The sequence below is a fragment of the Mycolicibacterium aichiense genome (assembly GCF_010726245.1).
GTDB classification, from domain to species: Bacteria; Actinomycetota; Actinomycetes; order Mycobacteriales; family Mycobacteriaceae; genus Mycobacterium; species Mycobacterium aichiense.
In genome coordinates this window covers 1,711,170-1,767,562 of sequence record NZ_AP022561.1, presented here as the reverse complement: position 1 = coordinate 1,767,562, position 56,393 = coordinate 1,711,170, and the positions used below count along the sequence as shown (strand labels likewise).

At 66.1% G+C, this 56,393-nt stretch carries 57 protein-coding genes (1 of these 57 only partly in view); 19 read left to right on the top strand and 38 right to left on the bottom strand.

Annotated elements, in window-relative coordinates:
- From G6N32_RS08530 to G6N32_RS08495, 8 genes are all read right to left on the bottom strand, one after another.
- Nucleotides 1-488, bottom strand: partial view of an esterase gene (locus G6N32_RS08530; RefSeq protein WP_115319225.1) — the 5' portion only. It extends 208 nt beyond the left edge of the window; the window shows 488 of its 696 coding nt (coding positions 1-488); the start codon lies at nt 486-488; its stop codon lies beyond the left edge, outside the window.
- A 61-nt stretch (nt 489-549) separates the two neighbouring features.
- Nucleotides 550-1,770 carry a THUMP-like domain-containing protein gene (locus G6N32_RS08525; protein WP_232077747.1) on the bottom strand — a complete coding sequence of 407 codons (1,221 nt, stop codon included), beginning with the start codon at nt 1,768-1,770 and terminating at the stop codon, nt 550-552.
- Nucleotides 1,728-2,696, bottom strand: coding sequence for a class I SAM-dependent methyltransferase (locus tag G6N32_RS08520; protein ID WP_115319223.1), 969 nt, complete (start codon nt 2,694-2,696; stop codon nt 1,728-1,730). The genes G6N32_RS08525 and G6N32_RS08520 overlap by 43 nt, the downstream gene beginning before the upstream one ends.
- Nucleotides 2,697-2,705: 9 nt before the next feature.
- Complete coding sequence (locus G6N32_RS08515) at nt 2,706-3,419, bottom strand: enoyl-CoA hydratase (RefSeq protein WP_115319222.1); 714 nt, start codon at nt 3,417-3,419, stop codon at nt 2,706-2,708.
- 1 nt (nt 3,420) lies between these two features.
- A complete protein-coding gene (locus tag G6N32_RS08510; RefSeq protein WP_115319221.1) occupies nt 3,421-4,242 on the bottom strand; it encodes an NUDIX hydrolase in 822 nt (273 codons plus the stop codon).
- A complete protein-coding gene (locus G6N32_RS08505; protein WP_115319220.1) occupies nt 4,242-5,078 on the bottom strand; it encodes an ABC transporter ATP-binding protein in 837 nt (278 codons plus the stop codon). The genes G6N32_RS08510 and G6N32_RS08505 overlap by 1 nt, the downstream gene beginning before the upstream one ends.
- A complete protein-coding gene (yczE, locus tag G6N32_RS08500; protein WP_232077746.1) occupies nt 5,039-5,692 on the bottom strand; it encodes a membrane protein YczE in 654 nt (217 codons plus the stop codon). Before yczE ends, G6N32_RS08505 begins: the two co-directional genes overlap by 40 nt.
- A 56-nt stretch (nt 5,693-5,748) precedes the next feature.
- Nucleotides 5,749-5,916 (bottom strand): hypothetical protein, encoded by a 168-nt coding sequence (locus G6N32_RS08495; RefSeq protein WP_096310941.1) that lies wholly within the window; start codon nt 5,914-5,916, stop codon nt 5,749-5,751.
- Between the two features lie 65 nt (nt 5,917-5,981).
- On the opposite strand from G6N32_RS08495, the gene yczR reads away from it, so the two are divergent.
- Entirely contained in the window at nt 5,982-7,427 is a 1,446-nt protein-coding gene (gene yczR / locus G6N32_RS08490; protein ID WP_115319218.1) for a MocR-like transcription factor YczR, read from the top strand.
- Nucleotides 7,428-7,429: 2 nt separating this feature from the next.
- On the opposite strand, the gene serB is transcribed toward yczR, so the two are convergent.
- The gene (serB, locus tag G6N32_RS08485; protein WP_115319217.1) at nt 7,430-8,662 is read right to left on the bottom strand and encodes a phosphoserine phosphatase SerB; all 1,233 of its coding nucleotides are present in this window, start codon (nt 8,660-8,662) and stop codon (nt 7,430-7,432) included.
- 24 nt (nt 8,663-8,686) lie between these two features.
- Nucleotides 8,687-10,372, bottom strand: coding sequence for an aa3-type cytochrome oxidase subunit I (ctaD, locus tag G6N32_RS08480; RefSeq protein WP_115319216.1), 1,686 nt, complete (start codon nt 10,370-10,372; stop codon nt 8,687-8,689).
- 222 nt (nt 10,373-10,594) lie between these two features.
- Here ctaD and G6N32_RS08475 point away from each other — a divergent pair, with 222 nt between their 5' ends.
- The 3 genes from G6N32_RS08475 to G6N32_RS08465 all read left to right on the top strand — a co-directional run bounded on the left by G6N32_RS08475 (nt 10,595) and on the right by G6N32_RS08465 (nt 13,131).
- Nucleotides 10,595-11,650 carry an iron-siderophore ABC transporter substrate-binding protein gene (locus G6N32_RS08475; protein ID WP_232077575.1) on the top strand — a complete coding sequence of 352 codons (1,056 nt, stop codon included), beginning with the start codon at nt 10,595-10,597 and terminating at the stop codon, nt 11,648-11,650.
- Nucleotides 11,651-11,673: 23 nt separating this feature from the next.
- Nucleotides 11,674-11,949: a YciI family protein gene (locus G6N32_RS08470; protein ID WP_115319215.1), complete on the top strand. Its 276-nt coding sequence runs from the start codon at nt 11,674-11,676 to the stop codon at nt 11,947-11,949.
- 129 nt (nt 11,950-12,078) lie between these two features.
- A complete protein-coding gene (locus G6N32_RS08465) occupies nt 12,079-13,131 on the top strand; it encodes an NAD(P)-dependent alcohol dehydrogenase (RefSeq protein ID WP_115319214.1) in 1,053 nt (350 codons plus the stop codon).
- A gap of 3 nt (nt 13,132-13,134) precedes the next feature.
- On the opposite strand, the gene G6N32_RS08460 is transcribed toward G6N32_RS08465, so the two are convergent.
- Nucleotides 13,135-13,464 carry a DUF3349 domain-containing protein gene (locus G6N32_RS08460; RefSeq protein WP_115319213.1) on the bottom strand — a complete coding sequence of 110 codons (330 nt, stop codon included), beginning with the start codon at nt 13,462-13,464 and terminating at the stop codon, nt 13,135-13,137.
- 74 nt (nt 13,465-13,538) lie between these two features.
- The gene (locus G6N32_RS08455; protein WP_115319212.1) at nt 13,539-14,411 is read right to left on the bottom strand and encodes an alpha/beta fold hydrolase; all 873 of its coding nucleotides are present in this window, start codon (nt 14,409-14,411) and stop codon (nt 13,539-13,541) included.
- Nucleotides 14,412-14,553: 142 nt separating this feature from the next.
- Here G6N32_RS08455 and G6N32_RS08450 point away from each other — a divergent pair, with 142 nt between their 5' ends.
- Nucleotides 14,554-15,399, top strand: coding sequence for an ABC transporter permease (locus tag G6N32_RS08450; RefSeq protein ID WP_115319211.1), 846 nt, complete (start codon nt 14,554-14,556; stop codon nt 15,397-15,399).
- Nucleotides 15,400-15,404: 5 nt separating this feature from the next.
- On the opposite strand, the gene G6N32_RS08445 is transcribed toward G6N32_RS08450, so the two are convergent.
- Nucleotides 15,405-16,016: a TetR/AcrR family transcriptional regulator gene (locus tag G6N32_RS08445; protein ID WP_115319210.1), complete on the bottom strand. Its 612-nt coding sequence runs from the start codon at nt 16,014-16,016 to the stop codon at nt 15,405-15,407.
- 131 nt (nt 16,017-16,147) lie between these two features.
- Here G6N32_RS08445 and G6N32_RS08440 point away from each other — a divergent pair, with 131 nt between their 5' ends.
- Genes G6N32_RS08440 through G6N32_RS08430 form a run of 3 tightly spaced genes read left to right on the top strand, consistent with a single transcriptional unit; the run spans nt 16,148 to nt 19,489 of the window.
- Nucleotides 16,148-17,263 carry a DmpA family aminopeptidase gene (locus G6N32_RS08440; protein ID WP_115319209.1) on the top strand — a complete coding sequence of 372 codons (1,116 nt, stop codon included), beginning with the start codon at nt 16,148-16,150 and terminating at the stop codon, nt 17,261-17,263.
- On the top strand, nt 17,260-18,678 hold the full coding sequence (locus G6N32_RS08435) for an APC family permease (protein WP_172507272.1): 1,419 nt from the start codon (nt 17,260-17,262) through the stop codon (nt 18,676-18,678). Before G6N32_RS08440 ends, G6N32_RS08435 begins: the two co-directional genes overlap by 4 nt.
- A gap of 34 nt (nt 18,679-18,712) precedes the next feature.
- Complete coding sequence (locus G6N32_RS08430; RefSeq protein WP_115321013.1) at nt 18,713-19,489, top strand: SDR family oxidoreductase; 777 nt, start codon at nt 18,713-18,715, stop codon at nt 19,487-19,489.
- A gap of 63 nt (nt 19,490-19,552) precedes the next feature.
- On the opposite strand, the gene G6N32_RS08425 is transcribed toward G6N32_RS08430, so the two are convergent.
- The 3 genes from G6N32_RS08425 to G6N32_RS08415 all read right to left on the bottom strand — a co-directional run bounded on the left by G6N32_RS08425 (nt 19,553) and on the right by G6N32_RS08415 (nt 24,577).
- Nucleotides 19,553-20,818 (bottom strand): hypothetical protein, encoded by a 1,266-nt coding sequence (locus tag G6N32_RS08425; protein ID WP_147292003.1) that lies wholly within the window; start codon nt 20,816-20,818, stop codon nt 19,553-19,555.
- A gap of 6 nt (nt 20,819-20,824) precedes the next feature.
- The gene (locus tag G6N32_RS08420; RefSeq protein WP_115319207.1) at nt 20,825-21,667 is read right to left on the bottom strand and encodes an alpha/beta fold hydrolase; all 843 of its coding nucleotides are present in this window, start codon (nt 21,665-21,667) and stop codon (nt 20,825-20,827) included.
- Nucleotides 21,668-21,793: 126 nt separating this feature from the next.
- Complete coding sequence (locus G6N32_RS08415; protein WP_163789201.1) at nt 21,794-24,577, bottom strand: helix-turn-helix transcriptional regulator; 2,784 nt, start codon at nt 24,575-24,577, stop codon at nt 21,794-21,796.
- Nucleotides 24,578-24,955: 378 nt separating this feature from the next.
- Between G6N32_RS08415 and G6N32_RS08410 the strand changes: the two genes are divergently transcribed.
- From G6N32_RS08410 to G6N32_RS08400, 3 genes are all read left to right on the top strand, one after another.
- Nucleotides 24,956-25,843: an alpha/beta fold hydrolase gene (locus G6N32_RS08410; RefSeq protein ID WP_115319205.1), complete on the top strand. Its 888-nt coding sequence runs from the start codon at nt 24,956-24,958 to the stop codon at nt 25,841-25,843.
- A gap of 430 nt (nt 25,844-26,273) precedes the next feature.
- Complete coding sequence (locus G6N32_RS08405; protein ID WP_115319204.1) at nt 26,274-26,945, top strand: cysteine hydrolase family protein; 672 nt, start codon at nt 26,274-26,276, stop codon at nt 26,943-26,945.
- Entirely contained in the window at nt 26,942-27,541 is a 600-nt protein-coding gene (locus tag G6N32_RS08400) for a carbonic anhydrase (protein WP_115319203.1), read from the top strand. Before G6N32_RS08405 ends, G6N32_RS08400 begins: the two co-directional genes overlap by 4 nt.
- Nucleotides 27,542-27,544: 3 nt before the next feature.
- On the opposite strand, the gene nrdF is transcribed toward G6N32_RS08400, so the two are convergent.
- From nrdF to G6N32_RS08385, 3 genes are all read right to left on the bottom strand, one after another.
- Entirely contained in the window at nt 27,545-28,519 is a 975-nt protein-coding gene (gene nrdF / locus G6N32_RS08395) for a class 1b ribonucleoside-diphosphate reductase subunit beta (RefSeq protein WP_115319202.1), read from the bottom strand.
- A 160-nt stretch (nt 28,520-28,679) separates the two neighbouring features.
- Nucleotides 28,680-30,218 (bottom strand): flavin-containing monooxygenase, encoded by a 1,539-nt coding sequence (locus G6N32_RS08390; protein ID WP_115319201.1) that lies wholly within the window; start codon nt 30,216-30,218, stop codon nt 28,680-28,682.
- Nucleotides 30,219-30,259: 41 nt separating this feature from the next.
- Complete coding sequence (locus G6N32_RS08385; RefSeq protein WP_115319200.1) at nt 30,260-30,997, bottom strand: TetR/AcrR family transcriptional regulator; 738 nt, start codon at nt 30,995-30,997, stop codon at nt 30,260-30,262.
- Nucleotides 30,998-31,148: 151 nt separating this feature from the next.
- On the opposite strand from G6N32_RS08385, the gene G6N32_RS08380 reads away from it, so the two are divergent.
- Both G6N32_RS08380 and G6N32_RS08375 read left to right on the top strand, forming a co-directional pair.
- A complete protein-coding gene (locus G6N32_RS08380; protein ID WP_115319199.1) occupies nt 31,149-32,330 on the top strand; it encodes a geranylgeranyl reductase family protein in 1,182 nt (393 codons plus the stop codon).
- A gap of 4 nt (nt 32,331-32,334) precedes the next feature.
- Entirely contained in the window at nt 32,335-32,820 is a 486-nt protein-coding gene (locus tag G6N32_RS08375; protein WP_115319198.1) for a hypothetical protein, read from the top strand.
- Here the strand turns inward: G6N32_RS08375 and G6N32_RS08370 are convergent.
- The 7 genes from G6N32_RS08370 to G6N32_RS08340 all read right to left on the bottom strand — a co-directional run bounded on the left by G6N32_RS08370 (nt 32,817) and on the right by G6N32_RS08340 (nt 38,117).
- Entirely contained in the window at nt 32,817-33,677 is an 861-nt protein-coding gene (locus G6N32_RS08370) for an SDR family NAD(P)-dependent oxidoreductase (RefSeq protein WP_115319197.1), read from the bottom strand. The genes G6N32_RS08375 and G6N32_RS08370 overlap by 4 nt on opposite strands.
- Nucleotides 33,678-33,710: 33 nt before the next feature.
- The gene (locus G6N32_RS08365) at nt 33,711-34,502 is read right to left on the bottom strand and encodes an SDR family NAD(P)-dependent oxidoreductase (RefSeq protein WP_115319196.1); all 792 of its coding nucleotides are present in this window, start codon (nt 34,500-34,502) and stop codon (nt 33,711-33,713) included.
- 96 nt (nt 34,503-34,598) lie between these two features.
- The gene (locus tag G6N32_RS08360) at nt 34,599-35,177 is read right to left on the bottom strand and encodes a TetR/AcrR family transcriptional regulator (RefSeq protein ID WP_115319195.1); all 579 of its coding nucleotides are present in this window, start codon (nt 35,175-35,177) and stop codon (nt 34,599-34,601) included.
- A 37-nt stretch (nt 35,178-35,214) separates the two neighbouring features.
- Nucleotides 35,215-35,526 carry an NIPSNAP family protein gene (locus G6N32_RS08355; protein ID WP_115319194.1) on the bottom strand — a complete coding sequence of 104 codons (312 nt, stop codon included), beginning with the start codon at nt 35,524-35,526 and terminating at the stop codon, nt 35,215-35,217.
- 39 nt (nt 35,527-35,565) lie between these two features.
- Nucleotides 35,566-36,420: a 4,5-DOPA-extradiol-dioxygenase gene (gene ygiD, locus G6N32_RS08350; protein WP_115321012.1), complete on the bottom strand. Its 855-nt coding sequence runs from the start codon at nt 36,418-36,420 to the stop codon at nt 35,566-35,568.
- Between the two features lie 39 nt (nt 36,421-36,459).
- Nucleotides 36,460-37,347 (bottom strand): phytanoyl-CoA dioxygenase family protein, encoded by an 888-nt coding sequence (locus tag G6N32_RS08345; RefSeq protein WP_115319193.1) that lies wholly within the window; start codon nt 37,345-37,347, stop codon nt 36,460-36,462.
- Between the two features lie 56 nt (nt 37,348-37,403).
- Entirely contained in the window at nt 37,404-38,117 is a 714-nt protein-coding gene (locus tag G6N32_RS08340) for a LysR family substrate-binding domain-containing protein (RefSeq protein WP_115319192.1), read from the bottom strand.
- A gap of 28 nt (nt 38,118-38,145) precedes the next feature.
- On the opposite strand from G6N32_RS08340, the gene G6N32_RS08335 reads away from it, so the two are divergent.
- On the top strand, nt 38,146-38,526 hold the full coding sequence (locus G6N32_RS08335; RefSeq protein WP_115319191.1) for a DUF5997 family protein: 381 nt from the start codon (nt 38,146-38,148) through the stop codon (nt 38,524-38,526).
- A gap of 70 nt (nt 38,527-38,596) precedes the next feature.
- Here the strand turns inward: G6N32_RS08335 and G6N32_RS08330 are convergent, their stop codons facing one another.
- Nucleotides 38,597-39,220 carry a nucleotidyltransferase domain-containing protein gene (locus G6N32_RS08330; RefSeq protein ID WP_115321011.1) on the bottom strand — a complete coding sequence of 208 codons (624 nt, stop codon included), beginning with the start codon at nt 39,218-39,220 and terminating at the stop codon, nt 38,597-38,599.
- 87 nt (nt 39,221-39,307) lie between these two features.
- Between G6N32_RS08330 and G6N32_RS08325 the strand changes: the two genes are divergently transcribed.
- A complete protein-coding gene (locus G6N32_RS08325) occupies nt 39,308-39,841 on the top strand; it encodes a hypothetical protein (protein WP_115319190.1) in 534 nt (177 codons plus the stop codon).
- On the opposite strand, the gene G6N32_RS08320 is transcribed toward G6N32_RS08325, so the two are convergent.
- The 5 genes from G6N32_RS08320 to G6N32_RS08300 form a co-directional block, all read right to left on the bottom strand.
- Nucleotides 39,778-40,167 carry a VOC family protein gene (locus G6N32_RS08320; RefSeq protein ID WP_276047947.1) on the bottom strand — a complete coding sequence of 130 codons (390 nt, stop codon included), beginning with the start codon at nt 40,165-40,167 and terminating at the stop codon, nt 39,778-39,780. The two genes, G6N32_RS08325 and G6N32_RS08320, sit on opposite strands and share 64 nt — an antisense overlap.
- Before the next feature lie 677 nt (nt 40,168-40,844).
- Entirely contained in the window at nt 40,845-43,013 is a 2,169-nt protein-coding gene (nrdE, locus tag G6N32_RS08315) for a class 1b ribonucleoside-diphosphate reductase subunit alpha (RefSeq protein WP_115319188.1), read from the bottom strand.
- Complete coding sequence (gene nrdI / locus G6N32_RS08310) at nt 42,980-43,462, bottom strand: class Ib ribonucleoside-diphosphate reductase assembly flavoprotein NrdI (RefSeq protein WP_115319187.1); 483 nt, start codon at nt 43,460-43,462, stop codon at nt 42,980-42,982. Before nrdI ends, nrdE begins: the two co-directional genes overlap by 34 nt.
- Nucleotides 43,463-43,490: 28 nt before the next feature.
- Nucleotides 43,491-43,730 carry a redoxin NrdH gene (locus tag G6N32_RS08305; protein ID WP_083116660.1) on the bottom strand — a complete coding sequence of 80 codons (240 nt, stop codon included), beginning with the start codon at nt 43,728-43,730 and terminating at the stop codon, nt 43,491-43,493.
- Nucleotides 43,731-44,177: 447 nt separating this feature from the next.
- Nucleotides 44,178-44,720, bottom strand: coding sequence for an NADPH-dependent FMN reductase (locus G6N32_RS08300; RefSeq protein WP_115319186.1), 543 nt, complete (start codon nt 44,718-44,720; stop codon nt 44,178-44,180).
- Between the two features lie 81 nt (nt 44,721-44,801).
- On the opposite strand from G6N32_RS08300, the gene G6N32_RS08295 reads away from it, so the two are divergent.
- The 3 genes from G6N32_RS08295 to phoA are packed head-to-tail and all read left to right on the top strand — an operon-like array spanning nt 44,802 to nt 48,075.
- Nucleotides 44,802-45,410, top strand: a complete 609-nt coding sequence (locus G6N32_RS08295) for a TetR/AcrR family transcriptional regulator (RefSeq protein ID WP_410432645.1) — start codon at nt 44,802-44,804, stop codon at nt 45,408-45,410.
- Nucleotides 45,407-46,453 (top strand): DNA polymerase IV, encoded by a 1,047-nt coding sequence (locus G6N32_RS08290; protein WP_232077573.1) that lies wholly within the window; start codon nt 45,407-45,409, stop codon nt 46,451-46,453. Before G6N32_RS08295 ends, G6N32_RS08290 begins: the two co-directional genes overlap by 4 nt.
- A 59-nt stretch (nt 46,454-46,512) precedes the next feature.
- Entirely contained in the window at nt 46,513-48,075 is a 1,563-nt protein-coding gene (phoA, locus tag G6N32_RS08285) for an alkaline phosphatase (RefSeq protein WP_115319183.1), read from the top strand.
- Nucleotide 48,076: 1 nt separating this feature from the next.
- Here the strand turns inward: phoA and G6N32_RS08280 are convergent, their stop codons facing one another.
- Nucleotides 48,077-48,946: an SDR family oxidoreductase gene (locus G6N32_RS08280; protein ID WP_115319182.1), complete on the bottom strand. Its 870-nt coding sequence runs from the start codon at nt 48,944-48,946 to the stop codon at nt 48,077-48,079.
- A gap of 3 nt (nt 48,947-48,949) precedes the next feature.
- Nucleotides 48,950-49,588 carry a TetR/AcrR family transcriptional regulator gene (locus tag G6N32_RS08275; protein ID WP_115321010.1) on the bottom strand — a complete coding sequence of 213 codons (639 nt, stop codon included), beginning with the start codon at nt 49,586-49,588 and terminating at the stop codon, nt 48,950-48,952.
- 137 nt (nt 49,589-49,725) lie between these two features.
- Between G6N32_RS08275 and G6N32_RS08270 the strand changes: the two genes are divergently transcribed.
- Nucleotides 49,726-51,207 (top strand): cytochrome P450, encoded by a 1,482-nt coding sequence (locus G6N32_RS08270; RefSeq protein WP_115319181.1) that lies wholly within the window; start codon nt 49,726-49,728, stop codon nt 51,205-51,207.
- Between the two features lie 7 nt (nt 51,208-51,214).
- On the opposite strand, the gene G6N32_RS08265 is transcribed toward G6N32_RS08270, so the two are convergent.
- From G6N32_RS08265 to G6N32_RS08250, 4 genes are all read right to left on the bottom strand, one after another.
- Nucleotides 51,215-51,673: a homocitrate synthase gene (locus G6N32_RS08265; protein ID WP_170310587.1), complete on the bottom strand. Its 459-nt coding sequence runs from the start codon at nt 51,671-51,673 to the stop codon at nt 51,215-51,217.
- Nucleotides 51,674-51,997: 324 nt separating this feature from the next.
- A complete protein-coding gene (locus tag G6N32_RS08260) occupies nt 51,998-53,005 on the bottom strand; it encodes a phosphotransferase family protein (RefSeq protein ID WP_276047979.1) in 1,008 nt (335 codons plus the stop codon).
- Between the two features lie 63 nt (nt 53,006-53,068).
- The gene (locus tag G6N32_RS08255; protein ID WP_115319178.1) at nt 53,069-55,237 is read right to left on the bottom strand and encodes a SpoIIE family protein phosphatase; all 2,169 of its coding nucleotides are present in this window, start codon (nt 55,235-55,237) and stop codon (nt 53,069-53,071) included.
- A gap of 85 nt (nt 55,238-55,322) precedes the next feature.
- Nucleotides 55,323-56,327 (bottom strand): NAD-dependent epimerase/dehydratase family protein, encoded by a 1,005-nt coding sequence (locus G6N32_RS08250; RefSeq protein WP_172507270.1) that lies wholly within the window; start codon nt 56,325-56,327, stop codon nt 55,323-55,325.
- Between the last annotated feature and the right edge of the window lie 66 nt (nt 56,328-56,393).

The following is a 56,393-nucleotide window of genomic DNA, read 5'->3' as shown; positions in this document are numbered from 1 at the left end:
ATCGGGAATATCGTGTTGAGAACCTTGGCGTCCGGCGGGAAGAGCGTCTCGAACGTCACCGGCTTGCGGTGTGCCACATCGTAGGTGAACGCTTTGTACCAGGTTGTCGGGTGGGCACCGCCGACGTCTTGGAAGAGTTTCAGCACCACGCTCTGGGTAACGCCCGGCGGCGGTCCCGAGGTGAATGATTCTGCGGTGACGTCCATTTCGTAGGGCATATTGCGACCGGACGGCATCTGCGCGACGTTGGTGAATCCCTCGCGGTTCTGCGTCAGGTAGTCCAGGACGGCCTGCTCGTCGGCGTAGTCGGTGGGGAATCGCAGATCCATCGTGTACCCGGAGGCGGCGGCGTGGACATGGCAGACGTTACCGGCCTCCATGGTTCCGCCCATGGCCACGCAGTCGGTTGCCGCGCCGGCCACCGCGATGGAGTGTTGGCTGGTGAGCACGCCGAAGACCAGCATCGTGGCCAGATGGGAAATGCGCATTCGTCGACAGTCCTCGCGCTCGAAGACGGCACCGGCGCCGCTGGCCGCCAGCGTACCCGCGCTAGGTATGTGCGGCGGATGCTCGACAGAGGAAGACCACTGAGCGCTCCCCCGCGCCGGTGCCGATCCGGGTGATGACCAGTGACAGCGGAGTGCGCCCCGCCGGTCGCAGCCGGCGTCGCAGCGCGTCGGGATCGACTCCGACACCGCGCACCAGGATTTCAAGCTGTCCGCAATCACGCTGTGAGAGAGCTTGGCGCAGAATCTTTTCCCGCAACGGCAGCTCGTCGAGCACTTCGAAGCCGCGGACGCCGGCGGGCACGTGATCGCCGCTGAGGTACGCGATCTCCGGGTCCAGCTGCCACAGCCCGTGCCTTGCCGCGTACTGGCGGACGAGACCGGCGCGGACGATCGCCCCGTCCGGGTCGACGATCCAGCGGCCGGCGGGGCGGGTCGGGCAGTCGTCGGCGTCGGCGTCGCTGACCACCTCGCCGCGGTCCAGCACGCAGGCCCGGCGGCGCACTCCCGGCGTGGCCAGCGCGGGCGACCACAGACAGGCCTCCCGCACCGAACCGCCGGCCGAAGTCACCTCGATCTCGCCCTCGAAACCCAACTCCGCGACCGCATCGAAATCGATTCCGGGCGCACACTTCACGACGGTGGCTCGGCCGCGATAGGCGTCGAACAGCGCGTCCAGCGGTGGCACATAGTCGCGGGGATCGAAGCGGCGACGCCCGCCCGAGCGGCGCGCCGGATCGAGCAACACCACGGCGTCTCGGCTCACCGGGCGCAGTGCATCGGCACGGCACAGCGCCACGTCCGGCACATTGTGGTGGGCCATCGCCAGGCGCACCTCGTCGACATCACTGCCGACGAGCACGTCCGCCGTGGACCGCAACGCGGCCAGCTCGGTGCCGATCGAACAGGTCGCGTCGTGCACCACCGCACCGGCCAGCCGGGCGGCCCGGTGCCGGGCCACCGGCTCGGCCGTGGCCTGCTGCAGCGCGTCGTCGGTGAACAACCACCGCGACACGTCGCCCAGGTCGCCGAGTTTGGCGACGGCCTTGCGGCGCAACAATGTGGTTTCGACCAGCGCCATACTGCGCTCGGCGAACCGGTCGCGGATTGCGGCGGTGTCGGCGAGCCGGGTGGCGTCGGTCAGCCGATAGCAGGCGACCTCCGCCAGCGCCGCCACACCGGCGTCACTGGTGAGGTAGGTGACGTCGTCGCGCCCGAAGGTCAGGACGGTTTGACCCCGGTGATCATGACGTTGTAGTACCAGCCCTTGGGCACGACGCGGCGCCAGAGGTTGTCGTCCACCCAGCTCAGCCCGATCCAGCTGTTGAAGGCGAACTTGGCGTAGCCCCAGCCCAGTTTGCCGGGCGGTACGGCGGCCTCGAACGTGCGCAGCGGCCAGCCGAGCATCGCGGCGGTGAACTCCGTCGTCGAGGTCGACACGTCGACGGCGCCGGCGCTGCGGGCCATTCGCTCGAGGTCGTCGGGGTCGAAGGTGTGCAGGTCCACGACCGCCTCCAGCGCCGCGGCGCGAGACGATTCGTCGAGTTCGGCCTGCGGCCGCCGCCAGCCTTCCAGACCGGGCAGCTTGGTGGCGTTGGTGGCGACCCGCCAGGTCAGCGTCGACAGCGACCGCGCGTAGGTGTTGCCCACACTGGTGGGCTCGCCGGCGAACACGAACCGGCCGCCCGGCTTGAGCACCCGCACGACCTCGCGCAGCGACTTCTCGACGTCGGGGATGTGGTGCAGCACGGCATGCCCGACGACGAGGTCGAACGTGTTGTCCTCGTAGGGGACGCCTTCGGCGTCGGCGACCCGGCCGTCGATGTCCAGACCCAGGTTCTCCCCATTGCGGGTGGCGACCTTGACCATGCCCGGCGACAGGTCGGTCACCGAGCCGCGCCGGGCCACGCCGGCCTGGATCAGGTTGAGCAGGAAGAAACCGCTGCCACAGCCCAGCTCCAGGGCGCGATCGTAGGGCAGCTCACGCAGCTCTTCGGGCGGCACGGTCGCGTCGAAGAGGTTGCGGGCGTAGTCCACGCAGCGTTTGTCATACGAGATCGACCATTTGTCGTCGTAGCTCTCGGCTTCCCAGTCGTGGTACAGGACCTGGGCCAGTTTGCTGTCTTTCAGCGCGGCCTCGACTTGTTCCGCGGTGGCGTGCGGTTGGGGGGCCGGGTCGATCGTCGTCATCAGGGCAGCCTAACTGCCGTCACCCGCTGCGAAGACCTGGCCGTAGCGTTGCGCCTGCTCACCGGCGTCGAGCCGGCCGTCGATGAGGGCTTTGGCGCCGGCCAGTGCACTCGGCTCGGCGTCGACGAACCGGCCCGCCCAGGCCGCGGCGGCGTCGAAGACGTGATCGGGGGCCACCATCTCGTCGATGAGTCCGAGCGCCAGCGACTCCTTGGCGTCGACGAACCGGCCGCTGAACGCCAGTTCCTTGGCCCGCGCCGCCCCGATCGCGCGCGCCAGCCGCTCGGCTCCACCACCGCCGGGGACCAGCCCGGCCAGGATTTCGGTGGCGCCGAGTTTGACGTTGTCACCGCTGACCCGCCAGTCGGCTGCCAGCGCGAGGCTCAGCCCCGCGCCCAGCGCGTAGCCGGTGATCGCGGCGACCGTCGGCTTGGGAATCGCCGCCACCGCATCGAGCGCATCGCGGCGCAGCCGGTCGGCGGCCTCAGCCTCGGCGCGGTTCAGCGTGCGCAGTTCGGGGACATCGTCGCCGGCGGAGAAGATCTCGTGTCCGCCGAACAGGATCACCGTTGCGATGTCGGCGCGGTCGCCTACCTCGGTGGCCGCGTCGATGAGCTCGCGGTAGGTCTGTCTGGTCAGTGCGTTGGTCGGTGGGCGTGACACCAGCAGCACCCCAACTTTGGGGTGCTGCTCGCCGACGTGCACATGGGCGAACTCGCGCACCTCAGTCGCCGTAACCCTGCGGGGCCCGCCGGTTGCGCGCCTCGTTGTAGCGATCGCTGTTGAAGAACTCGATCTCCCAATTACCTTCGTGCACAGCAAGATTGGGCTGAACAACCACGATCTGACGTTCCAGCGTCAGCACCTCGTCGACGGAGCGCCCGGCCAGCGAGTCGAGCTGCGTCCAGGTCGGCGGCAGCAGGAACGAGCGGGCCTCGGCGAAGTCCTCGATGGCGGCCTCCGGACTGGTCCAGGCCGCCTGATCGGATTCGGTGTTGTGGCCGTCGGCCCGCTGGCCCTCCGGCAGGGCGCCGACGAAGAAGTAGGTGTCGTAGCGGCGGGTGCGCTCTTCCTCGGGGGTGACCCAGTTGGCCCACGGCCGCAGCAGGTCGGCGCGCAGCACCAGGTTCTCCCGGCGCAGGAAGTCCGAGAACGACAGGCTGCGGTCGACCAGGGCCCCGCGCGCCTCCCGATAGATCGACGCGTCGGCGACGATGCCGTCCGGATCGTCGGCCGGTCCGGCGAACAGCACCCCGGACTCCTCGAACGTCTCGCGGGCCGCGGCGCATACCAGTGCTTCGGCGAGGTCTTCGTCGATGCCGAACCGGGTGGCCCACCAGTCCGGCCCGGGTCCGTACCAGGCGATGTCGGAGTTGCGGTCGCGGTCGTCGACGCCTCCGCCGGGGAACACCATGACCCCGCCGGCGAACTCCATCGCGCTGTGGCGGCGCATCAGAAAAACCTCGAGACCTTCAGCTGCAGTGTCCCGGATCAGCATGACCGTCGCCGCCGGCCGGACCGGCAATGGTTCGGGCTTGTCGCTCATCAGCGCCTCCTGTGGGCCGCGCGACTCCGCACGCGTCGGGCGAAGTAGCGGCCGTCGATGACATCCAGCGCAATCGATTGCCCGAACGCGGTGGACAGATTCTCCGCCGTCAGGGTGTCACGCAGCAGTCCACCGGCCACCACCTGGCCCTCGGACAGGATCAGGCAGTGGCTGAAGCCGGGCGGGATCTCCTCGACGTGGTGGGTGACCAGGACCAGGGCGGGCGCATCGGGGTCGGCGGCCAGATCGGCCAGCCGGGCCACCAGTTCCTCGCGGCCGCCGAGGTCCAGCCCGGCCGCGGGCTCGTCGAGCAGGAGCAGCTCGGGGTCGGTCATCAACGAGCGGGCGATGAGGACGCGCTTGCGTTCGCCCTCCGACAGGGTGCCGTAGGTGCGGTCGGCCAGGTGTTCGGCGCCCACGCTCTCCAGCGTGTCCACGGCGCGGGCGTAGTCGATCTCGTCGTAGTTCTCCCGCCACCGGCCCAACACGGCGTACCCGGCCGAGACGACCAGATCGCGGACCAGTTCGTCGTCGGGCACCCGCTGCGCGAGTGCCGCGCTGCTCAGCCCCACCCGCTGGCGTAGCTCGGCCATGTCGGTGCGGCCCAGCCGCTCTGCGAGCACGTGGGCGATGCCCGACGACGGGTGTTCCATCGCGGCCGCCATCCGCAGCAGCGAGGTCTTGCCTGCGCCGTTGGGGCCGATCACCACCCAGCGTTCGTCGAGTTCGACCTGCCAGGTGATGGGCCCGACCAGGACCCGGCCCCCGCGGCGCAGCGATACTTTCCGGAAGTCGATCAGCAGGTCGGGGTCGACCTCGTCGGCGGTATCGGGCACTGCACCATCGTGCCGTATTCACCCGCATCGGCACGCCTGGGGTCGCTGCGTTTTCGACTCTTCTCGAGGATGTTCGCCCACCCGCTCGCGGCCAGGACGGGTTTCGGGGTGAGATGAAGGACCAGCTGAACGATCGGCCCGATGCCGAAGGCGTAGATGACGGTTCCGACTCCCACGCTGCCGCCCAGCAGCCAGCCCACCGAGAGCACGGTGGCTTCGATCGCGGTGCGCACCACACGTACCGAAACGCCGGTCCGCGCAACCACTCCCGTCATCAGCCCGTCACGGGGGCCGGGCCCCAGACCGGCGCCCACGTAGAGAACCGTCGAGATCGCGTTGAGTAGCACGGCTCCCAGCATCAGGGCGACCCGGGCCGGTAGCGATTCGGGTGCGGTCAGCACGGCCAGTCCGGCGTCGACGGTCACCGCGATGACGACGACGTTGGCAACCGTGCCGATGCCGGGCTTGTTGCGCAACGGGATCCAGGCCAGTAGTACGACGACTCCGACCACCGCCGAGGCCACCCCGATGGTCATCGGCGTGTGCCGGGTCAGCCCCTGGTGGAACACATCCCACGGATCGAGGCCGAGCCCGGCGCGCACCATCATCGCCATCGACAGGCCGTAGCCGGTGAGGCCGGTCAGCAGGGCGAACCCGCGCAGCGCTGCGCTCACCGGTGGTCGGAGAACCGCACGCGCAGGGCGTCGAGATCCGCTCGCATCCGGCGCGCGTCGGCGTCGACGTCATCCCATCCGGTCGAGGACGGATTCCAGGGGCCGTGGCCGGGGTCGAGCAGGGTCGCGAGGCGGGAGGCCACTCGGGAGAACCAGGTACTCATGCGGACCATGATTCCGACTGACTGGCTTGCCCTTCAATAGCCAGTTGACTCATACTGGCTTGCAAATGGCGACGACTATGACGGCCAGAACCCTCGATCCGGACCTTCTGGTCCGGGAACTGGGCAACTGGCGGACCTCCAGCAAAAGTGGCCCCACCTACCAGGCCTTGGCCGACGGGCTGCGGATGCTGATCGTCGACGGCCGGCTGCCGGTCGGTTCGCGGCTGCCCAGCGAACGCGTGCTCGCCGAAGCGCTGCGAGTGTCCCGAACCACCGTCACCGCCGCGTATGCAGAACTGGGCGACAGCGGCTATCTGCACGCCCGGCGCGGCGCCCGCAGCACGGTTGCGCTCCCCCACACCCCGGTCAGCGTGCCGAGTCCGACACCAGCCGCCATCAACCTGGCGGCGGCCGCTCTGGCCGCCCCGGCCAGCGCGGTGCAGGAGGCGTTCGCCGAGGCCGCCCGCGAATCCGCCGGCTATCTGCAGCTGACCGGTCACGACATGCGCGGGATCTTGCCCTTCCGTCGCGCGATCGCCGAACGTTATTGCGCCAGAGGGCTTCCCACCGAACCCGACCAGATCATGGTCACCAGCGGCGCGCAGCACGCGATCGCTTTGATCCTGACGACCTACGTTCAGCCCGGTGATCGCGTACTCGTGGAGCAGCCCACCTATCACGGTGTGCTCAGCGCGATCGCGACCGCGGGCGCGCGGCCGGTGCCGGTGGCGATGACAAGGGAGGGTTGGGAACTCGACGCCGTACACGCCGCCGTGCGACAACTCGCCCCGACTCTGGCCTATCTGGTACCCGACAATCACAATCCGACAGGGTTCTCGATGCCACCCGCTGACCGCAAGCGAATTTGCGACATCGTCGCCGAGACCCGCACCCGCACAGTGATCGACGAGACCCTCACCGACGTCTGGATCGACGAGCCGATGCCGCCGCCGGTTGCCGCATCGATGAGGACGCGCACCGACCTGATGATCACGATCGGCTCGATGTCGAAGTCATTCTGGGGCGGGATGCGCATCGGCTGGATCCGCGCCGAACCGAGCGTGCTCGCCACCATCCGCGCGGTCCGCCCGTCGATCGATCTGGGTACCTCGGTGATCGAACAGCTTGCTGCGGCAAGACTTCTCACGCATCGGGCCGACGAGGTGCTGCCCGAGCGCCGCGAGATCCTGCGGGGGCGACGGGCGCTGCTCCTCGACCTTCTGGAGCAACACCTGCCGGAATGGCGCCCGCTGCCCGGCACCGGCGGCATGTCGCTGTGGGTGCAGCTGCCCGCGCCGGTGAGTTCGGCGATGTGCGCCTCGGCCTCCCGGCTCGGCGTCGAGTTGCCTCCCGGCCCCCGCTTCGGGGTCGACGGCACGTTGGAGCGCTTTGTCCGGATTCCGTTCGCTCTGCCCGAGGATGAGCTGACCGAGGCCATCGAACTGCTCGGCCGGGCGTGGCGCAGCATCACCGGATCGGCCACGGTCGAGTCGACGGCCGTGGTGATCTAGCACTACTCCGGCGGGATCTCCACCCGGCGCAGCACGCCGTCGACGGCGTCGGCCGCCTCGATTTCGGCGCGGGTGATACCGAGGATGAACAGCACGGTGTCCAGGTAAGGATGGCTCAGCGACGTGTCGGCCACCGCCCGCAGCGCGGGCTTGGCGTTGAAGGCCACCCCGAGCCCGGCGGCGGCCAGCATGTCGATGTCGTTGGCCCCGTCGCCGACGGCCACGGTCTGCTCCATCGGGACACCGACCTGGCGCGCAAAGTCGCGCAGCGCCTTGGCTTTTCCGGCGCGATCGACGACCTCGCCGACGACGCGTCCGGTCAGCTTGCCGTCGACGATCTCCAGTTCGTTGGCCGCCACGAAGTCGAGCATCAGGTCGTGGGCCAACGGGTCGATCACCTGGCGGAAGCCGCCGGAGACCACCCCGCAGTGAAAGCCCAACCGCCGCAGGGTCCGAATCGTGGTGCGCGCGCCGGGGGTCAGTTCGATCTGATCGGCGACCTCGTCGAGCACCTCGGCGGGCAGCCCGGCCAAGGTCTCGACCCGGCGGTGCAGTGACTCGGCGAAGTCCAGTTCGCCCCGCATGGCCGCCTCGGTGACGGCGGCGACCGCTTCCTCGGCGCCGGCATGGGCGGCCAGCATCTCGATGACCTCACCCTGGATGAGCGTGGAGTCCACGTCGAACACGATGAGCCGCTTGGCCCGTCGTTCCAGGCTGTAGTTCTCGACGGCGATGTCCAAGCCCTGCTCGGCCGCCACCCGCGCCAGTAGCGTGCGCAGATCGCCACCGACACCGACGGGAACCGACACCCGCAGCTCCAGACCGGTCACCGGGTAGTCGGAGACGCCGCGGATGAAGTCGATGTTGACCCCGAGCGCCGCGGCCTCGCGAGCAACCACACCGAAGGCCGCCGCCGTGATCGGCCGCCCGAGAACGACGATGGTGTGGGTGGACGGCTCGCGGATGATCGGCGAGTCGTCACTGCGTTCGATCGTGACGTCCAGCCCGACCCGATGAATCGCGGTGGTGACGTCATCGCGCAGCTGTGCACCGTCGGCCACATTGGCCTCACCGGAAACCAGCACACCGAGCGTCAACCGCCCGCGGATCACCACCTGCTCGACGTTGAGCAGATCCACCGCGTGGCGGGCCAACACTTCGAACAATGCAGAGGTGACGCCAGGCTGGTCGACACCGGTGACGGTGATCAGCACCGACACCTTGGACATGGTCATACCCGGAGGGTTGCGAATCCCGAGTTAGGTGCGGACGTGCTCGCCGTCGAGGCGCGTCACGTCGCCGTCGTCGGGGCCGTGTGCTCGCCCGACGTGCGCCTCGGCACGCATCCGTTCGATCATGTGCGGGTAGTGCAGCTCGAATGCCGGACGCTCCGAACGGATCCGGGGCAGCTCGCTGAAGTTGTGCCGCGGCGGCGGGCACGACGTGGCCCACTCCAAGGAGTTGCCGTAGCCCCACGGATCGTCGACGGTGACGACCTCGCCGTAGCGCCAGCTCTTGAAGATGTTCCACACGAACGGCAGCACCGACACACCGAGGATGAACGCGCCGATGGTCGACACGATGTTCAGCGTCTCGAATCCGTCCGAGGGCAGGTAGTCGGCGTAACGGCGGGGCATGCCCTCGTCACCGAGCCAGTGCTGCACCAGGAACGTGGTGTGGAAGCCGATGAAGGTCAGCCAGAAGTGCACCTTGCCGAGGCGCTCGTCGAGCAGGCGACCGGTCATCTTCGGGAACCAGAAGTAGATCCCGGCGTAGGTCGCGAACACGATGGTGCCGAACAGCACGTAGTGGAAGTGCGCGATCACGAAGTAGCTGTCGCTGACGTGGAAGTCCAGCGGCGGGCTGGCCAGCAGCACACCGGACAGGCCACCGAGCAGGAACGTCACCAGGAAGCCGATGGAGAACAGCATCGGCGTCTCGAACGTGAGCCGGCCCTTCCACATCGTGCCGATCCAGTTGAAGAACTTGATGCCGGTGGGCACCGCGATCAGGAACGTCATGAACGAGAAGAACGGCAGCAGGACCGCTCCGGTGACGTACATGTGGTGCGCCCACACCGCCACCGACAGCGCCGCGATGCTGATCGTCGCGTAGATCAGGGTGGTGTAACCGAAGATCGGCTTGCGGGAGAAGACCGGGAAGATCTCCGAGACGATGCCGAAGAACGGCAGCGCGATGATGTACACCTCGGGGTGACCGAAGAACCAGAACAGGTGCTGGAACAGCATCGTTCCGCCGTTGGCGGGGTCATAGATGTGCGCACCCAGATGGCGGTCGGCGGCCAGGCCGAACAGCGCGGCGGTCAGCAGCGGGAACGCCACCAGCACCAGGATCGACGTGACGAAGATGTTCCAGGTGAAGATCGGCATCCGGAACATGGTCATGCCGGGGGCACGCATGCAGACCACGGTCGTGATCATGTTGACCGCGCCGAGGATGGTGCCCAGACCACCGACGGCCAGGCCGAGAATCCACAGGTCACCGCCGGCGCCCGGGCTGTGCATGGCGTCCGAGAGCGGGGTGTAGGCGGTCCAGCCGAAGTCGGCGGCACCACCGGGGGTGATGAAGCCGGCCAGCGCGATCATCGCGCCGAAGACGAACAGCCAGAACGACAGCGCGTTCAAACGCGGGAACGCCACGTCGGGAGCGCCGATCTGCAGCGGCAACACCAGGTTGGCGAACCCGAACACGATCGGAGTCGCGTAGAACAGCAGCATCGCCGTGCCATGCATGGTGAACAGCTGGTTGTACTGCTCATTCGACAGGAACTGCAGCCCCGGCACAGCCAGCTCGGCGCGAATGAACAGCGCCATCAAGCCACCCATGAAGAAGAAGATGAAGCAGGCGACGCAGTACATGATGCCGATCAACTTGTGATCGGTCGTCGTGACCAGCTTGTAGATCAGGTTGCCCTTGGGACCCATCCGTGCAGGTGCGGGTCGAGTCGCCTCGAGTTCCCCCCGCGAAGGCACAACGGCAGTCAACTGTCCTCCAAAAATCGTTAGCGCGCCGAGAACGTGTAGTTGATCCTAGCCGCCCGCCGCCGCCAATGGGCTGTGGGTCCTACATTCTGTCGTATTTGTCACCGATACACCTTCAACCGCAGCTCAGCGACCCTACAACAGGCGGATGTTACGGTCGGCGTCGTGCTGATCGGTGGTGGGCGTGCGGGTGTCGTGATGGCCGCCGGGGCGGCGCTGGCCGCGGTCGCCATGACCGTCGCAAGCGGTTGCTCCACAACTCCGCCGAAGACCGCGCCCCCGGGCGCGACATCCCTGGTCACCAGCACCACGAAAATCGCGAGCGCGGGCGTGCTCGGCAATCAGCGCCGGCCCGACGAATCGTGTGCACCCGAGCCGGCCCGCCTCGACCCCGCCGCGCCCGACCCGCAACGCATCGTGGTGCTCTCCGGTGACGAGCTCGACGCACTGTGCGCGCTGGGGCTGCAGACGCGGATCGTGGCAGCCGCCCTACCCGACGGGTCCACCAGCCAGCCGTCGTATCTGGGCACCGTCATCCACAACCTGCCCGCAGCCGGCACCCGCAGCGCACCGGACCTCACCGCGATCGCGGCCGCCAAACCGGACCTGATCCTCGGCTCCCAGGAGTTGGCGCCGCAATCCATGCCGGAGCTGACCGCGATCGCCCCGACGGTGTTCGCCGACGCCCCCGGCGCCCGGTGGCAGGACAACGTGCGCACCGTCGGCGCGGCGACCGGACGAGCCCAGGCCGCGGCCGATCTGATCGGCGGGTTCATCGAGCAGGCCAAGCAGAAGGGCATGGCCAACGACGCCCCGCACTTCCAGGCCTCCATCGTCCAGTTCACCGACGCCACGATCCGGGTGTACGGCGCGGCGAATTTCCCGGCGTCGGTGTTGGCGGATGTGGGAGTGGATCGTCCTGCAGCGCAACGGTTTACCGACAAGCCATACATCGAGATCGGCATTTCGGACGCCGATCTGAACCGTTCCCCGGACCTCTCCGCTGCCGACGGCGACATCGTCTACCTGTCCTTCTCTTCGCCGGCCGCCAAGGATCGGGCGCCGGCCGTCCTCGACAGCGCGCCGTGGCGAAAGCTGTCAGCCAACCGAGACAACCGCGTCTTCGTCGTCAACAACGAGGTCTGGCAGACCGGCCAGGGCCTGGTCGCCGCACGCGGCATCCTCGACGACCTGCGCTGGCTCAACGCACCGATCAACTAGCCGTAGGCGGTAAGTTCACACCCGTGTTCCACGTGCTGACGATCACCTATGAGAAGCCGCTCGACGTTGTCGACCAGACCCGGCCGGCCCATCTGGCGTTCCTGAACGACGAAATCGAGGCCGGGCGTCTGCTGCTCGCCGGGCGACTGGACACAGGTACCGGTGGCGTCCTGATCACCGCGGATATCAGCACCGAGGATGCCCAGAGCATCATCGACCGCGACCCGTACACGCTGGCGGGCGTGGTCAGCTATCAGCGGTTATCTTTTAACGGCGGGGTTCGCGCACCCGGGCTGTAAACCTCGTCACGTCGGGATTAGGCACCCGCCCTGCCGGGTTATGTCTGTTGGTCGCAACGTTGCGACCCAACTTGCACTCAAAACGCTGAATCACTCAGTGCTGCCCGAAACGCGATCAAAGAGGACACGATGAGCACAGTTACCGCGTATGCCGCCACGTCGGCAACCGAGCCCCTGACCAAGACGACCGTCACCCGCCGCGAGGTCGGCCCGAATGACGTCAAATTCGACATCCACTTCGCCGGGATCTGTCACTCCGACATCCACACGGTGCGCGGTGAATGGGGCGGCGTCCGTTACCCGCTGGTACCCGGACACGAAATCGCCGGTGTCGTAACCGAAGTCGGCTCGGATGTGACCAAGTACAAGGTCGGTGACCGGGTCGGCGTCGGCTGCTTCGTCGACTCCTGCCGCGAATGCGACAGCTGTAAGGCCGGCCTGCAGCAGTACTGCACCGGTTCAGGCATGGTCGGCACCTACGGCTCGGTGGGCCGCGACGGCCAGCCCACCGCCGGTGGCTACAGCGGCAACATCGTGGTCGACGAGAACTACGTGCTGCGCATCCCCGATTCGCTGTCGCTGGAGGCCGCCGCGCCGCTGATGTGCGCCGGCATCACCACCTTCTCCCCGCTGCGGCACTGGAATGCCGGTCCGGGCAAGCGAATTGCGGTCGTCGGCCTCGGTGGCCTCGGACACATGGGCGTCAAGCTCGGTGTCGCGATGGGTGCCGAGGTGACGGTGTTGTCGCAGTCGCTGAAGAAGATGGAAGACGGCCTGCGCCTGGGAGCCGGTGAGTACTACGCGACCAGCGATCCCGAGACGTTCAAAAAGCTGCGCAACTCTTTCGACCTGATCCTGAACACCGTGTCGGCCAACCTCGATCTGAGCGCCTACCTGAGCACCCTGCGGGTCGATGGCACGCTGGTCGAGCTGGGCATGCCCGAGCAGCCGATGGTGGTCCCGGCGCAGCCGCTGGTCAGCATGCGGCGCCACCTGTCGGGTTCGATGATCGGCGGCATCCCGGAGACCCAGGAGATGCTGGACTTCTGCGCCGAGAAGGGCATCGAGCCCGAAATCGAGCTGATCCAGCCGGATTACATCAACGAGGCCTACGAGCGCGTGCTCGTCAGCGACGTGCGGTACCGCTTCGTGATCGACACCGAATCGCTGCGGACCGCATAGCGATCACTCGCTGGCGGGGTCCTCGGACACACCGGCCAGCGGCCAACCGGCCGCGGCCAGTGTGGCCGCGACCCGCTTGACGTTGTCCGGCCCGGCATCGTGGTGACTGACGTCCTTGATAAATGCCGCGATCTCGTCCTCGTCGATGCCGCCCTCGAGAGCGGCCGAGTCCTTGGCGGTGATGTTGGCGACGACCTCTTTGATCTGCTCTTCGGTCAGCGGGGTCGAGCGCAACAAGGCCAGTAGCGGGACCCGGTCAGGACCAGGCACCCCGTTGGGGTAACCGGCCCGCAGCCAGTTCAGGATCGAGTTCAACAGCGACGTAGCGGTCACAGCGCTCAGTCTCTCGGTTAGCCCCGACCGGCGCCAGCACCGATGGGACAGTTCTCCCCCGGTTCACACCACGTTCACCGGTCGACGGCGTATTTCCCCAGGAATTGGACGACCGCATCGGCGAACAGGTCGTTGCGATCGCCGGCCACCATGTGGCCGGCGCCGGCGACGTCGACGAACTCGATCTGCGGGAAACGCGCGAGGAATTCGTCGGCGCGTTCCTGCGTGACGAGATCGCTCATCTGGCCGCGCACCAGCAGCATCGGGGTGCCGGCCGCCAGGATCGTTGCGACCGCGGCGTTGATGCGATCGACGTCGGTCACCTCGATGGGCGGGCGCGACGCGCTGCCGTCGATGAATTTCGGATCCCAGTGCCAGTACCAGCGGCCGTCGCGGTGACGCAGATTCGCGCGAAGGCCGTCGAGGTCGTCCGGGCGGCGGCGGTGCGGGTTGTACTCCTGAATCATGTCGGCCACCTCGTCGAGCGATGCGAAACCGGATTCCATGCGGTCGTACATGAATTGGTGGATCCGCGAAGCGCCCGACGGGTCCATGTTCGGGACGATGTCGACGAGAACGAGGGCGCGCAACGCCTCGGGGGCAATCTCACCGGCGAGCAGCATGCCGGTGAACCCACCCAGAGATGCGCCGACGAGCACCGGGCGCGGCGGCAGCCGCCGCAGGAGTTCCAGCACATCCCCGGCGAAGCTGACCACCCGGTAGTCACCGTCGGGCGACCAGTCGGACTCGCCGTGGCCACGCAGGTCGACAGTGACCGCCTGCCAGCCGCGGGCGGCCACCGCTGCGGCTGCCCGGCCCCAGGATCGACGGGTCTGGCCACCACCGTGCAGAAAAACGACCGCAGGCGCATCCGGCTCGCCGATGCGGTCGGCCGCAATGCGGATCCCGTCGACACCATCCGCGCTGAAGGGTTCGGGTGTGCTCACCCAACCAGCATCCGCGATGAAATCGCCAGCTCAAAGCACCAGTCCCAGCCGAATGAAGCCTTTGGACGTCGATAACCGGGACGAACGGCCCTACGGTCACGCCGCTACCGCGCGGACGTTGGACAGGTGATGCGGAACGTATATGACCCATAGGGCCGTCTTTCCCCGGCTGACCCGCGCGTTGGAGCGCCCGTGGTTCATCCTCGGCCGGATCGGCGATCAGGCGCTGTTCTACGCCAAAGCGATCGCGGGCATTCCGACCGCAGTGCGCTCGTACCGCATCGAGATCGTTCGCCTGATCGCCGAAATCAGCATGGGCGCGGGCGTCCTGGCGATGATCGGCGGCACCTTGGTGGTCGTCGGTTTTCTCACCGTCGCCACCGGCGGCACGCTGGCGGTCCAGGGATACAGCTCGCTGGGCAACATCGGCATCGAAGCGCTCACCGGTTTCCTGGCGGCATTCATCAACGTACGCATCTCGGCACCCGTCGTGGCGGGGATCGGTTTGGCCGCCACCTTCGGCGCGGGCGTCACCGCCCAACTGGGGGCGATGCGCGTCAACCAGGAGATCGATGCCCTTGAAGCGATGGCGATTCCGTCGCTGGTGTTCCTGGTCAGTACCAGGATCGTCGCGGGAATGGTGTCGATCGCGCCACTGTATGCGGTCGCGGTGATCCTGTCGTTCCTCGCCAGCCAATTCACCACCGTCGCACTGCTGGGACAGTCGGCGGGCCTCTACCAGCACTACTTCTCGACGTTCCTGAGCCCGATAGACCTGATGTGGTCGTTCGCCCAAGCCATCCTGATGGCGATGGCAATCCTGTTGATCCACACCTACTTTGGCTACTACGCATCCGGCGGACCCTCGGGCGTCGGCGTCGCGACGGGCGATGCGGTCCGGACCTCACTGGTGGTTCTGGTGTCCGTGACGTTGCTGATCTCGCTGGCGATCTACGGCAGCCAGGGCCGATTCAACCTGGCGGGCTGAGGTTCTCAGTCCAGCTGCGGGATCGACGCGTCGGTGGCGAGTTCGGCGTACCGCCGCATCAGCCGAAACGCTGTGGCGCGGTTGATCTCTGGATCCCGCGCGACGATGCGGTAACCGAAGTAGTCCTCCATGGACATCAGCGTCATCGCGATGTCGCGGGCCGAGTCGCTGAGGCGGAACGCCCCCGACCGGGCGCCCGCATCCAGCAGATCGGCGTAGAGACCGACCTGGCGGTGGTAGATCCCCTGCACGTCGCGACGGGTGTCGAGATCGAATCCGGCCGCCAGTACGGCCCGCCAGATGGCGCGCCACTCGGCATCTTCTGGACCGGCGGGCAGCCCCGCGGCGATCGTCTGGGCGAGCTGACGACAGGGATCGTCACTCTCGGTGCGCAACCGCAGCCGGTCATCGTAGAACCGGACGTCGGAGCGCAAGGCCAGCTCCGACAGCAGTTGCGTCATGTCCTTGAAGTAATACCGCACCGCGTTGGTGGTCAGGCCAAGCTCTGCGGCGACGTCGGAGAGCTTCAGGGTGGCCAGGTCATGGCGTTCGATCAGCGCGATGGCGGCATCCATGATGTCGCCGCGCCGTTCGACCTGCCGGTTCGGCCGTGCCATACCTGCGCCACTCCTGTCGTCGGGCTGGATGGATCCACCCCATTTTGCACTTCCTCTTGCGTGCTGCGTCACACCGGCGCATAGTTCTTTTCCAATCAGGAAAAAAACTATCGGTGAAGTGAGCGTGACCAATGCGGGCCAGAGACCTCGGCGTAGCCATCGGGGAACATCCCACCGGGCCGCACAACGCGATCACCGACGTCGCGGGCGTCCAGGTGGGGCACACCACGATCACCTCCGATGATCCGCACACCGTGCGCACCGGCGTCACAGTTGTCATCCCCCACGAACGCATTTGGACCGAGCCGGTGTTCGCGGGCGCGCACCGACTCAACGGCAGCGGCGAACTGACCGGCCTGGAATGGATCCGGGAGTCCGGCGAGCTCACCACCGCCATCGGCCTGACCAACACGCACAGCGTCGGCGTGGTTCGCGACGAACTCGTGGCAGCGCAGGTGCGCGCCCGCGGCGAGGGCGCGTACTGGTCGTTGCCCGTGGTAGGCGAGACCTACGACGGACTACTCAACGACATCAACGGCTTTCACGTACGTCCCGATCACGTGCGGTCCGCGCTGGACAGTGCCAGCGGTGAGCCACCCGCCGAAGGCAACGTCGGCGGCGGCACCGGCATGATCTGCCACGGCTTCAAAGGCGGCATCGGTACCGCCTCGAGGGTCACCGACACCGTGGCCGGGCGCTACACCGTCGGAGTCCTCGTGCAGGCGAATCATGGTCGACGCGAACGACTTCGGATCAACGGTGCGCCGGTCGGCGAGCGGATCGGCGCCACGGAGGTGCCGCTTCCCGAACTTCCCTCCCGCTACGAGCCCGGATCGGGCTCGATCATCGTCATCGTCGCCACCGACGCCCCATTGCTCCCCCACCAGTGCACCCGGGTGGCCCAGCGTTCCGCGCTGGCCGTCAGTCGACTCGGCGGCAGCGGCGAGCAGTACAGCGGGGACCTGATGCTGGCGTTCTCGACCGGCAACCGCGGCATCCCGCCCTACGCGTGGGACGAGGATACGGCGACCTCACGCCCGGAGATCCCGCTGCGGATGGTGGCGCCCCAGCTGATGACCCGCCTGTTCGACATGACCATCGAGGCGACGGAAGAGGCCATCGTCAACGCCATGGTCGCCGCCACCACCATGACCGGCCGCAACGGTTTCACCGTCCACGCCCTGGACCACGACCTACTTCGCCATGCGCTGTCCCCCACTGCCCCAACACTTCAGGAGATCTCGTGACCACACCCACCAAGGCCGAAGGGAGCCGCCTCAACGGGCGCCTCGGACCGATCGGCATCGTGTTCATGGTCGTCGCGGCGGCCGCACCACTGACCGTGATCGGCGGCAACATGCCGTTGGCGATGGGACTGGGCAACGGCGCGGGTGCGCCGATGGGATTCGTGATCGCCGCGCTGGTGCTCTTGGTTTTCAGCGTCGGGTTCGTCACCATGACGCCGTATGTACCCGAGGCCGGGGCGTTCTTCTCTTATGTGACAGTCGGACTCGGTGAACGGATGGGCAAGGGCATCGCGGTGGTCGCGTTGATCGCCTACACCGCGATCCAGGTAGGCATCTACGGCTACATCGGCTGGGCCATCAACGACACAGTCACGCACTACAACGGGCCGGTGATCCCGTGGCCGGTGTACTCGTTCGTCGTCCTGGCGATCGTCGCGGTACTCGGCTACCGGCACATCGAGTTGAGCGCCAAGGTGCTCGGTGTGGCACTGGCACTCGAAATCGGCATCGTCGTCATCCTGGACATCGTGATGGTCGCCAACCCCAGCCCGGCCGGTATCACGTTGAGCTCGTTCGATCCCGCCGTGTTCACCCACGGCACGCTGGGCATCGCCGTCCTGTTCGCGCTCACCGGATTCATCGGTTTCGAAGCCACCGCGGTGTTCCGCGACGAGGCCCGAGACCCCGAGCGCACCATCCCGCTCGCCACCTACGCCGCGGTCATCATCATCGGCGCGTTCTACGCCATCACCGTGTGGGCGTTCGTCGTCGCCCTCGGGCCCGACCAGGTGACGGCCACCGCGGAGAAAACCCTTGCCGGAGAGGGCAATATGCTGCTGGACACCGCCGGTGACATGCTGGGGACAATCGGGCGCGACATCGTCAACGTGCTGTTGTTGACCAGTCTGTTCGCCTGCGTGCTGTCCTTCCACAACGTGATCGCGCGCTACCAGTTCGTGCTGGCCGGAAAGGGTTTGCTCCCGGCCAGACTCGCCGACGTACACGACAACCACGAGTCACCGGCATTCTCGTCGGTGGTGCAGACCGTCACTGCCGCCATCATCGTCGGGGTGCTGGCGATCCTCGGAATCGATCCGCTGGTCGGGGTTTTCGGCTCGATGGCGGGCGTCGCGACAGTCGGCATGGTCGTACTGATGCTCACCACGTCGATCGCGGTATTGGCGTTCTTCCTGCGCGGGCGCGCCACCGGCCCACTGTGGACCACCCGTCTGGCGCCGGCACTCGCGGTGCTCGGATTGCTGGGAAGTCTGTGGCTGGTGCTGTCGAACTTCACGTTGGTCACCGGCGGTAGTGCCACCCTGAGCACCATCTTGGCCGCGATCCCCTTCGTCGGCCTGGTAGTCGGTGCGCTCGCGTGGCGGCCGTCGAAGTCGTTGGCACCGTCGAGGAACTGATCGGCGCGCAGCGACGAGTTCTATGTTGGACCGTATGTTCACAACCCCCGCGATCGACCCTTCTGAGTTCTCCGGCAAGCGCGCGATCGTCACGGGAGGTTCGCGCGGTATCGGCGCGGCCATCGTGCAACGGCTGCTCGACGGTGGCGCGACCGTTGTCACCACGGCGCGCAACCCCACCGACGAGACGCCGAAAGCCGCCACCTTCGTCCAGGGCGATATCAGCACGCTCGAGGGTGTGCACGCGTTCGCCGCGGCAGCGCTCGATGCATTGGGCGGCGTCGACATCGTGGTCAACAACGCGGCGGCGGCACGCGCTCACGTCGGTGGCATCTCAACGATCCCCGATGAGGAGTGGCTCGACGCCCTGGACCTCAACTATCTGTCCGCCGTCCGGGTCAACAATGCGCTGCTGCCCGCGCTGCGCGAGGCGGGGGCGGGCAGCGTGATCGTCAACATCTCATCGGGAGCAGCCCTGACTCCCGCACCGCCGTTGGCGCATTACGGCGCCGCCAAGGCCGCGCTCAACGCCTACGGCAAAGCACTGGCCACCGAGCTCGCGCCGATCGGAATCCGGGTGACCACGATCGTGCCCGGAAACGTGCTCACCCCGGGCGCCGACACGATTCGCCAGGACTTCGCCGACGCGATGGGCGTCTCGCTGAGCGACACCACCGCAGGCATCCCGCTGGGTCGCCCCGGGGACCCGCGAGACATCGCCGAGGCCGTCGCCTACCTCGCCTCGGATAGGGCGCAGTGGATCACCGGAACCAGCCTGACCGTCGACGGCGGCGAACTTCCGGGCATCTAGTCTCGCTGGGCTGCAGCGGTCTTGGGCGCTGACGCGCTTGGCATAACGATGATCGATCGGATCTCAGCCGAATCCGGGTATGGCTGAAAGCGTGGTCACGATCATCGTGGTCGACACCGCCATCGATACGACATTGCCGATGAACGGGTGAAAATCCGGAGGCAGCCGTCGAGCTACCGCCGCAGCGAATGGCGGCCCTATGACCGCACCAAGAACAGCCCCCACCACGATCGCCTGCACAGATCCGTGCGACGCGAGAACCGTTGCCGGAGCGATCGACACGACCGGAACGAACGTGGGATACCAGCCGTAGGTCGCCCACTGGCGATGCCACAGAGCGACGGCAACTGCGGCGGTTAGAGCCTGCGACGTCAACAATTCGGGCAGTAGAACCCCGACATTGCTTGCCATCGCGGGGTTAAGGAGATAACTGATCACGGTACCGGCGAGCAAACCGGCACTGGCCCATTCGTTACCGATGAACTGCGCATCGGTGAAATCGGCCAGGACCCGCCGCGAAAGCCAAAGCGGCCCCTGCCTAGTGGTGTCGACGAAGTGGTGCGGGGATCCCGCGCTGCAGCGCGGCACAACGACCGTGGGTACCCGCATCCACGGCAAGTGTCGGCAGAGCGCGAACGTCATCAGAGCGCTGATCGCCATGCCGGTGGTGGCTCCGACCACGGGAGGAAGACCGAGCGGGCGGCATCCAAAGTTCACCGCGAGCAGGGCGATAGGGGTGCTCAGCGCGGCGCCGAGGACCGCGCCGGTCAGCGCTACGGAGCGTCTACCCCCGTAGACCAGAACGACGGCCGGGGGCACCGACGCAAAGGGAACGAACGTGGGCTGCCACATGCCCGACACGGCGATCGTCCACCCCCACGCCGCGTTACTCAGGATCAGTCCCAAGGCACCGCTGCCCACAGCCCAGCCGAAGAGTCCGGTGCCGGAAGCGACCGGGAAACCCATCCAGCGCTTCCTCAACTTGAAGGCCTGCTGGGCGAGGTATCCGCCGAGCAGCATCATTGCACCGGCCAGGGCGGAGTGGGCGTAGCCAGGTTCGGTGGTGTCACCCAGGACCCAGGCAAACCATGTTGCGACGTCCGAGTAGCTGCCGTGCCATCCGGTGTAGCTGGGCATCATCACTGGTAGCGACGGCTGAATCCTGGCCAGGACGACTAGCACTATCGCCGCGGTGCCGGCTATCAGCGCCGCCGTCATCCACAGCGTGAACCCCGAAGCACGTTCCCGCGCTACGGGATCGGGCTGGACGGGACGGGCCGGCGGGCTGGCCACGTCTCTGTTGTGGCTGGGCGGAGGCAAACTACTCATCGCGGATCATCGGGCTAGAAACGCCAGCAATTCGTGGTTCACGTCCTCGGCGTAGGTCCACAACAGACCGTGGGGTGCTCCGAGAATCTCGACGTATTCAGCGCGGGGAAGAAGCGCGCGCAACGGACGCGCGGTGGCGTCGATCGGCAGGATCCGGTCGTGGGTCCCGTGGACGATCAACACGCCGATGTCGTATCCGGCGATCTTCGCGACGTCGGCCCGAAAGTCGGTAGTCCAGGTGATCACCGCGGCGACCGATGCATACGCTGACCCCGAACATGCTGCCTGCCAAGAGCTTTTGATGACATCGTCGCTGATGCGGATTCCGAGAGTCTCGTCGGTGTTGTAGACGTCGGCATAGAACCGATGAAGGAACTCGTGGCGGTCTTTGACCGCGGCGGCCAAGGCGGAGGCGAAGACCGCGCCGTCGAGACCGGCCGGGTTGGTGTCAGTTCGCAGCAGGTAAGGCTCCAAAGCGGCGATGAAGACCGCCTTGTCGATCCTGGCCGGCCCATAGGTGCCCAGGTAGCGGCCGATTTCCCCGGTGCCCATGGAGAACCCGGCCAGGACGACATCGGTGACGTCGAGGACCTCCAGCAATGTGTTGAGGTCAGCGGCGAACGTGTCGTAGTCATAGCCGACGGTGGCGCGCCCGGAGCGGCCGAATCCGCGCCGGTCGTAGGTGATCACGCGGTATCCGGCGGCCAACAATGCAGGAACCTGCTTCTCCCAGGCATGCCCGTCGAGTGGGTAGCCGTCGATCAAGACGACGGGCTGACCGTTGCCGTGGTCCTCGTAGTAGAGGTCGATGTCGGTAGTGTTCTCGACGTCAACAGAGATGAAGGGCATGGCGATCGCCTTTCAGCACGATGAGGGGTCCCGGGCCGCCGGCCGCGCGCAGAGCACGGCGTTCGGTCAGCACAGCACAGCGCCGCCATTGACGAATCCTGGGAGAACCCCAGTCGGTCACTCCGGTTACTGCGACGTGATGCCGCCGGGATCCCCATCCGGGCCCTCGGCAAGGGCCGACGCGAGTTGGCGGCGCGACGTCACGCCGAGTTTTCGAAACACCTTGCTGAGGTGGTATTCCACGGTGGACGTCGTGATGAACAGTCGACTGGCGATCTCGGCGTTGGTCGCACCGGCGCCGGCTTGGCGTGCCACTTGTGCCTCTTGCGGTGTCAGGCCGAACGGGTTGTCTGCGCGCAGCGCATCAGCCGTCGCCTGGCCGGCGGCGCGCCGCTCAGCACCCGTGCGGCCGGCGAACGCGGTGGCTCCCATCGCGGTGAACATGTCATAGGCCGTACGCAGCTGCGTCTGTGCGTCGCGGCGACGCTTCCTACGGCGCAGCCACTCACCGTAAAGCAGATGCGCACGGGCGAGTTCGGTGCGCACCGCGGTCCTGGCCAAATGGTCGATGGCCTCCAGGTAGTACATCTCGGCATCAGCGTCTGCGGCCATCAATGCCCGGGACCTCGCCAACAGACCTAGTGCCCACGGGGTGCCCGCGGCGGTCGCGCGTTCGGTCAGCCGCGTCAGCGCCACCTCAGCGGCGCCGCGGTCTCCGCCACGTACGCCGGCCTCGACGACCTCGGGCAGCACCCGGTTCCCGAAGCCTGGCGGATCATCGTGGAATATCTGCAAGCCCCATCTGAGAGCTTCCGGATACCGGGCCAGTCCGAGTTCCAGGACGGTCAGACCCATCAGCGCGAAGATCTCGAGAATCGAGGCGCCCTTCTGACGACCCCAGTCCGCGGTCGAAGATGCCACCGCGCGGCTCTCGCTTTCGCGCCCCTGCCAGGCGCGCACTTCCAACAACACCCCCGTCGTCGCCGGCGGCGGCACCCCGATCAGCGCCGAGATCTCGGCGGCCTCGCCGTAGCTGTTCTCGGCATCGTTCATTTCCCCTGCCCAAGCCTGGCTTGTCGAGAGCCCGGCCAGGGTAATCCGCATCGCCCCGAGGGCTCCTTGGCGGCGCTCGATGGCTTCGGCGCGTTCGAACATCGCGCGACGTCCCTGCTCATCCCACACGTCGTCGGCAGCGAACCAACCCAGAATCGTCGACGGGATATCGACGCGGGTGGCGGTCTCGTCGGTGAACATCATCGCCACCGCACCTCGCAGCAACGGGACCGCATCGGCATACCCGCTAGCGATTCGAGTGGCGAAACCATCCAGCAGCAGATCGTTGCCGCTGGCCGGGCGACGCGGGTCGCGGGCGACACCCAGCACCGCATGCGCCACCGCTTCGAGGGTCGTGCCGGCCGTGTATTGGCGGGCGACGATCGCGGCCTGCATGGCATCAAACAGAATCTGCCGAACCAGCGAGATGTCGGCTGGTTCGACCCTCGTCGCCGCATCCAACAGAATGGCGGGGGCGTCTTTGTGCCGAGAGAAGAACACCGAGATCGCTGCACGTAGTCGTTGCACCGCGACATGCATGCCGGCGTTGTCGAGTCCCGGCGTTGCCAAATCCAGTAAAGCCTCGGCCAATAGGCCGTCACCGGCCGCCAGATAGGCATGCGCGGCAGCGAGATACCGCAGCGCACGGTCTTGGGAATCGGGTGATAATTCAGCCGCGCGCGTCAAGAACGCGGCCTGCATGGTGTAGCCACCCCGCCGCTGCGCACGCGCCGCCGAAGCCTGCAGGTCAGCGGCGATCGTCTCCTCGGGCGTCGTCACGGCGGCCGCCCGGTGCCAGGCAGCCCGGTCGTCTTCGCCGTCACGGTTTGCCACCGTGGCCAGCGCGTCATGCACCCGTTGGCGCTCCTCGGACGTCGCGCCGTCGTACACCGCCGAGCGGATTAGGGGGTGTCGGAATGCGATGCGCGGCTCCAACGACACGATCCCTTGCTGCACAGCGTGATTGGCGGCCGACGCGGCGACGCCCAGCAACGCACTAGCTCGCCACACTGTCGATGGCTCATCGTCGACGCAAGCCGCGGCGACGAGCAGAACGGTGCGTGCCTCCGACGACAGGGTGGCTACCTGTGCCAGAAAGTGGACGTCGACCCGACGTCCGACCGGCAGACGCCGCGGCAATGGAAACCGCCCGGCCAACTGTTCGGCGCTGAGTTCCCCCACCAGCTCCAGCATCGCCAGTGGGTTGCCGCCGGTCTCGTCGATCACCCGCGCTGACACTCGCGGATCCAGTGGCCCCGACACGGCTTCGTCGAGCAGGGTGTGGGCCGACGCCGGATCCAGCGCAGCGATCCGCCGTATCGGCATCCCGTCCAACGCTGTCAGGTCTCCGGCGTGCTCTCTGGCGCTGAACACCATGCCGATGGGGTCGGCGTACAGCCGGCGCGCGATGAAACCCAGCACCGCCAACGATTCCTGGTCCAGCCACTGGGCATCGTCGATCAGCAAGAGGACGGGACGGTCCGCAGCGACGTCGGACAGCAGCGCCATTGCGGCCAGGCTCACCATAAGACGGCTCGGCGGCGGCCCCGCAGTGAGCCCGAAAGTCACCTCAAGCGCATTGCGGTGCGGGCCGGCCAGGTTGTCCAAACGATTGAGATGGGGCAGGACGAGCCGGTGCAGTGCGGCGAAGCCCAGCCGCAACTCCGATTGCGCTCCGGCAATCCAGCCGATCGTCGCATCGGTCGCCGAGCCCGCCATGTACTGCAACAAGCGGGTCTTGCCGACGCCGGGTTCACCGGTGAACACCAGCGAACCGCTGAAGCCGGCGCGGACATCGGTCACGAGCTTGTCGAGTATCGCGCACTCCGCGGCCCGCCCGAGGAGGGCATGGTTCACGCCGGCAGCGTTCGTCCGATAACCGGTCAAGCGCCCCTCCATGTATCGCCAGTGCGCACAAATGACACAGCCCACGCCGACACTGTCATGTAGTGAGTACAGACAATAGATCTGACCAGCGCATTCTGACAGCAATGCGCCGACTTCGTGTTCTCGAAATCCGTCATCTCGGGGGCACCGATTTCGTGCCGGACGCGAATCAGTCAAAACCCCATTCGCCGCGGACTCCGATCGCCGAATCACTGGGGTTCATCCCGGATTCGCGAAGGCCTGCTTCCGTGGTCGGCTACTGCGGGTCGGCGGCGCCGACACGCACACCCCGCCCACTGCCCTGTCGACCCCGAGCCCGGAACGACAGCTTCCGAATAGGTGACGTCCATGAGTGCTTTTGCCACCCGGTACAACACGGCGACGATCGAAGGACTCGAGGTGTTCTACCGCGAGGCCGGCGACCCGCACAACCCCACATTGCTGCTACTGCACGGCTTTCCGTCCAGTTCCCACATGTTCCGCAACCTGATCAATTCCCTGGCCGACGAGTACCACCTCGTCGCCCCGGATCACATCGGCTTCGGGCGCTCAGCCATGCCCACCACTACACAATTCACGTACAGCTTCGACCGTCTCACCGAAATCACCGAAGGCCTGATCGAACACCTCGGCCTCGACCGGTTCGCCCTCTACATTCACGACTACGGCGCCCCCATCGGCCTTCGCATCGCCAGCCGCCGCCCCGAACGGATCACCGCCCTGATCACCCAGAGCGGCAACGCCTACCTCGAAGGCTTCACCCCGTTCTGGGACATCCTGTTCGCCCACGCCAAGGATCGCGCCGCCAACGAGGAAGGCGTGCGCGAAAAGTTCACGCCCGAAACCACATACTGGCAGTACACCAACGGCGTACCTGCAGATCGGCTCAACAGGATCGCCCCCGAGACCTGGCAGCTCGATCAACTCGGCCTGGATCGTAAAGACAACGACGCCATCCAGTTGCAGCTTTTCTGGGACTATCAGTTCAACCTCGACGGCTATCCCGCGTTCCAGGAGTACTTCCGCACCCACCAGCCGCCCCTGCTCGTCACCTGGGGCAAGAACGACGAGATCTTCGGAGCCGCCGGCGCAGAAGCGTTCCGCCGAGACTTCCCCAACGGCGAGTTTCACCTACTCGACACCGGACACTTCGCGCTGGAGACCCATGGTGAGGAGATCAGCGAGTACATCCGCGACTTCATGCCGCGCGCATTGGCCACCAAGCCGTCGAACTGAACCGACCGCGCCACCGGCCCATCGTCATGCCGATGCGCCGGCTCGACCGGCCCGACGAAATCGCCTCCGCGGTAGCACTTCTCGCCTCCGGGTCAAGCAGGGCCATACCCGCGATAGCTCGAGAAGAGAGCATGGCAGCGATCAACACCACCGCAGACAACGATCCGGAAGTCTGTAGATGACAAAGCCGGTGGAGTTTGCGCATCGTGCAGATCCTCACCGAAATCCCGTTCGGAGTCGAATCCGGCTGGCACACGGACCCTGGCGAAGAAGTCGGCTACATCCTGGCGGGACCGTCAGCATGAAATTCCGCGACCAAGCTACGCTGACCGACATCGGGAAGGTGCTCTCGACCTACATCGTCGATCCCAGCCAACCTCTTGCGACATTCACCGAATAGCTCTGTCGCGCAGGCAAAAGGAGACTCTCGTTGGAGTACAACAGCGATGACACTGCAGTTGTCATCATCGATCCGCAGAACGACGTCCTGAGTCCGACCGGAAAAAACTGGGATGCAGTCGGGGCCAGCGTGACCGAGAACAACACGGTCCAGCACCTGATTGACATCCTTGCTGCCGCCAAGGCCGCGGGTTTCGGCGTGTTCATCTCGCCGCACTACTTCTGCCCCACCGACAGCACATGGCTATTCAACGGCCCACTCGAATCAGATGAGTTCCGCACCCACACCTTCGCCCGCACCGGCGCGCTCACGCTGGAAGCATTCATCGGGTCCGGCGCCGACTGGCTCGACGAATTCAAAACGTACATCGAAGACGGCGAAACGATTGTCGCGAGCCCGCACAAGGTGTGGAGTCCGCAATCGAATGACCTGATCCTGCAACTGCGTAAGCGCGGTATCGCCAAGGTCATCCTGTGCGGCATGTTGGCGAACATGTGCGTTGAGTCGCACCTGCGGGACCTGTTGGAGAACGGCTTCGAGGTGACTGTCGTCCGCGACGCCACGGCCGGTCCCCGGCACCCCATCCGCGGAGACGGCTACCAAGCGGCACTGATCAACTACGCGTTTCTCGCCCACGCCGTTGCCACCACTGCCGACGTCGTGACCATCATGACGAAATCGGCCGAGAAGGCAGACATATGACAACCACCCCCGAGCCAACCGATTTGGACGCCTTCGTCTACTCACGGCAGCCGGGCTATGACGAAACGGCAACGCGCGCCGCGTTCGCCGGCGCAGTCCCGTTGAGGACCATCGTCATCTTTTGCTATGACCCCCGTGCGGCCGCCATCCCCACCCAGCTTGCTGAGCTGTGGCCAGACGAGATCTACCCGGGGGACCTCATCCTCGACGACCACGGCAATAAAGTCGGCAGCACCGCGACCATCTTTCCCATCGTCGTCGCCGGGGGCCGTGCAACCGACGCCTTGCGCTCGATCACCATTGGCCACCACCTCTTCGGACTACAAAGAGTGGTCGTCGTGCATCACACGAACTGTGGGACGAGCAGCTTCACGCCGCGAGGCCTACTCGAGGCGTACCGCACCGAAGAAGGTATAGACCTCTCCAACATGTACAGCTCAGACAGCCTCGCGATTGGCCACCTCGAGACCTCCCTTAGCTACGACGTCAACTTGCTCCGAAGATCACCGGGCATTCCCGCATCGGTGGAGATCATCGGCATGGTGTTCGACATCGACCGCAACGAATTCACGGTGCTGACTCCCCCGGGAGGCTGAAAGCTAGAAGTTCCAGTCCTCGTCTTCGGTGACGACGGCCTTGCCGATCACGTAGCTCGACCCCGACCCGGAGAAGAAGTCGTGGTTCTCGTCGGCGTTCGGCGACAGCGCCGACAGGATGGCCGGGTTCACCTCGGTCTCGTCGCGCGGGAACAGCGCCTCGAAGCCCATGTTCATCAACGCCTTGTTGGCGTTGTAGCGCAGGTACTTCTTGACGTCCTCGGTCAGCCCGACCGAGTCGTAAAGGTCTTGCGTGTACTCAATCTCGTTCTCGTACAACGCGAAGAGCAGTTCGTAGGCGTAGTCCTTCAGGTCCTGCTTGCGCTCGTCGGTCTGGACCGCGTAGCCCTTCTGGAACTTGTAGCCGATGTAGTACGCGTGCACGGCCTCGTCGCGGATGATCAGCCGGATCAGGTCGGCGGTGTTGGTGAGCTTGGCCCGGCTCGACCAGTACATCGGCAGGTAAAAGCCGGAGTAGAACAGGAACGCTTCGAGGAAGACCGAGGCGATCTTGCGCTTGAGCGGATCGTCACCGCGGTAGTAGTCGAGGATGATCTGCGCTTTGCGCTGGAGGTTGACGTTCTCCTCCGACCAGCGGAAGGCCTCGTCGATCTCGGTGGTCGAGCACAGCGTGGAGAAGATCGAGCTGTAGCTCTTGGCGTGCACCGACTCCATGAACGTGATGTTGGTCAGCACCGCTTCTTCATGCGGGGTCAGCGCATCCGGGATCATGCTGACCGAGCCGACCGTGCTCTGGATGGTGTCCAGCAGCGTCAGGCCGGTGAAGACGCGCATGGTGAGCTGCTTCTCATCGGCGGTCAACGTGCCCCACGACGGGATGTCGTTGGACACCGGCACCTTCTCGGGCAACCAGAAGTTACCGGTCAAGCGATCCCAGACTTCCGCGTCCTTCTCGTCAATGACACGGTTCCAGTTGATCGCCGTCGCCCGGTCGATCAGCTTCGTTCCATCGCTCACCGAAACCCCACTTCACCACGCTGTTTGCCCCGTTTCCGGCTGACGACCAAACACTACCCCTGGGGTGTGACAACGCGCCGCAACACAACAACTTGTGTTGCGACGGGACCGAACCCACAGGTCCGACGCGCGCCGCGACGAGGCTCGGCGTGTCGGGCGATCAGCGCGCTGCGGCCCGCTGGGACGGCCGCGCCGAGGCCACCCCGGAGAACCGGTATTCCGAGCGCTTCAGCGACCGGGTGGACAGCCAGTACTGCCACGTCATGCCACTCCACAGCGTGCGGTTCTTGCCGTGCTCGTCGAGATACCAGCTGCTGCAGCCGCCGGTGCTCCACACCGCGCCCTGCAGGTCGTCCTGCAGTTCGGCGTTGAAGCTGTCCTGGGCCGAGCGGGTCGGCGCCAGCGCCTGCGCGCCGGCCTTGTCGACGGCACCGATCGCCTGGCCGACGTAGCGGATCTGCGACTCGATCATGAAGACCACCGAGTTGTGGCCCAGTCCGGTGTTCGGCCCGAGCAGGAAGAACAGGTTGGGCATGTCGGCGACGGCGATCCCGCGATGCGCCTGCACGCCCTCGCGGTTCCAGCGGTCGACCAGGTCCTCACCACCGGGGCCCTTGATGCCGACGTAGGTGTAGGAGTCGGTGACATGGAAGCCGGTGGCGAACACGATGACGTCGACGTCGCGTTCCTTACCGTCGGCGGTGACGATGCCGCGCGGGGTGATCCGGGAGATCCGATCGGTCACCAGCTCCGAGTGAGGCTTGGCGATGGCACGGAAGTAGTTGTTGGAGAACAGGACTCGCTTGCAGCCGACTTGGTACGACGGGGTCAGCCGACGCCGCAGCTCGCGATCACGGACCTGGTGGCGGATGTTCCACTTCCCGGCCTTCTCGCCGAGCACCAGCAGCTCGGGGCGCTTGGTCATCGCGAAGCCGAGGGCTTCCTGGAACCAGTAGATGCCGGTGCGCAATGCCGCGCGGGTGCCGGGCACCGAGCCGAATGCATCCCGCATCCAGCCGGGGATCGGGTTGTTGGACCGTGGCAGCACCCATGCCGGGGTGCGTTGATAGAGCTGGAGTTCGCCGACCTTGTCGACGATCTCCGGAACCAACTGGATGGCACTGGCGCCGGTACCGATCACCGCGACCTTCTTGCCGGTGAGGTCGACGCCGTGGTCCCACTGCGCCGAATGGAACGCCTCCCCTTCGAAGTCGGCCAAGCCCTCGAAATCGGGGATCGACGGGATGTGCAGCGCGCCGGCACCGGAGATCAGGAACTGGGCGACGTACTCGCGGCCGTCCTCGGTGAAGACGTGCCAGCGATACTCGGCGTCGTCCCAGTGGGCGCGTTCGACGCGGGCGCCGAAATGGATGTAGCGGCGCAGGCCATACTTCTCGGTCACACCCCTGAGGTAGTCGAGGATCTCCGGCTGCAGCGACCACATGTAGGTCCAGTCCGGCTTGGGTTCGAAGGAGAACGAATAGAGGTGCGCCGGGATGTCGCAGGCGCAGCCCGGGTAGCTGTTGTCCCGCCAGGTGCCCCCGACGTCGTCGGCCTTCTCCAGGATCAGGAAGTCGACGCCGCGGCGCTGCAGCTCGATCCCCATCCCCAGCCCGGAGAAGCCGGTGCCGATGACCAGCGCCCGGGTGTGGACGGGTCCGGTGGTGGTGTCGGCGACAGTGGGCTCAACAACAGTCATGCCACCAAAATACCCACTACCGGCGGTATCGGTTTACCTGTTCAGCCTGCGGCGGCGCGGCGCTGCATGGCGTCGTGAATCGGGCGGTCGGGATCGAGGTTGACGCCCAGTACGTCAGCGGTGCCGTTGACCGTGCCAAGCATGATCGTGGTCAGGTGATTGATGAACTCGTCCGTCGGCATCCGGCGCTGGCTGTCCGGGTCGGGGCCCAGCCACCAGTCGGTGGCCGCCGAGCACGCGCCGAACGCAGCCGCCGCAGCCAGTTGCAGTGCGGCGGGATCGAGCTGCATGCCGCGCAGTTCGTTGTTGAACGTGTCAGCGAACGCCATCGTGATCTCGCGGCCCTCGTTGAGCGCCCGCTGCGTGGACTCCGCCTGTTCGGGAAATCGCCCCTGCAGCATGAACCGCAGCACGTTGGGGTGCTGCTCGACCAGGTTGACGTATTCGGCGACCCCGCGGCGGACGACCTCTCGGGTCGGGTCGGTGGCGGCGTCGATGTTCGAGAAAATCGCAGCCCAGAGCATGTCGCGCAGCCGCTTGCCGATCGCCTGGAACAGGTCGGACTTATCGGTGAAGTGCCGGTAGATCTTCGGCTTGGCGGTGCCGGCCTCTTCGGCGATCTCACGCAGGCTGACGTCGGGGCCATGCTTGTCGATCGACCGGAACGCGGCGTCGACGATCTCGGCGCGCACTTTCTTGCGGTGCTCCCGCCAGCGCTCACTGCGCGCGTCGACCTTGCCGGGCTCGGACCCCGACCGCGACCTGGAGACTTTACGCACGTCAAGAACTGTACCTGCAGCGATGGCTGACCAGGGCCTACCTTGCGTGACGACTATTACATCGGTCTGACGCAGGCCGTCGCCGAGCAGAGCGGCAGGGCGTTCTCCGATAGCATCGTCGCATCCGATTATCGAACCGAGACGAGACGTAGTGACCGAGCGATTCGACCTGGTGGTAGCAGGCGGGGGGCCATCAGGATCCGCGGCCGCGTGGCAGGCCGCGCAAACCGGCGCCAAAGTAGTGGTCCTCGACAAAGCCCAGTTCCCGCGCGCCAAGCCCTGCGGTGACGGCCTGACCGCCCGCGCCGTCAGCTACCTGCAGAAGATGGGTCTGGCCCACGAGGTCAACACGTTCCATCGGGTCAACCGCGTGACGGTCTTCAGCCCGTCGCAGTGGGAGCTGTCGTTCCCCAAGCGTCCCGGCATGCCCGACCACGGCCACACCGTCAGTCGCGAGCACCTCGACACATTGCTGCTCAAGCACGCCGAGTCGGCAGGCGCGACAGTACGCCAGGGCGCGGAGGTCGCCGGCCCGGAACTCGACGCCAACGGCCGAGTGGTCGGTGTGGTGCTCAAGAGCGGTGAGAAGGTGCTCGGCGACGCGGTGATCGCCGCGGACGGCGCCTACTCCCCGATCAAGCGGGCGCTGAAGATCGATTCGGAATACAACGGCTACTCGGCGATCGCGATCCGCTCCGAGATGCCGGCCAACCGTCCCGACTCGGACAGCCTCGACATTTATTTGAAGCTCGCGTTTCGGGGCGACCAGCTGCCCGGGTACGGCTGGGTCTTCCCGATGGGCAACGGTGTGTTCAACATCGGCCTCGGCTACGTCAACAGCTACAAGAACTGGCAGTCGATCAACGCCACCCAATTCCTCGGCGATTTCCTGCGCACCCTCCCGCCCGAGTGGGAACTGCCGCCGATCGAGGAGCTCAAGAAGAACAAGAGCGTGCGGGCTTGGCGACTGCCGATGGGCTTCACGGCCTGGCCGCCATGGCGTCCGGGTGTTCTGTTCACCGGCGACTCGCTGGGCGCGGGAAAGCCCGCCTCCGGTGCAGGCATCTCCAAGGCCTTGGAGTCCGGCCTCGCCGCAGGCGAGTGCGCGATTGCGGCGCTGCAGAACGGCGGGCCCGACGACTTCACCAACTACGGGCAGCGCATGGAAGCCGCGTGGGGTCGGGAGTACAAGCGGGGACGCTACTTCCACAAGCTGCTGGGATACCCGCAGGTGGCCAACGCCGGGATCAAGCTGATCGACAACGCCACCTTCCGGGACACGATGCTCAAGGCGCTGTACAAGAAAGCCCAAGGGCCGCAGCACAAGTACTGATCCCATGGTGACGATGGCGGCCGGCCTGCGCGACGAGGAGCTGGCACGGATCGAGGGTGGGTTCGGTTTCGAGTTCGCCGACGACCATCGAGCATTCCTGTCTTCCGGCTTGCCCGTTGGGGATTCGTGGCCAGATTGGCGCTCGGCGCCACGCCGTAGCCTGCACCAGCGATTGCGGCTGCCCACCGAGGGCATCCTGTTCGCCGTCGAATGGCGGGACTTCTGGGGTGGCGACTGGGGTGTGCGCCCGGCCCGGATGAAGGACGCCTTGCGCAGTGCGAACTACCACCTGGCGCGGATGCCGCAGCTGGTGCCGCTGCACGCGAACCACTACCTTCCCGCGGGGCGCGGCACATCCGGGCACCCGGTGCTGTCGATTTATCAGACCGACGTGAGTTGTTGCGCCGCTGACGTGTTCGACTACGTCAATCCTGATCCGTCGCGGACGTCGGCGTCGACGGTGCCGTTCTGGACAGACCTGATCGGCTAGGCACCCAAGGGATCGAGTTGGCCCGGGGTGGCGTCATCCGCCGCCGTCGAGACACTCAGGCCCTCATACCGTTCGTCGGCGGCGAGCAGGTCGCGTCCGGCGGCGGTGGCGTAACGATACGCATCGGGGCCGACGAGCAATCGAGCTGGCGGCGTGTCCATCTCGATGATCTCAAGAAGCAGCGCAGCGACCTTGACCGGGTCGCTCGCCCCGAGGTTTGCCGGTCGGCTCAGCTGTGCTGCTACTCCCACAGTGGCCGCATACTCGTCGCGGATCGGGTCGACCCGCATCGACGAACCCGCCCAATCCGTACGCATACCACCGGGTTCCAGCACCGTCACCTTGATGCCGAGTGGAGCAACCTCCTGGGCGACGACACCGGAGTATCCGGTGACGGCCCACTTGGACGACTGATAGGCAGCCAACCCAGGTCGCGTCAATCGACCACCGACGGAGGAGATTTGGATGATATGGCCGGCGCGCTGAGCGCGCATGACCGGCAGCGCTGCTTGAGTGAGTCGGACGACGCCGAAGAAGTTCGTCTCGACCTGAGCGCGGAAGTCGTCGAAAGCAACGTCTTCGGCCGCGCCCATGTTGGCGTAACCGGCGTTGTTGACCAGAACGTCGAGCCGCCCCCACCGCTGGACTGCGGTGTCCACGGCGGCGTGGACCTGGTCATCGTTGGTGACGTCGAGCGCGACGACGGCCAGGCGCTCGGGGTCTCGAGCGGCAAGGTCGTCGAGCGCCGACGGGGAGCGAACGCCCGCGACGACATAGTGTCCGGCGTCTAGCGCCGCCTCGGTGATGGCCCGCCCGAGACCGCGGGATGCTCCGGAGACGAGGATTACATGCGACATGATGAGTGACCTCTCTTGATGATTGTTGGTTGCTCAGGTGACGTTGCGGACCGTGCCGCCATCGACGCGTAGATCTGCGCCAGTGATGTAGTCGGCGTGCACACTTGCGAGGAAACACACTGCGGCCGCGATCTCCTCGGGTCTGCCGAGTCGGCCTACGTCGTTGGGAAACCAGGTTGCGGCCGCCGCACTTTCGACGTCGGCCCAGGAAGGTCCCCAGCCGTGAACGGCAGCGGCCTGCAACACCATCCCCCGTGTGCTGTCGGTGAGAATGGCGCCCGGGGCGACGATGTTGGCCGTGACGCCGGTGCCGGACAACTCCCGCGCGAGCGACACGGTCAGGTTGTGCCGCGCCGCCAAGGTGGCACTGTAATGCGGCTGCTCGGCGACCGGTTGCACGGCGAGACCACCGCCGATCTGGATGATCCGGCCCCAGCCGCGCTGACGCATGCCCGGTACCAACTGCCCGATCATCCGCACGACCGAGACGACGTTGATTTGATGGATCCGGGTCCAGTCGCCCGAAGACAAGTCCGTCCACAACGATCCGTCGTAGTACCCGGCATTGTTGACCAAGATGTCGACGTCCCCGGCGGCGTGTGCGACCGCAGCGGCGCCCTCGTCGGTGGCGAGGTCGCCGAGGACGGCCATCGCATCACCGCCGTTCGCACGGATTGCGGCGGCCACCGCATGGGTACGGTCGCTGTCGCGCCCGTGCACCACCACCGAAGTTCCCTCGGCCGCGAGCATCTCCGCAATCGCCCGGCCGAGTCCGGCGCTCGATCCGGTGACCAACGCCCGCTTATGAGCCAAACCGAGATCCACCCCGAGCCTCCTTATCTACATCTGTATACCGGCGTTGTATACGAACGTAGACTTGTGCATGTTCATTCCCCGCACGGCGGGATCAGGCAGCGGTGGTCAGGCCTGCGGATCGTCGATGAGGGCGGCGACCATCGGCTCGAGCACTCTCGCGATGTCGGCCGCCTTGCCCTTGCGAAGAGCTCGCGTCCCGACCACACCGCGCATCATGAGCATTCCGCTGATCACCGCAAGGAGTATCTCGCTACGCAGTTCTCGATCGGACGAGTCGAGTTGGCGAGTCAAACGTGCGCCGACATGGCGCTCGATGGCCTTGCGCACGATCGTCGTGGCGACAGGATTCGATGCCGACCTCAGCATGATCAAGAACGGCTGCGGCGCGTCGGCGCGAGACCCGCTTCCGGCCACCAGTGCCTCCACGATGTCGGCGACCAGACTGTCCGACTGCTCGCTGACGAAAACCGGTGTCGCGAAAGCCGTTTCGACGGCCTCGGCAAACAGTCCTTCCTTCGAGCCGAAGTACCTGTTCACCAGCATGGCGGTGACGCCGGCGTCATGAGCGATCTGTCGCACTCCCACCCCGTCGTATCCCGCCTTCGCGAAGTTCTCGATCGCCGACTTGAGGATCGCCTCGCGCGTTGCCGCGGCGTTACGCGGCTGCGGATGGGACGCCGCCATGAAGAGCCTCCGTCTATGAGGGCCTGATTCTCGACTGCTACCGCAGCGGAGAACTCGCGATGGGTTCAAGCGTCTGTATGCGTGTCGCGATGATCAGGGAAGCGTCAAACTCTCGATGATCGTCGACGAAGTCGTCACTCGTGCCGTAACTTTCGGCCAGGCTGCGTGGATCGCTGCCTGAGTAGCCAACGAGTGCGACGACGCGAGTTTCCTCCGCCGCGGGTTCGGTCCACACGCCGTGCACGGTGATGCCGTACTTGCGCAAGGTTCGAATGTGGCGTGGCCAGAACTCCGAGACATAGCTATGCAAAGCGTCCGCGTCGGCCAACGTATAGGTCCGCAACTCCACCCCGCGAGTCTACAGCCGTAGATTCACGCGCTGGCGGCGTTAGATGTTGGTCTCGTCGACCGGCACACCGCGGGCCGGTGCCGCCGCGCCGCCGTCATCCGACGGGGCCTCGACGTCGAGGCCGAGGGTGTACGACGTCATCGACAGCGAGCCGTAGGCGCAGCCATCGGTGAGCACGCCGACCTTGTCAGTGTGCTCGGCTGCAAGTCCCGCGAAGTACAGCAGCGGCAGAAAGTGATCGGGCGTCGGCACCGCGGCCGGATAGTCCGCGTGATCGCGCAGCCGGACCGCATCGGCCGGATCGGTCAGAACCTGCGTTCGCGCCTGATCGTCGAAGCGCTGAGCCCAGTCAAAAGCCCTGTCCTCCAGCGACGGATCCATCCCGGCCAGGTTGTGCACGACGTTACCGCTACCCAGGATCAGCACACCTCGCTCGCGTAGCTCGGCCAGCTTGGCGCCGAGCGCGAGGTGATACTCCAGCGGCTTGTAGGCGTTGATCGCCAATTGCACGACGGGTACCGATGCGTCCGGGAAGGCGTGTACGAGCACCGACCAGGTGCCGTGGTCGATCCCCCAGCTGTCGACATCGGCGCCCACCCACGTCGGCTCCACCACGTCGGCGATCTCGTCGGCAAGCTCCGGCAGACCCGGCGCCGGGTACTGCACCTCGAAGAGTTCGGCGGGAAAGCCGTAGAAATCGTGGATCGTCCGCGGCACCGCCATCGCGGTGACGGCGGTGGCGTTGATGTACCAGTGCGCGCTGACGACGAGGATCGCCCGCGGCCGCCCGGCTGATTCGTGCACCGACCGGCCGAACGCCCGCCACGCCGAGGTGTAGCGGTTGAGCTCCAGGGCGTTCATCGGGCTGCCGTGCCCGATGAATGCGGCCGGCATGAGTGCGGACATGGTTCTAGTTAACCGCAGGGCGCAGCGTCACTCACTGTGGGTGAGCTGGTCGGTGAATGCCGCCCCCGCACTGCCGGTCAGCTTGGCCGCGTCGAACGCGTAGGCGACCCGGTCACCGCGAATCGCGCGCAAGGGATCCTCGAAGTCGCGGAAGTACCCCATGGCCCATGCGCCTTCTTGATAGCCGATCAGCTTGAGCAGGTCGTCGTCGAGCTCGCGCGCGACTTCCATTGGCACCGAGAGGAATTGGTTCTCTTCCTGACGGACCCACCCGACACAGTAGTTCACGTTGATGGCGCGCCGGACCTGGTTGCTGCGGTTGGCGGCCCCGCTGTGCACGATCTTGCCGGAGTAGAGCAGCACCGAACCCCGCGACATCTCGGCCTGCACGCACTCGTCGTCGGTGTAGTCGGTCGGTTTCTTGTCGCCCACCTGGCTGCCCGGCACCACCCTGGTCGCGCCCATCTCCGCGGTGTAGTCGGTCATGGCCCACAGCGTGTTGCACTGCACGTGGTAGTCGTCGGGGAACGGGTAGAAGTCGAAGGCGTTCTGGTCGCGGTGCAGCGATTGATCGGTTTCGCCCGGCTCGATCGAGATCACCTGGGTGAGCATCAGCTGAAATGCGCTGGCATGGCCGAGAAAGTCGGCGCACACGCCGAGAATGGACGGGTTCTGGATCAGGGTGCGGCAGGCCGGGGAGCGGGCGATCAGCGCACCGGTGCGCCGGGTCTTGCGCCCGATCATCGCGTTGTAGCCCATCGGCGTCGCGTCGAGGTAGGGCGACAGTTCGTCGCCGATGGTGTCCATCAGGGAGTCCGGAACCAGGTTGTCGACGATCACGTAGCCGTCGCGGCGCAGATGGTCGGCAAGGTCGGCTGGGGACGTGTCGGCCGGAACATGCGTCAGCACGGTCATGGTTCGAGTATCGCGGAGCGTATGTGTTGACCAGGTAAAACGGCGTCACACGACGGTTAAGGCCGCCGCCGCTTGGTGGCGCCCGGCTTACGGGCGACCTTTCCGGCGGCGGCGCGGGCGGCTTGCTTGGCCAGCGTCTTCTCCCGCGCTGTACGTTTCGGAGTCGGCTGCGCCTGCCCACGTGAGGAACTCGGTTTGCGCCCCCGCACGATCCCGGTGAACTCTTCGACCAATGCCGACGGTTGCCCGGCCGGAAAGGCAAGGGCCACTGGACACGTCGGCGCGTCGGCGATAGGGCGATACGTCAGGTCGCGGCGGTGATACAGCCGGGCCAGCGACTGCGGGACGATCAGCACGCCCAAGCCTGCGGCTGCGAGTTCCATTGCGGCCTCGGTGGTTTCGGGGCGGTGATCGATCGGAGTTCCCGGAGCATCGGCCCACGCGACCACGTCGTCGAGTGGCAGCAGGACTGGCTCGTCGGCGAGGTCGGCCGCGGTGATCTCGTCGGCGGCGCTCAGAAGGTGATCGGTCGGTACCACCGCCACCGTCGTCTCCTCGTAGAGCGGGATGACGGACAGTCCCGACGTGTCGGCCGACGGGCGCAGCAACGCCACATCGACGGTCCCGTCCAGCACCTCGGCGGCCGCCTCCGCCGCGGTGACAGCGCGCAGTGTCAGCCGAACGTCCGGGTGACGCTGCGCCCAGGTCCGCGCCCACTTCGCCGGCGTCGCTCCGGGGACGTACCCGACGGTGAGCGAGGACTGGGTCACCGACCCAGGCTACCGATAGGCTCGTGTCATGAGCAGGCCGAACGCGCAGTCGATGAAACCCGCCACCGCGGCGAAGAAGTTGGACGTGTACCTGCCGGCGACGCCTGAGGAGTTTCAGGCGAACGCGATCACCCGCGACGAACTCGCTGCTCTGCAGTCGGACCCGCCGCAGTGGCTCAAGGACCTCCGCAAGAACGGCCCGCACCCGAAGAACCTGGTGGCGGCCAAGCTGGGCGTGTCGATCGCGGGGCTTGCGCGCGGCGGGGTGGTGGACGCGCTGACCACCGAGCAGATCGATGCGCTGCTCGCCGAGAAGCCGGACTGGCTGATCGCCGAACGCGAGAGCTACCAGAACGTGCTCGCCGAGCAGCGGCGGGTGAAGGCGCTGCGCGCAGACAAGGCGCGGTGAGACCGCCTCCGATTGTGCGGTTTCATACGCGACTCGCCACGAGCCCCGGATAGGGCGGCACACTCACGCGTCAGAGGGCGTCGATCCAGCGATGCCCGGGGTGCACCAGCTCCAACCATCGACGTAAGCGCCGTCTGCGGGTTGGCCCTAGGACCGGCACAGCGCGAACGAAATCGGCATCGTCCTTTTCGCGTAGATGCTTCGCCTTGAACAGCAACGCAACCTCCGGGATCACGTACGGAATGCCGTCGGTTGTCCGAAGTACCAAGTCGGCGTAAGGCAGCATGATCGAAACGTCTCGGCGGCACAGCCAAAGGTCGTCCACATGCGGTTCGCGGAAGACGTCCAGACGATATGTCCCGGTGTCCGGTTCACGCAGCCACGTCTGAAAGTGATCGGCGAAGCGTTGTGGGTAGGGCCAAACCCGGCCCTCGCCGACGACATCCCATTGGTGGTCTGGCACCGCTGCGAAGACCTCATCGAACCGCCCTGCGGGAATAGCGATCTCAAGATCGTCGTGCTTGCGAGTGACTTCGCCGACGAATAGGTCTATCGCCCACCCAGCGGTTACACACCATGGCGCAGTGACTGCCGAAAGCCGTTGCGCTACTTCAATTGGCGTCCACGGGTCCCAGCGTTCCTCAATCACGCTCGCCGAGAGCAGTTCTCCCCCGAGTTCGGTCACGCCCTCCATGCTATCCGCTTCCGAGATCGAGCCGCCTACCACCGAGGAACGGAAGAATCGCCAACACCTCCCGGCGGACACGATACGCTGCCGCACATGACTTCTCCGCTCAGATGGGTGCGCAGGAGTCCGATCGCGGCGGCGACCGTCGCCTATGTCGGCTACTCCCTGGCGATGCTTCGGCTGGACCGTCAGATGCAGGCCACCGGCGGTCCAGGAATCATCCCGTTCGAACTGGCGGGCACGGCCACCAAAGCCGAGGCGATCATGGCCCAATGGGGCGAAGACGGCCAGCGCGCCGCTCGCCGGTCCATGTGGCTCGACTTCGGCTACATGACCAGCTACGGAATTCTGCTGGGCCTGCTCGTCGACCGTCGACGTCGACGCCGCGGTCACCCCGGATGGTTACCGGCGCTGGCTGCGGGCGCAGTCGCAGGCGATGCAGTCGAGGGGGTCGCACTCCTACGGGTGCTCGACCGACGCGATGTCGCAGTGAACGCTCGCCTCGCCAAGATCGCAGCCTCGGTTAAGTTCGCCATCCTCGCGATAGCTCTGGGGTATTCGTTCTACCCCGGCGAATTATCGTCCATCCAGAAGATTTGCCAGGAATGGCCGTCGAGGTCGTTGTAGCTGCGGCCGTACATGGACCCGTGGTCTTCGGCGTCACCCTCGGTGCCGCCGGCGGCCAGGGCTCGGTTCACCAACGCGTCCACCGCGTCACGACTATCGACGGTGAGGCAGACGACGCATTCTTTGACCTTGGTGGCGTCGGCGGTCTCAAGCGGGTGGAACGAGTCGAACAACTCGCGCTCTACCAGCATCGCGAACTGATTCTCCCCCAACGCCAAAGTCACTGATTTCTCACCGCTGAATCTGTCGTCGAACGCGTATCCGAGATCGGCGAAGAATTGGCGTGAGCGCTCGACGTCGGCGACGGGCAGGTTCACGAGCATCATGGCGTGCACGGGTGTCTCCAAAGGTGTTGCGGGATGGGCGTCGCAGAGTTAGACCAGGGCTGGACAGAGAACTCATCGCATCGCGTTGATCGAGATAGAACTGAGGGCGAAGATTCCGCGGAATCTTCGCCCTCAGTTCTATCTCGACGCTGTTGGTGCATGCCCTAACGCCCGTGGTCGCCGCTTGAGCTTGTCCCAATAGTCAGCGATCGACTTCGACGCGTCTGAACCGACGCGAGCTAACTAGCCCGTCGTTCGATAGGGGTTTGGAGCGCACTGACTTGGTGAGATGCCCGCACGCGCCGCAGCTCCGCGTGTCAGCACTCCAGTCGAGGCGTCGCCGTTGGGCAATAGATTCCACCCGCGGTCGAGCTTTCCACTCCTGTAGGCATTCACTAGGTCCATCACATCGATGGTGAGGTGGTGGTGGTTGCAGAGCGCGCCGGTATTAATGAACACCTCGTGCACGTCGTTCTGCCTGCATCGGATGTATGCACACAGCGAGTCACCGTGTTCCAGCGGGCCAAGCGCACTCAGTGCGCGGACGCTTCCGCGAAATCCCGCGAGCTTTAACCGCTCCCGCAATTCAGCGACTCCGAGCACGAACCGTATGTCTTCACCTGGATTACTTGTCATGTGTGTTCTCGATTCTTTCCAACTACTCTTCCGCGCTCAGCTCACAGCATGCAGCTGACGCAACCCTCCACCTCAGTGCCCTCCAGCGCCATCTGGCGAAGCCGGATGTAGTACAGCGTCTTGATTCCCTTGCGCCAGGCGTAGATCTGCGCCTTGTTGACCTCGCGGGTGTCGGCGGTGTCCTTGAAGAACAAGGTCAGCGAAAGCCCTTGGTCCACATGCTGAGTGGCCGCGGCATACGTGTCGATGATCTTCTCGTAACCGATCTCGTACGCGTCCTGGTAGTACTCCAGGTTGTCGTTGGTCATGTAGGGCGCCGGGTAGTAGACGCGGCCGATCTTGCCTTCCTTGCGGATCTCGACCTTGCTCGCCACCGGGTGGATCGACGATGTCGAGTGGTTGATGTAGGAGATCGACCCCGTCGGCGGCACCGCCTGCAGGTTCTGGTTGTAGATGCCGTTCTTCTGCACCGACTCCTTGAGCCGCACCCAATCCTCTTGGGTGGGAATGCGAATGCCCGCCTTCGAGAACAACTCGCGCACCCGCTCGGTGGCCGGCTCCCACACCTGGTCGGTGTACTTGTCGAAGAACTCGCCGCTGGCGTACTTCGATTTCTCGAAACCCTTGAACGCAGTTCCCCGCTCGACGGCGATCTTGTTCGACGCGCGCAGCGCGTGGTAGAGCACCGTGTAGAAGTACATGTTGGTGAAGTCGATGCCCTCTTCGGATCCGTAGAAGATCCGTTCGCGCGCAAGGTATCCGTGCAGGTTCATCTGGCCGAGGCCGATGGCATGCGAGTCGTTGTTGCCCTGTTCGATCGACGGAACCGACCAGATGTGCGTCTGGTCGCTCACGGCGGTCAACCCGCGAATGGCCACCTCGATGGTCTGCGCGAAGTCCGGCGAGTCCATCGCCTTGGCGATGTTCAGCGAGCCCAGGTTGCACGAAATGTCCTTGCCCACCTTGGCATACGACAGGTCCTCGTTGAACAGCGAGGGCGTCGACACCTGCAGGATTTCCGAGCACAGGTTGGAGTGCGTGATCTTGCCGTCGATCGGGTTGGCCCGGTTCACGGTGTCCTCGAACATGATGTACGGGTAGCCCGACTCGAACTGAAGCTCGGCCAGCGTCTGGAAGAACTCGCGGGCCTTGATCTTCGTCTTGCGGATCCGCGCGTCGTCGACCATCTCGTGGTACTTCTCGGTGACCGAGATGTCGGCGAACGGCACGCCGTACACGCGCTCGACGTCATACGGCGAGAACAGGTACATGTCCTCGTTCTTCTTCGCCAGCTCGAACGTGATGTCGGGAATCACCACACCCAGCGACAGGGTCTTGATGCGGATCTTCTCGTCGGCGTTCTCCCGCTTGGTGTCCAGGAAGCGGTAGATGTCGGGGTGATGTGCGTGCAGATAGACCGCGCCGGCACCCTGGCGCGCACCGAGCTGATTGGCGTAGGAGAACGAGTCCTCCAGCAGCTTCATGATCGGGATGACGCCCGAGCTCTGGTTCTCGATATTCTTGATCGGTGCGCCATGCTCGCGAATGTTCGTCAGCAGCAACGCAACTCCGCCACCGCGCTTGGACAGCTGCAGTGCGGAGTTGATCGAACGGCCGATCGACTCCATGTTGTCCTCGATGCGCAGCAGGAAGCAGCTCACCGGCTCGCCACGCTGCGCCTTGCCCGAATTCAGGAATGTCGGGGTGGCCGGCTGGAACCGTCCGTCGATGATCTCGTCGACCAGCTTCTCGGCCAGCGTGGTGTCACCGGCGGCCAGCGTCAGCGCCACCATCACCACGCGGTCCTCGAATCGCTCGAGGTAGCGCTTCCCGTCGAACGTCTTCAGCGTGTAGGAGGTGTAGTACTTGAACGCACCGAGGAAGGTCGGGAACCGGAACTTCTTGGCGTAGGCGCGATCGGTCAGCGTCTTGACGAAGTTGCGCGAGTACTGGTCGAGAACCTCACGCTCGTAATAGTTCTCGCGAATCAGGTAGTCGAGCTTCTCGTCCTGATTGTGAAAGAACACAGTGTTCTGGTTCACGTGCTCGAGGAAGTACTGACGCGCGGCCAGACGATCCATGTCGAACTGGATCTTGCCGTCTGCGTCGTACAGATTCAGCATCGCGTTGAGCGCGTGGTAGTCGGTCTCCCCCGGCAACGCGTGCCCTGACGTCGTTACAGGCTCAGCAGCTGTGACTGTAGGTGGCACGTGTCCTCGTCCTTCCAGAATTTCGTTAACTCCGCACGAACGGCTTCGACGTCCTCTGCGGTGCCCATCATTTCGAAGCGATAAAGATTCGGCACCCTGCACTTGTGCGCGACCAGCGTGGCCGCGAAGCAGTATTCGGCACCGAATTGAGTGTTGCCTGCCCCGATCACGCCGCGGATCAAGGACCGATTGTGCGGATTGTTCAAGAACTTGATGACCTGCTTGGGGACATACCCCTTCGCCTCGAGGTGCGGGCTGTCCCCCCGGCCCCTGCCGTACGTCGGCAGCAGCAGGACGTACGGCCGGTGCACCTCAATGCGGTCGTGAAGGGGAATCCGGATAGCCGGCTCACCCAGCTTCTGGACGAAGCGGTGGGTGTTCTCCGAAACACTGGAGAAGTACACCAACCGTTCCGCGCCCGCCAGGGTGGGGCTGCCATCCGGATTCATCACATCTCTTTCCGTGGCGCCCAGGCCGCTACGCGCTCAGTGCGGCACCGGTGAGGGCCTTGATCCGGTCGGGTCGGAACCCTGACCAGTGATCGCCGCCGGCAACGACGACCGGCGCCTGCAGGTAGCCCATCGCCATCACATAATCGCGGGCTTCCGCATCCTCGGTGATGTCGACGACGTCGTAGGTCAGACCCGACTTGTCCAGGGCCTTGTAGGTCATGTTGCACTGCACGCAGGCGGGCTTGGTGTAGACGGTGATGGTCATCTGCGGTATGGCTCCTCAGCGAAACATAGAGATGTACTCAGGCGAACTGACTGTGCGCAGGCACTCAGGTACTTTCAGCGAGCTGTCGGACCGTGAAATTCCTGACCGGCGGAGCCGCTCGGACCGACATCTCAGCTTCGGTTCCGGCGTTCCGGCGGACCTGTGACTTTCTGGTCTGTCGGCCTGTCGAACACTACACCTAGTGTCCGACAGCACGAAGAGATACAACATGTTCTGAATAACAATTTTGAAATTCCCTGGTCGTAAGCCCTTCACCCCTTTCCCGCCCGGCGTGTCGCATGTCACAACACGCCGCACGGCACCGGCTAGCCCTAGATGTACCACCGGGGGCCGACATGGCAGCCGGGCGCAGACCTGACGGGCAACCGAATAGCAAAAGGCCGCCGGCGCACTGCACCGGCGGCCTTCTGCGAGCGGGATGGAGTCTCAGCCCACCTCGGCGGCGAGCTTGCCGACCACGTCGCGCACGGCGGCGGACACCTCGGAGTTCTCCCGCGGATGCTTGCCGTCGAAGGTCGTGGACGGCACCGACAGCTTCAGCGACTCCACCACCCGGGGGCCGGCTATACCGAACGACTTGCGGGTCTCGTCGTGCGCCCAGACCCCGCCGTACTGACCGAGGGCCGACCCGATGACCGCCAGCGGCTTGTCCTTCAGCGCGCCGTTGCCGTAGGGCCGCGACAACCAGTCGATCGCGTTTTTGAGCACACCGGGGATGCTCCCGTTGTATTCCGGAGTCACCACCAGAGCCGCATCGGCCTGCGCTGCCGCGGTACGCAATGCCACCACCGGGGCTGGTGCGTCCTCGGTGTCGAGGTCCTCGTTGTAGTGCGGCAGGTCACCGAGCCCGTCGTACACGGTGACGGTGACGCCGTCGGGCGCCGACTCCGCCGCGAGCTGCGCCAGCTGGCGATTGACCGAGGCCGCCCGCAAGCTGCCTACCAGTGCCAGCACATTGATATCCGCCATGTCGCAATCCCTTCAGTCGTTCGCGATCCTCCCACGGCAGAACCGGACCATGGTCCGTTTTATTTCCCGCTGAGCTAAAGTGTGGGAGTGAGTGCGATCTACGGGGCCAATGAGCTGCCGGTTTCCGCGCCGCACGAACGAGGCGACGCCGCCCGAAACCGGCTACTGCTGCTCGACGCCGCCCGCACCCTGATCGCCGAACGAGGCGCTGACGCGGTCTCGATGGACGATATCGCCGCTGCCGCGGGCGTGGGCAAGGGCACGTTGTTCCGGCGCTTCGGCAGCCGCGCCGGGCTGATGATGGTCCTGCTCGACGAGGACGAGCGCGCCATCCAGCAGGCCTTCCTGTTCGGCCCGCCGCCCCTGGGCCCCGATGCACCTCCCCTGCAACGACTTCTGGCCTTCGGCCGTGAGCGGCTGCGCTTCGTGCAGACCCACCGCGACCTGCTTCTCGACGCCAACCGCGATCCGGATTCCCGCTATAGCGCGCCGTTCGCCGTTATGCACACCCACGTCCGGGTGCTGCTGCAGGCCGCGGGCAGCACCGGCGATCTCGATGCCCAGGCCGATGCGTTGATCGCCCTCCTGGATGCCGACTACGTCACTCATCAGCTCGACGATCGCGGCCGCTCGCTGGACAGCCTGGGCGATGCGTGGGACAGCGTCGCGCGCAAGTTGTGCGGGACGTGAGCAGCCCCCCACTCCTGCCGTGGGTGCTGCACGTCGACCTCGATCAGTTCTTGGCCTCGGTCGAACTGCGCCGCCACCCCGAACTCGTCGGCCTGCCGGTGATCGTCGGCGGCAGTGGCGATCCCGCCGAGCCGCGCAAGGTCGTGACATGCGCGTCGTACGAGGCCCGCGGCTTCGGCGTGCACGCCGGGATGCCGCTGCGTAGCGCCGCGCGCAAGTGTCCGGATGCGACGTTCCTGCCGTCGGACCCGCCTGCCTACGACGAGGCCTCCGATCAGGTGATGGGTCTGCTCCGCGATCTCGGCCATCCGGTCGAGGTGTGGGGCTGGGACGAGGCCTACGTCGGCGCCCGGGTCGCCGACCCGGTGGAACTGGCCGAGCGGATCCGCACCGTGATCGCCGCCGAGACCGGGTTGGTCTGTTCGGTGGGCATCAGCGACAACAAGCAGCGGGCCAAAGTCGCGACCGGGTTCGGCAAACCGGACGGCGTCTACACCCTCACCGACGCCAACTGGATGGAGCAGATGGGCGCGCGCCCGGTGGACGCGCTCTGGGGTGTGGGGCCGAAGACCACGAAAAAGCTTGCCAGTGTGGGCATTACGACCGTGCGAGAGCTCGCGTCGGCCGATGCCGAATTGCTCACCGCGACCTTCGGACCCCGCACCGGCCTGTGGCTGCTCCTGCTGGCCAAGGGCGGCGGCGACACGACAGTCAGCGCCGAGCCGTGGATTCCCCGGTCTCGCAGTCACGTCATCACATTCCCGCGGGACCTGACCGAACGCGCCGAGATGGACGCGGCCATCGTCGATCTGGCGCGCCACGCGCTCGCCGACGTCGTCGCCCAGTCGCGCATCGTCACCCGGGTGGCGGTCACGGTGCGCACCAACACGTTCTACACCCGCACCAAGATCCGCAAACTCGACGAGCCGAGCGTTGCCGGCGAGGTGATCACGGCCGCGGCGTTGCGAGTTCTCGACCTTTTCGAACTCGACCGTCCGGTACGACTGCTCGGGGTGCGCCTGGAATTGGCCCCGCCCGCGTAGCCAAACCTCGGCGAGCCGTTCGCTTTGCCGTCAATCGGCGTTCACCCGAACCCCGTTGAATGCCCAGGCAACGCACAGCGAACGAGGAGCATCGAGTGACGGTCGACAAGTACCTGAAAGTGGCAGCGATCGTCGGCGTCGTGGTGGTCCTGCCGCTGGCGGCGTGCAGCAGCACCGAGCAGAAGAGTTCGGTCGGCGAGACCGACAGTCGTGCCGCCCACGGCGACATCGCGGCCCCCGGCGGGGCCCGCAGATTGTCCGGTGACCAGTCGAAAGCTTTGAGCGCGAACATTTCTGACGCCAAGGCGAAGAACATCATCCTGCTCATCGGCGACGGCATGGGCGATTCGGAGATCACCATCGCTCGCAATTATGCGAAGGGCGCCGCAGGTGCTTTCGACGGTATCGACGCACTCCCACTGACGGGCCAGTACACCACCTACGCGTTACGCAAAGACGGCAAGCCCAACTACGTCACCGACTCGGCGGCCAGCGCCACGGGCTGGTCCACCGGCGTCAAGACCTACAACGGGGCGCTCGGCATCGACATCAAGGGCGCCAAACACGCCACCATCCTGGAGTTGGCCAAGGCCCAGGGCTTCGCCACCGGCGACGTCAGCACCGCCGCCATCCAGGATGCCACCCCTGCGGCGCTCTTCTCCCACATCAGCGAACGGGACTGCTACGGCCCCGAGGAGACGGCGAAGGACTGTAAGACCGAGACGCTGGAAAGCGGTGGCCCGGGATCGGTGACCGAGCAGATGCTGGTGGCGCGGCCCGACATCACCCTCGGCGGTGGTTTCACGACATTCACCCAGACCGCGACCGGAGGCGACTTCAAGGGCAAGACGCTCGAGGTCCAGGCAAAGGAGCGCGGTTACGAGATCGTCCGCACCGCAACGGAATTGGCCGCCGTCACCAAGGCAGACAAGGATGCGCCGGTGCTCGGCCTGTTCTCCGATGGCAACATGCCGGTGAGCTGGACGGGCGACCCTGCCGTGCGGCAGGGCTACCTGCAGCCCGCATCGAAGTGCGCCGATAATCCCAAGCACACTGCGGACATCCCGAAACTTGCCGATATGACGCAGAAGGCCATCGACGTCTTGTCGACGAACCAGGCCGGTAAGGACAAGGGCTTCTTCTTGCAAGTGGAAGGGGCGTCGATCGACAAGCGTGATCACGCCGCCGACCCGTGCGGCCAAATCGGTGAGACGGTCGACCTGGACGCCGCGGTCCAAAAGGCACTCGACTTCGCGCGCAAGGACGGCAACACGCTCGTCATCTTGACCGCCGACCACGCTCACACCAGCCAGATCGTCGAGGAATACACCGAAGAAGACCTCCAAGGTCTGGCCGAGGATTCCAAGCAGCCCATCGAGCGGGTCCGCGACGTCATGTATCCGGGCTTGACCAGGGTGCTGACCACAGCCGACGACGCCCCGATGATCGTCAGCTACGGAACGTCCGCCGATGTCGGCGTCGAGGACGAAACCCACACGGGCACCCAGGTGCGACTGGCCGCCTACGGTCCGCGCGCGGCCAATGTCGCGGGGCTGACGGATCAGACCGACCTGTTCGTCACGATGACCGACGCACTGGGAATCGACCCCAACGGCAAATAGCTCAGCCCGGCGGGGTGGAGGTGGCGCTGCGCGGACGCAACACGCGCGTGAAGAACACGTTGACCCGCCGCATCGCGACGCTGTACGGCCACCACGCCAGCCGTTTGAACGCGTAGAAGGCCCGGATGTCGACCGAGGTGTAGATCAGGAAACGGTTCTTGGTGACACCGGTCAGGATCTTGTCGGCCACTCTCTCCGGCGATACGGCGTGCCCGCTGAAACGCTTGACCCACTTCTGCACCTTCGGATGGTCGCGATCCACCCCGGCGATCTGGACCGTCTGCACCAAAGGGGTGTCGACCGCGCCCGGCACCACGAGCGAGACCCCGATATCGTGGCGGGCCAGATCGAAGCGCAGCACCTCCGAAAGTCCGCGCAGGCCATACTTACTCGCGCTGTAGGCGGCATGCCACGGCAGCGCGACCAGGCCTGCCGCGGAGGACACGTTCACCAGTTGACCACCGCGGCCGGCAGCCACCATCGGCGGCAGGAATGTCTCGATGACGTGGATCGGGCCCATCAGGTTGACGTCGATCATCGACCGCCAGTGGTGATGGGTGAGCTGGTCGACGGTCCCCCACGCCGAGATGCCGGCGATGTTCATCACGATGTCCATCGCCGGTCTGCGGGTGTGGATGTGGGCGGCGAACTTGGCGACCGCGTCGTAGTCGGAGATGTCCAGCGCGCGATGCTCGGGAACCTCGGCGCCGAGTGCGCGGGCGTCGGCGACGGTCTGCTCCAGTCCGGCCGCGTTGACGTCGGTCAGATACAACTCGGCGCCGTCGCGAGCCAGCCGCAGAGCTGTGGCGCGACCGATACCGCTGGCGGCGCCCGTGATGAAGACTCTCTTGCCCGCGAACCCGTCAGCCATCGATCAGTCGCCGACCCGTCCGCCCCACAACGCGTGCAGCCACAGCTTCTCCAGGATGCGCACCGCTTTGTCGAGGTCGCGGTCCGGGCCGACGAATGCCGTCTCCACGGAGAGCGTCATCGCCGTCGTCGCCGTGAGAATCCGGACGAGCCCGTGGATGTCGTCGCTGATCGGGTCGGCGGTGCCGTTGCGGATCTCGGCTTCGACGATCGGCACGATCTGATCGATCACCGTGTCGTTGTACCGGTCCAGGATCTCGCGGATCTCGGCGTCGGTGTGGCGGGCGGCGTTGCACGCCGACATCACCGGATCGTTGTGTGCGTAGACCACCGCAGCGCTGCGCACCATGCGTTCGGCGAACGCCGTCGGCGTCTCGCCGGGCCCGCGCGGGGCGAACGAGTGGGTAAGTTCCTCGAGCTCGTGAGCGGCCTCGCCGACGATGTGGGCCAGTACCGCGTACTTGGAGTCGAAGTAGAAGTAGAAGCCGGATCGCGCGACCCCGGCCCGATCGCTGATCGTGCTGACCGAGAGCTCGGCGAACGGCTTCTCTTCGAGCAGCTCGCGAACGGCCTGAACGATGGCGTGCCGCTGCTTGTCGCCACGGCGACGCGGCGCCTCGATGGGGTCTTGGGCAGCGGTCACCCGTTCACCTTGCACCACGCCGGGGGCGAAGTGAAACTTGACATGCGTCAAGAAAATTGGCCAGGATGGAGGAAACCTGTGGTGCTGGCCACACCCGGCCGCACGAATGCCTGTTCTCTGTTTCCCGAGGAGCGTCGATGGCGACCATCAGTACCCCCCACTACCTGCTGGATCAGGCACGTCGCCGGTTCACGCCAACCCTGAACACGATCCCTGGCATGGGAGCGGTTGAGAAGCGGCTCCGTGAGCGTGATTGGCCGCAGTTCGAGCTGGCCCAGCCACCCGCGGGCAGCGGCCTCAAGACGGTGATGGGCGATTCAGGCCTGCCCCTGCTCGGCCATATGGTCGAGACGTTCCGCGGCGGCCCCGAATACCTGCTGCAGGTCTACCGCAAGTACGGGCCGATCCACTACGCCTACTCCCCGGCCCTGCCCGCGGTGACCGCGCTGGGACCCGACGCCACTCAGGCGGTGTTCTCCAACAAGAACAAGGACTTCTCGCAGAAGGGCTGGCATCCGGTCATCGGGCCGTTCTTCAACCGCGGCCTGATGATGCTCGACTTCGACGAGCACATGTACCACCGGCGCATCATGCAGGAGGCGTTCACCCGCACCCGGCTGTCCGGCTACGTCGAGCACATCGACCGGGTCGCCTCGCAGGTCATCGCCGACGACTGGGTGGCCAACGACCCGCGCTTCCTGTTCCACCCTGCAGTCAAGGAACTCACCCTGGACATCGCCTCGGTGGTGTTCATGGGGCACGAGCCCGGATCCGACCACGACCTGGTCACCAAGGTGAACGCGGCGTTCACTACGACCACCCGCGCCGGCGGGGCGATCATCCGTACCTCCGTTCCGCCGTTCAAGTGGTGGCGCGGCCTGCAGGCCCGCAAGGTGCTGGAGGACTACTTCAGCGAGCGGCTGAAGGAGCGCCGCAACGCCGAGGGCACCGACATGTTGACGGTGTTGTGCCACACCGCCGACGACGAAGGCAACAAGTTCACCGACGACGACATCGTCAACCACATGATCTTCCTGATGATGGCCGCGCACGACACCTCGACGTCGACGCTCACCACGATGGCCAACCAGCTGGCCGCGAACCCGGAGTGGCAGGAACGTTGCCGCGACGAGTCCGACCGGCTCGGCGACGGGCCGCTGGACATCGAGGCGCTCGAGAAGCTGGAGACCCTCGACCTGGTGATCAACGAGTCGCTGCGGATGGTCACGCCGTTGCCGTTCAACGTCCGCCAGGCGGTGCGCGACACCGAGCTGCTCGGCTTCTTCATCCCGGCCGGCACCAACGTCAACGTCTGGCCCGGACTGAACCACCGCCTGCCGGAGCTGTGGACCGATCCGGAGAAGTTCGACCCGGATCGCTTCGCGGAGCCGCGTAACGAGCACAAGCGGCATCGCTACGCCTTCGCGCCGTTCGGCGGCGGCGCACACAAGTGCATCGGGATGGTCTTCGGGCAGCTGGAGATCAAGACCGTCATGCATCGGTTGCTGCGCAAGTACCGGCTCGAGCTCCCGCATCCGGGCTACCAGCCCCACTACGACTACGCGGGCATGCCCGTGCCGATGGACGGCATGCCGATCGTGCTGCGCCCGCTGCACTGACGGGCGGTCAGCCGATCAGCCGGTTCGCGCAGGCGATGACGGCGCGCAGCGCCGATTGGGTGGGATCTTCGGCCCAGCCCATCGCCCATTCTCGGCGTCGCCCGTCGCTGCCCTGCACGAAGGTCGCGGTGTGCGGTCCGGATGCCAGTTGGTGGAAACGGGTCATCTCGACGCCGATCCCGCGCTCGTAGAGCATCGCGGTCAGCGCGGCGACCGGCCCGCTGGCATGCGCGGTCGCGGGCTCGATGCGGTCACCGATCGCGAGCGTCGCGCAGAACCGGCGCGGCTGCGGGCCGAGCCGAGCCAGCCGGTCATCGCATTCCCACGCCCACAACTGCACGGGCCCGTCAATGGCGCTGAACGTGGCGGTGAAGTCGCTCCAGGGCATGGCTTCGGCATGTTCACGCAGCTCAAAGGGCAGCGGAGCGCAGAACCGCGGTAAAGGTTGGGAAATGGTGCTGGTCATGTGAATCGGTCTTCTCATCCGAACGGAGGCTGACCGACGTCGTAGCATTCGACCCACAGCGGGGGGTCGGTCTGGATCAGACCCCGCTGCGGGTAGCTACTACGACAAGCACACGGTGCATGGCCGCAAGGCTAGTCCTCGGCGGCCCAGCGATGCAACCGAGATAGTCTGCCGACCAGAAGGAGTTGATATGTGTTACCCCGTTGAATGCCCTAAGTGCCACAAGACCACCTGGGCGGGTTGTGGCGAGCACGTCGACCAGGTGATGCGCGACGTGCCACCCGCCCAGCAGTGCACCTGCGGCGGCAGCAGCCAGCCCGGCCGCTAGACGAACGGGTTGTCGCCGGTCGCGACCTGCACGCCCAGACCGATCAGGCGGCTCGCCGAATCATGCAGCCGCTCACCGGCTTCGCGATGCGCCTGGCCTGCCAGATACCGCGAGTACGTGCCCTCGATGACGATCGCCAGCTTGAAGCACGCCATCGCGATGTACCAGTTCAGGTTCTCGGTGGGCCGCCCACCGGCGTCGGTGTAGGCGGCGATCAATTCGGTGCGCGACGGCAGCCCACCGAGAGCGGCCAGCTCTCGGCCGGCATTGATCGGGTCGGGATCGTCTGGCCAGCACACCAGGATCCAGCCCAGATCGAGCAACGGATCGCCGATCGTGCACATCTCCCAGTCCACGAACGCCGCGACCTCCGGGGCGTCGCGGCGCAGCAGCACGTTGTTGAGGTGCGCGTCGCCGTGCATGATGCCCGGCTCACCGTCAGGCGGCCGGTGCTCTCCGAGCCAGTCCGCGAGCCGGCCGACGTCAAGCATCTCCGGCCGATAGCCCTCGTGGCGGTAGCTGTCGAGCAGCCCGAGGAAGTTCGGAACCTGACGCGCCAGAAAGGATCCCGGGCGGTGCAGCTGCTGCAACGGGCGGCCGTGCCACGGTGCCGCGCTCAGCCGGGCCAGGTCTGCCGCGTAGTTCAGGCCCACCTGATGCCGCAGCCGAGGGTCGGCGACGTACGCGGGGGCCACCTCGGTGGCCGGGTTGAAGCCGTCGACGTCCTCCATCAGGTAGAAGACGACTCCCAGCACGCCGATGTCGTCACAGCCGGCCACGAATCGGGGATGGGGCACCGAGCTTCCGGTCAGCGTCTGCAGCACCGCGATCTCGCGCTGCATGGTGCGGTTGCTGTTGGGGCGCGGGTGGGGTGGCGGCCTGCGCAGCACCAGGCGGCGGTCGTCGACACGCAATCGCACCACCACATTCTGAGTTCCGCCGGCCAGCGGTTCGACATCGCTGACCGCCGAACCGATTCCGTTGTCGCGCAGCCAGGTGGTCAGCGCGCCGACGGCGGCCGAGTCAAGTGTTCCGGGAACCTCGGCCGGCCCGGTCCTCGATATTGCTCAATGGTCAGTGGATTCATGAAAGTCGTTGCCGCGCATGCCGGGTCCGAAGCGCACGGCGATGGCGCAGACATCGTCGTTGCGAGGCGGCGGAGCGAGGGTCTGGGTCAGTTCCCGGCATGCCGACGGCAACGCCTCGTCGCCCCGCCAGTCGGCGACGATGTGTTCGACGCGCACCATCCCTGACTCGATGTCCTGGCCGCGTCGCTCGATGAGCCCGTCGGTGTACATGACGAGAATGTCGCCCTCCCCCACCTCGACGTTGCCCTCGCTGTAGGACGCCCGCTCGAGGGGGCCCAATACGGGGCCGTGCGCACCCGCCAACCGGATGATCGTCCCGGTCGACGCGCGTCGCAGCAACAGCGGCGGGTGCCCTGCCGAGGCGTAGCACAGGGTCCCCGAGGCCGAATCCAAGAGCGCCACACCCATTGTCGCGAACTTTCCGTTGCTGGCATGACGCGTGAACGCGTTGAGCGCCGTGAGCAACTGAGCGGGGGCCAGCCCCTGTAGGGCCAGCGCTCGCCCGGCACTGCGCAGTTGAGCCATGTCCTCGACGGCGGGCAGCCCGTGGCCCACCACATCGCCGACCGCCAGATAGGTTCGGCCGGGCCACAATTCGAGCGCGTCGTACCAGTCGCCGCCAAGGCCCTGCACCAGGTCGGCGGGTTCGTAACTCACTCCGATGTCAACCCCGTCGATCGGAATCGGGCTGGTCGGCAGAACAGCGGCCTGCAGCACCGCCGCGCGGGCGTGTTCGTCGGCGTACATTCGTGCCCGTACCAGCGCCTGCCCGATCATCGTCGCGACCGCCGAGGTGTAGGCCAGCTGTGCGGTGTCCAGCGGTTGGGTGTCGGCCCACGCCAACACCAGCGCTCCAATTGCCTTGCCGCCCACTGTCAACGGCCAGCTCACAACCGCCGCACCGCCGCTTGCGACCATCCACTTGGCGTTGTCGGGGTATCGCCGGCGGTACTCGGCGACCGTTCGGATCACCACCGGCTGACCGGTGCGGACCGCGTCGGTGGCTGCGGTGGACTCACTGACCGCCACACCTTCATGGAACTGGTTGACCACGAATTCGGGATAGCCACCCATCGCCACCCACTCGAGGGTGGCGCCCTCATCATTGACCAGCCCGACCGCGACCGCCTGCGCGCCAGCGTCATTGATCACCTGACTGATGACCGCGTCGCCGATCTGCTTCTGGGTGAAGGCCCCCGACAGCAGCCGACCGAGGTTGGCGAGCGTCTCCAGACGGGCCCGCTCGCGCTGTTCTGCCTGGTGTTGCCTGACCGCCGTGACGCGCCCGGCGGCTTCCTGCGCGGTCAGCATCGCGACCAGCACCACCACCGCGATGAACGCCTGGGCGATCGCCAGCTGTCCCGGCCGCCGCAATTCGAGATTCTCGAAGGTCGAGTATCCGGCGTTGGCCATGCCGTTGGCGGTGAACGCCAGCGCGGCGCCACACAGTGCCGCGCCGATCATGTCCAGACGCAAGGCCGCCCACGCCATCACCGGCAAGAGGAACAGCGCAGGCGGAAGCGAGAGGCGGAATGACACCACAGTCAGCACCGCCATGCCGGTCAGGACCAGTATCGTCTCCAGCATCCGCGATCGCAGGATGTGGGATTGCACTGGCCACAACAAGATTGGTGCACCGATCATCAGGACGCCGACCCCGTCGCCGGCCCACCAGTGCAATACGGTCATCGCCCAATCGGCCTGATCGCCCAGAGATTTGGTGAGCCCGCCGATCACGCCGCCGGCCAGCGGCCCCAGCACCATGGCTCCGGCCACGAACCGGGCGAGGTCCTCGCGCTTGCGGAGATCAGGCGGCCCTTTGCACCAGGCCAGCACAAGTGAGGCTCCGACCAGCGGCTCGACCGAGTTGGCCGCCGCGAATCCCACCGCCGCCGGCCAGCTCACTCCGTAGCGCAGGTCGACGGCCAGCTCGGCCACCACGATCGCGGCGACGATCACCGGCCACATCGTCCGGCGGGTCAGCAGCATGGCCGCCACCGTCACCCCGGCCGGCGGGAAGAACGCGGGTCCGATACCGGCACCGAAGGTCTGCCACGACAACACCGATCCGGCCAGGTAGGGCAACGCGACCCAGCCGAACAAGCCGGCCGCGAATCCGATCCGATCGCGAGTACGCGGGACGCTCACGCAGCCCCGCTTCGTGATCCGTGGATCAGCCGGGCCGCAAACACGTCACGAGCGTAGTCACCCGTCGGCAAACCCGAGGGATTCTTCAGTGAGCCCGCTCGCGTCGTCGCCGATCGAAGAACTCCACGGCTTCCCGGATCGACTCGTGCACGTCGCGCGGGTGCCAGCCCAGTTCGCGGGTTGCCTTGCCGTGATCCATCGGTGCCATGATCCCCATCAGCCGCACGGTGGTCGGATTCAGCGGCACGTCGCGACGCGTCAGCGCGGCGGCGACACCGCCGAGGGCCCCGATTGCCGTCATCACCGGTTTCGGGATGCCCACCCGGGGCGCCGGCCGGCCCGCGGCGCGGGCCGCCGTCCCGTAGAGCTCGCGGTAGGGCAGATAGCGCTCGGAGATGATGTAGCGCTCCCCGACCCGGCCGTGGTCGGCGGCCAGCACCAGCGCGCGGGCGGCGTCGGTGATCCCGACGACCTCCGTCGCCATTCCGTCCATATAGAAGGGCAGCTTGCCGGCCGCGGCGGCGGCCACCAGCGACCCGTGCGGAGTGGGCTGCCAATCCCCTGCGCCGTACGTGTTGGACACGCACAGCGCCACCGCGGGCAACGCCTTGTCGCGGCTGTAGTCCAGCACCAGCTTTTCGGCCGCGATCCGCGAGCCGATGTAGCCGCCGCCCTTACCGCCCCAGTCGACCGGGGTGTCCTCGTTCACGACGCCACCGGTGCCCAATCCGATCGTCCCGATGGTGCTGGTGAAGACGAACTTGCGCAGATCGGCGTTCACCGCGGCGTCGAGGACGTGACGGAGGCCGTCGACGTTGGTGCGGTACAGCGGTGCCGGATCGCGTAGGTGTGCCCGGGTGTCGACGACGCAGTAGTAGACGACGTCGCAGCCGTCCATCGCCTCCTCGAGCGCGGCGTCGTCGAAGATGTCGCCGTAGAAGCGCTGCACGGGCAGGTCGTCGATGCCGCGGGTGGAGCTCGAGGTGCGGAGCATGACCCGGACGGTGTCGCCACGCTCGACCAACTGCCGCGTCACATGCGAGCCGAGGAAACCGCTCGCGCCCAGAACCAGGGAGTCGGTGCCTGCCACACCCCGGAGCATGCCCGACACCACTCACCGGGGACAAGATTGCCGATCTGTTCACCGGGACATCGC

Bases quoted from the DNA above. Each gene is read 5' to 3' on its own strand.
- G6N32_RS08410 (WP_115319205.1), top strand. From the start codon at position 24,956: ATGAGTGCTTTTGCCACCCGGTACAACACGGCGACGATCGAAGGACTC.
- G6N32_RS08270 (WP_115319181.1), top strand. From the start codon at position 49,726: ATGGCGACCATCAGTACCCCCCACTACCTGCTGGATCAGGCACGTCGC.
- nrdI (WP_115319187.1), bottom strand. From the start codon at position 43,462: ATGAATCCGGATGGCAGCCCCACCCTGGCGGGCGCGGAACGGTTGGTG.
- G6N32_RS08430 (WP_115321013.1), top strand. From the start codon at position 18,713: ATGTTCACAACCCCCGCGATCGACCCTTCTGAGTTCTCCGGCAAGCGC.
- G6N32_RS08320 (WP_276047947.1), bottom strand. From the start codon at position 40,167: ATGATGCTCGTGAACCTGCCCGTCGCCGACGTCGAGCGCTCACGCCAA.
- G6N32_RS08330 (WP_115321011.1), bottom strand. From the start codon at position 39,220: ATGGAGGGCGTGACCGAACTCGGGGGAGAACTGCTCTCGGCGAGCGTG.
- G6N32_RS08450 (WP_115319211.1), top strand. From the start codon at position 14,554: ATGACCCATAGGGCCGTCTTTCCCCGGCTGACCCGCGCGTTGGAGCGC.
- phoA (WP_115319183.1), top strand. From the start codon at position 46,513: ATGCCCAGGCAACGCACAGCGAACGAGGAGCATCGAGTGACGGTCGAC.
- ctaD (WP_115319216.1), bottom strand. From the start codon at position 10,372: ATGGGTCCCAAGGGCAACCTGATCTACAAGCTGGTCACGACGACCGAT.
- G6N32_RS08335 (WP_115319191.1), top strand. From the start codon at position 38,146: ATGAGCAGGCCGAACGCGCAGTCGATGAAACCCGCCACCGCGGCGAAG.
- G6N32_RS08420 (WP_115319207.1), bottom strand. From the start codon at position 21,667: ATGCCCTTCATCTCTGTTGACGTCGAGAACACTACCGACATCGACCTC.
- G6N32_RS08305 (WP_083116660.1), bottom strand. From the start codon at position 43,730: ATGACCATCACCGTCTACACCAAGCCCGCCTGCGTGCAGTGCAACATG.
- serB (WP_115319217.1), bottom strand. From the start codon at position 8,662: ATGACCATGTCCAAGGTGTCGGTGCTGATCACCGTCACCGGTGTCGAC.
- yczE (WP_232077746.1), bottom strand. From the start codon at position 5,692: ATGGCGATGATGGTGCGCGCCGGGCTCGGCCTCGATCCGTGGGATGTG.
- G6N32_RS08400 (WP_115319203.1), top strand. From the start codon at position 26,942: ATGACAACCACCCCCGAGCCAACCGATTTGGACGCCTTCGTCTACTCA.
- G6N32_RS08520 (WP_115319223.1), bottom strand. From the start codon at position 2,696: ATGACGACGATCGACCCGGCCCCCCAACCGCACGCCACCGCGGAACAA.
- G6N32_RS08495 (WP_096310941.1), bottom strand. From the start codon at position 5,916: ATGAGTACCTGGTTCTCCCGAGTGGCCTCCCGCCTCGCGACCCTGCTC.
- G6N32_RS08390 (WP_115319201.1), bottom strand. From the start codon at position 30,218: ATGACTGTTGTTGAGCCCACTGTCGCCGACACCACCACCGGACCCGTC.
- ygiD (WP_115321012.1), bottom strand. From the start codon at position 36,420: ATGCCGGCCGCATTCATCGGGCACGGCAGCCCGATGAACGCCCTGGAG.
- G6N32_RS08325 (WP_115319190.1), top strand. From the start codon at position 39,308: ATGACTTCTCCGCTCAGATGGGTGCGCAGGAGTCCGATCGCGGCGGCG.
- G6N32_RS08375 (WP_115319198.1), top strand. From the start codon at position 32,335: ATGGTGACGATGGCGGCCGGCCTGCGCGACGAGGAGCTGGCACGGATC.
- G6N32_RS08510 (WP_115319221.1), bottom strand. From the start codon at position 4,242: ATGAGCGACAAGCCCGAACCATTGCCGGTCCGGCCGGCGGCGACGGTC.
- G6N32_RS08445 (WP_115319210.1), bottom strand. From the start codon at position 16,016: ATGGCACGGCCGAACCGGCAGGTCGAACGGCGCGGCGACATCATGGAT.
- G6N32_RS08360 (WP_115319195.1), bottom strand. From the start codon at position 35,177: ATGGCGGCGTCCCATCCGCAGCCGCGTAACGCCGCGGCAACGCGCGAG.
- G6N32_RS08425 (WP_147292003.1), bottom strand. From the start codon at position 20,818: ATGAGTAGTTTGCCTCCGCCCAGCCACAACAGAGACGTGGCCAGCCCG.
- G6N32_RS08280 (WP_115319182.1), bottom strand. From the start codon at position 48,946: ATGGCTGACGGGTTCGCGGGCAAGAGAGTCTTCATCACGGGCGCCGCC.
- G6N32_RS08300 (WP_115319186.1), bottom strand. From the start codon at position 44,720: ATGGCGGATATCAATGTGCTGGCACTGGTAGGCAGCTTGCGGGCGGCC.
- yczR (WP_115319218.1), top strand. From the start codon at position 5,982: ATGGCGACGACTATGACGGCCAGAACCCTCGATCCGGACCTTCTGGTC.
- G6N32_RS08465 (WP_115319214.1), top strand. From the start codon at position 12,079: ATGAGCACAGTTACCGCGTATGCCGCCACGTCGGCAACCGAGCCCCTG.
- G6N32_RS08370 (WP_115319197.1), bottom strand. From the start codon at position 33,677: ATGTCGCATGTAATCCTCGTCTCCGGAGCATCCCGCGGTCTCGGGCGG.
- G6N32_RS08265 (WP_170310587.1), bottom strand. From the start codon at position 51,673: ATGACCAGCACCATTTCCCAACCTTTACCGCGGTTCTGCGCTCCGCTG.
- G6N32_RS08345 (WP_115319193.1), bottom strand. From the start codon at position 37,347: ATGACCGTGCTGACGCATGTTCCGGCCGACACGTCCCCAGCCGACCTT.
- G6N32_RS08440 (WP_115319209.1), top strand. From the start codon at position 16,148: ATGCGGGCCAGAGACCTCGGCGTAGCCATCGGGGAACATCCCACCGGG.